Source organism: Streptomyces sp. NPDC048514 (assembly GCF_043199955.1).
GTDB lineage: Bacteria > Actinomycetota > Actinomycetes > Streptomycetales > Streptomycetaceae > Streptomyces.
Map to the genome: position 1 here is coordinate 227,968 of NZ_JBICWT010000004.1, position 57,671 is coordinate 285,638.

Sequence of the window (57,671 nt, forward strand, 5' to 3'; positions counted from 1 at the left end):
TGCTACTCGAAGCGCACCAAGGACACCGGGCACGCGCTGAACTCGATCGTCGCCGAACCCCTGCGTCCCGCAACCCTGTCTCCGGGACTCGCGTCGCCCGCGGTTGCCTCCCTGACCCGCCCCTGACGCCTCGGCCGGCTGATCCGTCGGCCGGCGGACCGGCCGCCCCGGCCTTGGCACCTCCCGCTCGTCCGGCCGTGTCCCACCGGTTCACGGCCACCGGCCCCGCACCCGGCGGGGCCGGTTCCGGACGCCGTACGGCATGCCGTACGCACAACTCCCCCGTTTCATCATTTCTCCTCGAAGGACTGTCATGCGTCTCCCGTCCCGTGTCGCCACCGCGCTCGCCGTCGCGGCTCTCCCCCTGGCTCTTTCCGCCTGCTCCCCGGCTTCCTCCTCCGGCACCGGCGCCGGTGCGAGTGCGGAGCCGGCCAAGGCGAAGGACCTCAACGCCGGCCTGCTCAACGGCACCCAGCTCAAGCAGGTGCTGGCGCCCGCGTCGGCCTTCCCGGCCGGGTTCACCCGTGAGGCCGACGGCGCCTCGGACACCGGCGACGAGTTCCTCCCGCCGTCCGGCAGGAGCACCGCGAAGCCGGACTGCACCAGGCTGGAGGGCACGTCCTGGATCCAGGTCACCGGTTTCAAGGGAGGCGTGTCCTTCGCACAGGACGACTACGTGAACCAGGACAGCACCGAGGAACTCGCCCAGGAGATCGACGCCTTCCAGGGCACCACGGCGAAGACCGTGATGAAGGCGCTGCGGTCCGTCGCCACCGGGTGCGCCACCTTCACGGACACGGACACCCACGCCAAGGTGAAGGTCACGGGCCGCACCACGGCCGGTCTCGGGGACGAGGCGTACACGATGACGCTGACGAGCGGCACCTGGGAGAACGGCACCACGCTCGTCGCGGCCCGTTCCGGCGGCACCGTGGTCACCGTGCTGTCCACGGCGGGCAGCGACGACGGTGCCGCGAGCGCGGCGAAGCTGACGACACGGATCCTTGGGTCGCTGAAGGCCAAGTCGGCCGCCTGACACGCAGAGGACAGGCCGGGCCAGGCCACGGGCCCGGCCTGCGGACGCCCCGCCCGGCCGATCCACGGGCCCGGCCTACGGGCGCCCCGCCCGGCCGACCCACGGGGCCGGCCTACGGGCGTCCTGCCGGGTCCCGTCCCGCTGGGCCGGACGGGGGCGACGACCTCACGGAAGCCACGGGCGCGGGCGTTCTCCCGCATCGCCGACCGCAGGAGGCCGCTCGGCGACGCTGCTCACCTCGGCGTTCATGCGGGCCACGGTGGGCCGCGCACCTCGCGCGACGCGAGTGAATCGCCCACCCTCCAGGGCAGGTTCGGGCGGGCGACGGTTCTCCGTCCTCCGGTAGCGACCGCCGGCACCCGCTCGGCGCATCCGGAAGCACGCCCGCACGCCACCGGCCGGCCTCGGCTCAGCGTGCCCGGAAGCGCTCCGGGGCCTTGGTCGGGTTGCCGCCGGAGGGGAGTTTCTGCTTGGGGCAGGTGCCGAGGACCTTCTCCATGGCGGCCTTCTCGGCGGCGGTGACCCACAGGCCGTACTTCTTCTTGACGGCCACCTGCGCGGCGACGTACGTGCAGCGGTAGGCCTTGCTCGGCGGGAGCCAGGTGGCCGCGTCGCCGTCGCCCTTGCCGCGGTTGGTGCTCGCGTCGACGGCGATGAGGTTGAGGGGGTCGTTGGCCAGCGCTATGCGCTTGCCGGGGTCCCAGTATTTGGCACCCTTCTGCCAGGCGTCCGAGAGGGCGACGACGTGGTCGATGTCGACCTGGCTGCGGCCGCGCCGGTAGGTGATGTCCTTGCCGGAGTATGGGTCCGGCCGGAGCAGGCCGTAGGAGACCTTGCAGGTGCCGCCGGTGAACTTCACGGCCCTCAGATCGCGTTTGAGTATGTCGTCGCGGGTGTCGCAGGAGTTGGAGTCGGTGTCCGCCCAGGCGGACCCGAACCCGGTGCGGGAGTAACCCGTCTTGGGCGCACGTCCTTTGACGGCCAGTGAGTCGGCGGCGGTCATGGCCGCGCCGCCGCTCCCGGTGTCCTCGGGACCGGCGGCCCCGGTGGCGTGCTCCGACTTGCAGCCGGTCATGGCGACCAGCACGGCCACAGCGGTGACCGCCCCGCCCCTCAGACGCGTCACGTCGCGTTCCCCCTGCTCGCCCCTGGCCGCCCCCGGGTGCGGGCGGATCGTCCCACCCCACGGTAACCGCGTTTACCCTCCCGGCAGGCAAGCCACCGAAAGCTTCACTTCCACGGGGCCTGCAACAGCGCTCCGATCGGCGGACGGCGAAAAGGGCGAACAGGGCGGACACAGGACAGGAAGGGCAGGACGGGCAGGGTGAGCAGGACGGCAGGACCGGGCGGGACTACGAGCCCAGGATCGAGGCGAGGAACTCCCCGACCCAGCCGAGCAGTTCCCGGCCGACCAGCGGCTTGCCGCCGACCTTCGCGGTCTTCGGGCGCGGGACGAGGACCTGGCGCGCGGACGGCTTGATGACCGTGCCCGGATACAGCCGCTTGACCCGCAGCTCCTGCGACTCGCGCAACTCCACGGGTGCGAAACGGATGTTGGTGCCCTGCAGCACCACCTCGCCGACGCCGCAGGCGCGCGCGAGCATCCGCAGGCCGGCCACCAGCAGCAGGTTCTCCACCGGTTCGGGCAGCTTGCCGTAGCGGTCGGTGAGTTCCTCGCGGACGGCCTTGATGTCCTCCTCGGAGTTGGCGGAGGCGATGGCCCGGTAGGCCTGCAGGCGCAGCCGCTCGCCGGGCGCGTAGTCGTGCGGGACGTGCGCGTCGACCGGCAACTCGATCTTGACCTCGAGCGGCGGCTCCTCCTCGATCTCGCCGGTCTCCAGCTGCCGCCGGTAGTCGGCGACCGCCTCGCCGACCATGCGGACGTACAGGTCGAAGCCGACGCCCGCGATATGGCCGGACTGCTCGCCGCCGAGCAGGTTTCCCGCGCCGCGGATCTCCAGGTCCTTCATCGCCACGTACATGCCCGCGCCCATCTCCGTGTGCTGGGCGATGGTCGCCAGGCGCTCGTGCGCGGTCTCGGTGAGCGGCTTCTCCGGGGGATAGAGGAAGTAGGCGTAGCCACGCTCCCGGCCTCGTCCCACGCGACCGCGCAGCTGGTGCAGCTGGGACAGGCCGAAGGTGTCGCCGCGCTCCACGATCAGGGTGTTGGCGTTGGAGATGTCGATACCGGACTCGACGATCGTGGTCGAAACCAGCACGTCGAACTTCTTCTCCCAGAAGTCGACGACGACCTGCTCCAGGGCCGTCTCCGACATCTGGCCGTGGGCGGTGGCGATGCGGGCCTCGGGGACGATCTCGCGCAGCCTGGCCGCCGCACGGTCGATGGACTCGACCCGGTTATGGATGTAGAAGACCTGGCCCTCGCGCAGCAGTTCGCGGCGGATGGCGGCGCCGATCTGCCTCTCCTCGTACGGCCCGACGAAGGTGAGCACCGGGTGCCGCTCCTCGGGCGGCGTGGTGATCGTGGACATCTCGCGGATGCCGGTGACCGCCATCTCCAGGGTGCGCGGGATCGGGGTCGCGGACATCGTCAGCACGTCCACGTTGGCACGGAGCTTCTTCAGCTGCTCCTTGTGCTCGACGCCGAACCGCTGCTCCTCGTCGACGACGACCAGGCCCAGGTCCTTGAACTTGGTCTCCGAGGAGAACAGCCGGTGGGTGCCGATGACGACGTCCACCGCGCCGTCCTTCAGACCCTCCAGGACGGCCTTGGCCTCGGTGTCGGTCTGGAAGCGGGACAGCGCCCGCACGTTGACGGGGAACTGGCCGTACCGCTCGGAGAACGTGCCGAAGTGCTGCTGCACCAGCAGCGTCGTGGGCACGAGCACGGCGACCTGCTTGCCGTCCTGTACGGCCTTGAAGGCGGCCCGCACGGCGATCTCGGTCTTGCCGTAGCCGACGTCGCCGCAGACCAGCCGGTCCATGGGGATCGACTTCTCCATGTCCTCCTTAACCTCGGCGATGGTGGTCAGCTGGTCGGGGGTCTCCGCGTAGGGGAAGGCGTCCTCCAGCTCGCGCTGCCAGGGGCTGTCGGCTCCGAAGGCGTGGCCGGGGGCGGCCATGCGCGCGCTGTACAGCTTGATCAGGTCGGCCGCGATCTCCTTGACGGCCTTCTTCGCGCGTGCCTTGGTCTTGGTCCAGTCCGCGCCGCCCAGGCGGTGCAGCGTGGGCGCCTCGCCGCCGACGTACTTGGTGATCTGCTCCAGCTGGTCGGTCGGGATGTACAGCCGGTCGCCGGGCTGGCCGCGCTTGGCGGGCGCGTACTCGACGACCAGGTACTCGCGCGTGGCGCCCTGCACGGTGCGCTGCACCATCTCGATGTAGCGGCCGACGCCGTGCTGTTCGTGGACGATGTGGTCGCCCGGCTCCAGGGTGAGCGGGTCGATGGTCTTGCGGCGGCGGGCCGGCATACGGGCCCCGTCCCGGCTCGCGGTGCGCTGACCGGACAGGTCGGTCTCGGTGAGCACGGCCAGCTTGAGCGCCGGGTCCACGAAGCCGTACTCGATCGAGCCGCAGGAGACGTGCACCACGGAGGGGCTCAGCTCGCCGAGGTCACCGTCCATGCGGGCCGCGATGCCCTCGCCGCCGAGCACCTCCACCGTGCGGACGGCCGGTCCGTGGCCCTCGGTGACGTACACCGCGCGCCAGCCGTCGGCGAGCCAGCCCTTGGTGTCGGCGAGGGCGCGCGCGGTGTCGCCGCGGTAGGTCTCGGGCGCGTGCATGCCGAGCTTGAGGGTGCCGGCGTCCAGTTCGAGGTCGGCGGCGAAGGGCGAGACCGACCACCACATCATGTCCAGCTCGCGCGCGCGGTCGCGGACGTCGGCGATGGACCACAGGGAGGCCGCGCCGACGTCGATGGGCGCCTCGCCGCCGCCCGCGGTGGCCGCCCAGGAGGCCTGCAGGAACTCCTGGCTGGTCGCCACGAGGTCGGCGGCGCGGGTGCGGACCCGCTCCGGGTCGCAGACGACGGCCATGGCGCCCTTGGGCAGCACGTCGAGCAGCAGCTCCATGTCGTCCACGAGGACCGGCGCCAGGGACTCCATACCCTCCACGGCGATGCCCTCGGCGATCTTGCCGAGCAGTTCGCCCAGCTCGGGGTGCTCCTCGGCGAGGGCACGCGCACGGCCGCGTACGTCGTCGGTGAGCAGCAGCTCGCGGCACGGCGGCGCCCACAGTCCGTGCTCGGCGACTTCGAGGGAGCGCTGGTCGGCGACCTTGAAGTAGCGGATCTCCTCGACCTCGTCGCCCCAGAACTCGATGCGCAGGGGGTGTTCCTCGGTGGGCGGGAACACGTCCAGGATGCCGCCGCGGACGGCGAACTCGCCGCGCTTCTCGACCAGCTCCACGCGCGCGTAGGCGGCGGCCGCGAGGGCTTCCACGATCTCGTTCAGATCGGCGGTCCGGCCGGTCCGCAGGGCCACCGGTTCCAGGTCGCCGAGGCCCTTGACCTGCGGCTGGAGCACGGAGCGCACGGGGGCGACGACGACGGACACGGGGCCGGTCTCGGGGTCGTCCGGGCGGGGATGGGCGAGGCGTCGCAGGACGGCCAGGCGGCGGCCGACGGTGTCGCTGCGGGGGCTGAGCCGCTCATGCGGGAGGGTCTCCCAGGAGGGGTACTCCACGACGCCCTCGGGGGGCAGCAGCGAGCGCAGGGCGGCCGCCAGGTCCTCGGCCTCCCGGCCCGTCGCCGTGACGGCCAGCACCGGGCGGCCGGCCTCGCGGGCCAGGGCGGCGACCGCGAAGGGGCGGGTCGCCGGGGGGCCGACGAGGTCGACGTGCATGCGGTTGCCGTCCGCGGCCGCCTTGATCGCTTCCGCGAGGGCGGCGTCCTTGACGACGGCGTCGAGCAGACCGTGCAGGCTCATGGAGGAGGTTTTCCGTCCTGGTGTGGGCAACGCGAAGAGCCCGACTCTGGTGGCGGGCCGGGGGTCTCCAGCGTACGACGGTGCCGGCGCCGGCGTCGGAGCCTGTGGACAACCTCCGGGTCGAGCCTGTGGACGACCGCGGCCGATCGCGGGCACCGGCACCCGGGCCCCACGCCTGTGGACAACCTCCGCCGGACCGCGGAACCCGGCACCGACCTCCGCCGGGCCCGCAAGAGAACCCCGCGCAACCTCCGCCGGGCCCGCAAAAGAACCCGGTGCCGGGAAGTCCCCCAAGACTTCCCGGCACCGGGTCTCTCCCCCGCAACCCCCGTATGCGGTGGTCGTCCCGCGCAGCCTCCGTGCGCGGTGGCCGGCGGCCCGTCCAGCCGACTGGCCCGTCCAGCCGACTGGCCCGTCCAGCCGACTGGCCCGTCCGGACCGTCCAGCCCGTCCGGACCGTTCAGTGCGTTCGGACCGCCTCTATCCGGTCCGTCCGGTCCGTCTAGTCCGTCTAGTCCGTCTAGTCCGTCGCGATCGCGTTCAGTACGTTCATCCGGCCCGCCCGGAACGCCGGGATCAGCGCGGCGAACAGGCCCACGAAGGCCGAGCCGACGAAGACCCCGGTGATCGTCGGCCAGGGGATCTCCAGGACGGTCAGGCCCTCCAGGGCGAGGAGCTTCTGGGCGGTCGCGCCCCAGCCCATGCCGAGGCCGAGGCCCAGCAGGGCGCCGAAGACGGCGATCACCACGGATTCCAGGCGGATCATGCGGCGCAGCTGGCGGCGGGAGAGGCCGATGGCCCGCATCAGGCCGATCTCCCTGGTCCGCTCGACCACGGAGAGCGCCAGGGTGTTCACCACGCCGAGGACCGCGACGATGATCGCGAGCGCCAGAAGGCCGTAGACCATGTTCAGCATCTGCCCGATCTGGTCCTTGAGCTCCTGCTTGTAGTCGGTCTGGTCGCGCACGGTGTACTGCGGGAAGTCGTCGTGCAGCGCGGCCTTGAGCGCCTTGTAGGCGGCGGCCTCGTGCCCTTCCTCGGCGGTGGCGAAGACCAGGTCGTCGAGCGGCATCCGGCCGGCCGGCACGTATGTGGCCACCGTGGCGATGGAGGCGTACATCGCGCCCTTGTCGATGACGACGTCGTCGCTGGTGATCGCGCGGACCTTCAGCCTGGCCGTCCTGCCGTTCTCGAAGTCGACGGCGACCGTGGAGCCGAGGCGGAGGCCGTGCTTCCCGGCGAAGCCCTCGGCGACGGACATCGAGTCGGGCCGGTAGGCGTCGGCGAGGCTGCCGGCGACCGTCTTGGTGTGCACGTCGCGCGCGTAGGACGGGTCGGCCGCGTTGATGGTCTCGCGCTTGGAGACGCGGCCGTCCGGGGTGGTCAGGGTCGCGTCCAGAAGCTTGTACTCGGTGACCCGCGCCAGGTCCGGCGACTTCTTGATCGCCTCGACCGCCTGCGGGACGATCTCCTTGCCGTTGTCCTCCATGATGATGAAGTCCGCGCCCACCGTCTTGTCCAGCTGGTCGGTGGCGGAGGCCACCATGGACGAGCCGACCACCGACAGGCAGGCCACCAGGGCCAGGCCGATCATCAGGGCGGCGCCGGTGGCACCGGTTCGGCGCGGGTTGCGCAGGGCGTTGCGCTCGGCCATCCGGCCGACGGGCCCGAAGACCCGCAGGATGATCGCACCCAGGACGCGGACCAGGCCGGCGGCGAGCAGCGGGCCGATGACGACGAAGCCGATCAGGGTGAGCACCACACCCAGTCCCAGCCAGCCCGAGCCGCTCTTGGCCTGGTCGGCGGTACCGGCGATGCGCAGGCTCCAGCCGCCGCCGGCCGTGAGGAGCAGGCCGATGACGGCCCGGACGGCACCGGCCCTGGCGTCGGCCGGGGCGCCCGCGTCGCGCAGGGCGGCCATCGGGGAGATCCTGCCGGCGCGCCGTGCGGGCAGGTAGGCGGCGAGGACGGTGACGACCACGCCGAGGAGCAGGCCGAGCGCGGGGGTGGTCCAGGCGACGGTCAGGTCGTCGGTGGACAGGTGCATGCCCATCTGGCCCATGAGCTTCATCAGGCCGACCGCGATGCCGACGCCCGCGCCGACGCCCAGGGCGGAGCCGAGCACGCCGAGCAGCAGTGCCTCGATCAGCACCGACCGGTTGATCTGCTTGCGGGAGGAGCCGATGGCGCGCATCAGGCCGATCTCGCGGGTGCGCTGGGCGACCAGCATGGAGAAGGTGTTGACGATCAGGAAGATGCCGACCAGGAAGGCGATCCCGGCGAAGCCGAGCATCGCGTACTTCATGACGTTCAGGAGGCTCTGGACGTCCTTCTGGTTGGCGTCGGCGACCTCCTTGGCGGTCTGCACCTTGTAGTGGTGTCCGAGGGCGGCGCCGACGTTCTCCTTCAGGCGCGCGTCGGTCACCCCCCGGGCGGCGGTGACATTGACGTCGGTGTAGACGCCGGTCCGTCCGACCAGGGTCAGCTGGGCGGTCTTCGTGTCCAGGTAGAAGATGGCCGCGCCGGGGTTGGTGACCTTGAAGGCGGCGATGCCGGACACGCGCGCGTGGTGCGTGCCGACGGCCGTGATCACGCTGATCTCGTCGCCGAGCCTCAGGCCGTGCTTGCCGGCGGTGTCGGCGTCGACCATCACCTGGTCCGGGCCCTTGGGCGCCTTACCGGAGGTGATCTCCATGGTGCGGGCGTCGTTGCCGTTCCAGCTGCCGACGATGGTGGGCGCGCCGCTGCTGGGCGACAACTTGTCCTTGTCGGCGTCGACGACGGTCACCGAGGTGGAGAACACCGTGCCCTCGGCCGACCGCACGCCGGCGGCCTTGCGGACCTCTCCGAGGACGGAGGCCGGTATGACGGGCGGCTTGCCGGTGCGGGAGGTGGTCTCGCCGGTGTCGGACGAGCCCTTGGCGCTGACCTGCACGTCCGAGGAGGTCGCCTGGAACAGCTTGTCGAAGGTGGTGTTCATGGTGTCGGTGAACACGAGCGTGCCGCACACGAACGCCACCGACAGCAGCACCGCGACAGCCGACAGGGCCATGCGGCCCTTGTGCGCGAGGAAATTGCGCATCGAGGTCTTCAGGACGGTCATGACGTGCGCCCCCGGGCGTCGAAGTCCTTCATGCGGTCCAGGACCTGATCGGCCGTCGGCTGGAACATCTCGTCGACGATCCGGCCGTCGGCGAGGTACAGGACGCGGTCCGCGTAGGAGGCGGCCACGGGGTCGTGCGTGACCATCACGATGGTCTGCCCGAGTTCGTCCACCGAGCGGCGCAGGAAGCCCAGGACCTCCGATCCCGCGCGCGAGTCGAGGTTTCCGGTCGGCTCGTCCCCGAAGATGATCTCCGGGCGGGCGGCCAGCGCGCGGGCCACGGCGACGCGTTGCTGCTGGCCGCCGGAGAGCTGGGTCGGCCGGTGCTTGAGGCGGCCGGCGAGCCCGACGGTCTCCACGACCCGGTCCAGCCAGGCCCGGTCGGGCTTGCGGCCGGCGATGTCCATGGGCAGCGTGATGTTCTCGATCGCGTTCAGCGTGGGCAGCAGGTTGAACGCCTGGAAGATGAAGCCGATGCGGTCCCGGCGCAGCTGCGTGAGCTTCTTGTCCTTCAGGCCGGTGATCTCGGTCTCGTCGAGAAGGATCTGACCGCTCGTCACGGTGTCGAGTCCGGCGAGGCAGTGCATCAGCGTGGACTTGCCGGACCCCGAGGGGCCCATGATCGCGGTGAACCGGCCGCGGGCGATGTCCACGTCGACGTGGTCGAGCGCGACGACCCGGGTCTCGCCGGACCCGTACGCCTTCACGACCTGCCGCGCCCGTGCGGCAACGGCCGTACGCTCTCCAGTGCCCCCGTGCCTGGGAATGGTCACAGCCGATGTCACGGTATGTCTCCTATGTCGGTCAGCAGGTCTGTGGCGGTGCCCCGGTGTGCCGAAGCGTCGTCCTGGGTACGTCCATGAGTCTCGCGGCCGGCGCGGTGCCGCGCGCTGGTGCGAAGCCCCCTCTTACCAGGGGGTAAACCCCACCCCCGCCGGTGCGGCCGACCACCCCCCGGGTGGCGTGCCGCCGGGCCGTCGACCGCTCCCCAGCGGCGTAAAGCCAGGTTAAGGACCGCGCCCGGCCCGGCTCGTCGTCCGCCGGGACGAACCTCCCCCGAGCCGTAGTACGGAGGTCCCCCTAGGGGGGCTCCACCACCGGGTGGAGGCCCGCTCGGGGTCGTCTCCACCCTTCGGTGCGGCAAGCCTCCACCCTTCCGTCGCGTCAGGGGCAAGTCGAGGGCGCCGTGGGAAGCTGTCGTACCGGAGATGGGTGCAAGGGGCACGGAGCGGGTTCGGGCGGCGGGCACGGGAGGGGTTTTCCGGTGGGGAGTACGACACCTGCGATACAGGGCGGCGCGAGCCGGCAGCGGGACACGCGGCGGCGGGGGGCGGTCGTCGCCGCGCTGATGCTGGCGATGGCACTGGCGGCACTCGACGCCACCATCGTCTCCACGGCCGTACCGCAGATCGTCGGGGACCTCGGCGGGTTCTCCGTCTTCTCCTGGCTGTTCTCCGGCTATCTGCTCGCCGTGACCGTCACACTTCCGGTGTACGGCAAGCTGTCCGACACCTTCGGCCGCAAGCCGGTGCTGGTGGCCGGCGCGGCGGTGTTCCTGCTGGGCTCGCTGCTGTGCGCGGGGGCCTGGAACATGGGGGCGCTGATCGCCTTCCGGATCGTGCAGGGCCTGGGCGGCGGGGCGCTGCAGGGCACCGTGCAGACGCTCGCCGCCGATCTGTATCCGCTGTCGGAGCGCCCGAAGATCCAGTCCAAGCTGTCCACGGTGTGGGCCGTGTCGGCGGTCGCCGGGCCGGGGCTCGGCGGGGTGCTCGCCGCGTACGCCGACTGGCGCTGGATCTTCCTGATCAACCTGCCGATCGGTGCCGCCGCGCTGTGGCTGATCGTGCGTCACCTGCACGAGCCCGAACGGGAGGTCACCGCCCACGCGCGCGTGGACTGGGCCGGCGCGCTCGCGGTGTTCGCGTGCGGCGGGGTGCTGCTGACCGCCCTCGTCCAGGGCGGGGTCGCCTGGCCGTGGCTGTCCACGCCGTCGCTGGCGCTGTTCGGTACCGGTCTGGCGCTGGTCGCCGTCGTGGTGGCGGTGGAGCGGCGGGCCGCCGCGCCGATCATCCCGGGGTGGGTGTGGCGGCGCCGGACGATCGCGGCCGTCAATCTGGCGCTCGGCGCGCTGGGGCTGCTGATGGTGGCACCGGCGGTGTTCCTGCCGACGTACGCGCAGTCGGTGCTCGGACTCGCGCCGGTGGCCGCCGGGTTCGTGCTGTCGGTGTGGACGCTGAGCTGGCCGCTGTCGGCGGCGCTCAGCCAGCACGTCTACCGGCGCATCGGCTTCCGGGACACCGCGCTGCTCGGCATCGGCCTGGCCACGCTCGTTCTGTGCGCGTTCCCGTTCCTGCCCTATCCCGGGTCGTGGTGGCAGCCGACGCTGCTGATGCTGCTGCTGGGCGGGGCGCTGGGGCTGTTCCAGCTGCCGCTGATCGTCGGGGTGCAGTCGACCGTGGGCTGGTCGGAGCGGGGCACCACGACCGCGTCCGTCCTCTTCTGCCGGCAGACCGGGCAGACCCTCGGCGCATCCCTGTTCGGCGCCGTCGCCAACGGGGTGCTCGCGGACCGGCTGGGCGGGGCCGGCGACCTGGACTCCGTCACGCGCGCGCTGGACGCCGGAACGGCCCCGGAGGCGACCCGGCGGGCCATCGCCGCGGCGGTGCACGCGGTCTACCTCGGCGCGGCCGGAGCGGCCGCGCTGGCCTTCCTGGTGCTCCTGTCGGTGGCACCGCGCCAATTCCCGGTACTCGACGACTGAAACGGTCCCGGACGCCGCCCCCGGGGCGGATTTCCGCTGGTTAACGGCGGTAACACCGGCACCCGGCACGTGTTTTCGGCTAGCAAGCGCATACCGACCGGCCAGTTCGGTGAAAACGCCGCGCGGTTACGGACTCGCGAGTAGCGTGCGTGGCTCCGCGCCCCCCACCTCCCTGCGGTCCGCCGCCACGGACCCGAGCCACGCAAGGAGCCCCGGGATGTCCTACGACCCGCCGCAACCGTCGTACACCCACCCCTGGCAGCCGATCCCGCCCGAACCGCACCGCACGCCGCAACCGTCGTACACCTACCCCTGGCAGCCGGTCGCGCCCGAACCGTCCCGTCCGCCGCACCGGCCGCACCGCGAGCCCCTCGGCCACCACAGCGATCTGCGCGTGCTGCGCAGCGCCTACCGCTGGCAGCGGCGTACCGCCACGCTCACCGCACTCGGCTACTTCACGCTGTTCCTCGTCCTGTCCGCCTGCGCGCCCGGCGTCATGTCGCGCACGGCCGCCGGAATTCCGGCCGGCCTGCTGCTCGCCCTTCTCCAGCTTCCCGTCACCTGCCTCGCGATCGCCCTGTACGAGCACACCGCGCGCCGGCACGTCGATCCACTCGCGGCCCGCATCCGCAGGACGGCCGAACTCGACGCGCGACGGGGAGCGGGCCGATGACCGCCACCGCGGTCGGCCTCGCCGGCCGGGGCCTGACCGGTTTCAGCGGGTCGGCCCAGGCCATGTCCCTGGTCGCCTTCTCCACCGTCGCCACCGTGACCCTGCTGCTCTGTGTGATGACCGGCCCCGACCGCGACGACCTCGACGAGTTCTACACCGGCTACGGCTCCCTCTCCCCGCTGCGCAACGGGCTCGCCATCGCCGGTGACTACATCTCCGCGGCCACCGTCCTCGGCACCGGCGGAGTGATCGCCCTGTGCGGGTACGACGGCGTCGTCCTCGCCCTCAGTACGGCACTGTCGCTGATGCTGATGATGTTCCTGCTCGCCGAACCGCTGCGCAACGCGGGCCGGTTCACCATGGGCGACGCGCTGGCCCGCCGGCTGCCGGGCCGTTGTGTACGCATCGCCGCGTGCGCGGTGACCATCGCCTCGTTGCTGCCGCTGATGCTGGTCCAACTGGCCGGTACCGGGCAGCTGATGGCGTTCATCCTGGGCTTCACCAACGAGTCCCTGAAGACCGGGTGCGTCGTGGGGGTCGGCGCCCTGATGATCGCTTATGCGGCGATCGGCGGCATGAAGGGCACCGCGCTGATCCAGATCCTCAAGATCGTGATGCTGGTCGGTTCCGGCACCGTCGTCGCCCTGCTGATCCTGCGCCGCTTCGACTGGGACCCGGGCGCCCTGTTCACCGCGGCGTCCCGGCGGAGCGGGGCAGGACCCGCCTTCCTGCGCTCCGGGCTGCAGTTCGGCACCGGACCCGGGTCCCGCCTGGACATGATCGCCTCGGAGCTGACCGTGGTGCTCGGCGGCGCCTGCCTGCCCCACATCACCATGCGCACGTACACGGCCTCCAGCGCCCGCCAGGTCCGCCGCTCGATGTCCTGGGCGGTGTCGATCGTCGCGTTGTTCGTGCTGGTCATCACCGTGATCGGCTTCGGCGCCACGGCACTGGTCGGGCGTGCCGCGATCTCCGCGGCCGATCCGCAGGGCAACACGGCCTATCTGCTGGGCTCGCGGGCGGCGTTCGGGGCCGATGTGTCGACGGCGGAGACCTTCCTGTTCACCATGGTCACCACCGCGATCTTCCTGACCCTGCTCGCCTCGGTGGCCGGGATGATCCTCGCCTGCGCCAACTCCCTCGCCCACGACGTCTTCTCCGCGCGCGTGCGGGAGATGCCGGCCCGCCGAGAGATGGCCCTGGCCCGCGTCTCCGCCCTCGCCATAGGCGTCCCGACCATCCTGCTGGCCACCCTGGTGCAACAGCACAGCCTGCAGCCCCTGGTGACGCTCTCCTTCTGCCTGGGCGCCTCCGCTCTCGCCCCCGCCCTGGTCTACGGCCTCTTCTGGCGCCGCTACACGCGCGGCGGGCTGCTGGCCACGCTGATCGGGGGCTCGTCGACCGTGCTGCTGCTTATGCCGGGCACCAACCTGGTCTCCGGCTCAGCGGTCTCGGCCTTCCCGCACGCCGACTTCAACTGGTTCCCCTTCACCACCACCGGACTCGTCTCCATCCCGGCCGGGTTCTTCTTCGGCTGGCTGGGCACGGTGGCCGCGGGCCGCACCGGGGCGGAGCAGCAGCGGCGGCAGTACGAGGCGGTGGAGGGACGGATCCTGGCCGGAGTGGTACGCGACTGACGCGTGCGTGCCGGGCGGTTCGGGCGGCCGCTATTCCAGGGCGGCCCGGCCCGTCAGGGAAGTCAGGCTGCTGCGCACGTTGTCCATGTGCGCCCGTACGGCGTCCCAGGTCTCGCCGTGCTCGCGCAGCACCTGTTCCGTCTCGCGGCCGATCTGCTCCTCACGCGCGCGTGCCTCGGCGATGATCTCGGCGCCACGCGCGCGTGCCTCCTCCGGGGCGCGGCGCGCGTACTCCTCCGCCTCTTCGAACGCCCTCGTTGCCTCGGCGAGTTCGTGCTCGGTCCGGCTGACCCGCTCGGCGAACCCGGCGTCCACCGCGGCCGCCGCCTCCGCCTCCTCGCGCTCCACCTCCGCCCACCGCTCGGCCTGCTCCCGGGTCTGCTCGGCCAGCAGGCCGGTGATGCGGTCCCGGCCCTCACGCAACGCCGCGACGGCCTCTCCGCGCCCTTCCTTCACCTCGCGCCGGGCGCCGATGCGGAGGTCGTCGGCCTCGGCGTGGGCGGCGAGGAGCAGTTGGCGGGCCTGTTCGTCGGCGTCCGCGCGGAGGGCGTCCGCCGCTTCCTGCGCCTCCCGGCGCAGGTCCTCGGCGTGCGCCTCGGTCTGCGTGAGGTGCCTGTGCACGTCACGCCGCGTGCGCTTGCGGAGGTCCGCCGCCTCCTCCAGCACGCTCTGGAACAGGCGCCGTGCGCCCTCGCCGAGCGTCTCGTACGTCTGCGGCTCGAGCTGGGAGACGGTCTCGCGCAACCGCGCGGCCTCCGCCTCCATGTCCTTGGCGAGTACGGTAAGGCGCGCCGCGCGCTCCCAGGCGGCGTCCCGGTCCTGCGAGAGCGCCTCCAGGAACGCGTCGACCTGGTCGGGGCGGTAGCCGCGCCCCCGGACCGCCGCGAAGTCGTGCGGCGACATCGATGCGCTGCTCACCTGGGAGCCCCTCTCCACCGGACATGCACGACAGGATGATTTCGCGCATATCTTGATGGATCGGGTGTAACTGTTCGTAACGCGACACTCCGCCGTCCGGGCGCGGCCGGAATGTCGCACTTCACCATCGGCGTGGCGTGCGGGGACACCCGGCGCGCCTCCCCCACATGGGCGTACCTCGCGGCGTCGGCCGAAGCTCGCCGCCCGGCCGGGCAGCGGTCATCGTGTCCTCCACGCGCACGCCGAGAACGCGATCACGCGCGCGTGATCCCGTCCTTCACGGGATCACGCGCGCGTGGAGACCGCGACCGCTCACTTCCGGCCGGCGTGCGTCACAGCAGCCCGTCCCACATCTGCTCCAGCAGCACCGACCACCAGCTTTCCGGAGAGCCGAGCGCCGCGGGGTCGAGGGAGGCCAGCTGCGCCTGGAAGTCGACCGTCCAGCGGCCCGCCTGCTCCTGGTTCAGCCCGTGCCGCAGACGCCACATCCGGCCCAGCAGGGCCAGGCACCGTGCGAACTCCGGCAGCCCGCTGTTCACGAACTGCGGCGGCACCGGAGCACCGCCCGGCCCCGCCTCCACCGGCACGGCCACGATGTTCGCCGTGCCGTACTGCACACAGATCGCCTTGCCGAAGTCGCTGCCCATGACGAGGTACGACCCGGCGTCCGCCGCCGGCTGCACCCCGCGCTCGGCCGCCAGCTCCGCCAGCGTCGGCACCGGACGGCCCGGCTGTGCCTGCGCCCAGAAGAACGGGCCCATGTCCAGCGGCAGCCCGGCCACGACCAGCATGTGCGCCACGACCGGCGGCACACCCTGGCGCGACACCGCCTGCTGCTCGAACCGGAAGACCCCCGGCCCGAACGCCGCCGCCAGCTCCTGCGCGATCACCTCCGGGGGGTTCGCCGGCGCGGCCTGCACCGGCGGCAGCGGCGCACGCACCGGCGCCGGCCGCGCGGGTCCGTCCGCCACCTGGTGCAACTCACCCTGGTGCGCCAGCAACTGGTGCATGCCCTGCTGCCGGCTCGCGTGGTCCGTGCCGTACGGCGCGATGCTCGTGATCCGCGCCTGCGGCCACTGCTCCCGGATCATCCGCGCACAGTAGGCGCCCGGCAGCTCGCACGACTCCAGCTCGGTGTGCAGCTCCAGCACCTGTTCCGGCGGCACGTTTATCCCGCGCAGTTCGTGGAAGATCTGCCACTCCGGGTGCGGCATGCCCGGGGCGGAACGCCGGATCAGCTGCTGCTCCGAACCGTCGTGCGCGCGATAGCGCAGCACCGCCTGATAGCCGGGGCCGACCGTCGGCTGCCCCTGCTGCGGATACCCGTACGCGGGAGCCGGCCCGGGCACCGGAGCACCCGGAGGCGGCATGGCACCCGGCGGCATCGGCTGCGGAGCACCCGGAGGCATCGGGTGCGAGGCACCCGGAGCACCCGGAGCGCCGGGCGGCATGCCAGGGGCGCCGGGCATGCCGGGTGCGCCGGGAGCGGGCGGCGGAGGTGCGCCCGGGCCGGCCACGGGCGGCGCGGCCAGCACGGTCTCGGCATGATGCACCGCACCCCGCGCACCACCGTGGGAACCCGGGACGCCGGGAGCACCGGGAGCACCGGGAGCACCGGGAGCACCGGGAGCACCGGGAGACTGTGGTGCGCCGGCCGCGGCAGGCGCACCCGGGGCGTTCGGAGTCCCGGGCGGGCCGGGCGGGTTCGGTACACCCGGGGCGTTCGGGGTTCCGGGCGGGCCGGGCGGGTTCGGTACACCCGGAGTGCCCGGGACACCCGGGGCGCCCGGAGGCTGCGGCATGCCGCCGCCCGACTGGCCGGGGTCCGCGAACACCGTGGCCGCGTGGTGCACGTTGCCGGCGGGGGGGCCGCCCGGAGCACCCGAAGGCGCGGCGGGCGGACGGGGGGCGCCCGGCGCGTTCGGCACGCCCGGCGCCGGTGCCCCGTCCGCACCTCCCGGGCCGGCCGGCGCACCCGCGCCGCTCGGCCCCTCGGGCCCCTCGGGCCCCTCGGGCCCGAGCGCCGACACGAGCTGCGTCGGCACGTACCCGCCCGCGGGCGCACCCGGCGCGGGCGGGGTCGCCGCGCCGCCCGGGCGCACGCCCGGCGTACCCGGAAGGCCCGGCGGCGGTGGCGGCGCGCCCGCTCCACCGCGCGCCTTCTTCGGCGGAGGCGCCGCCTTGCTCGTCGCCGCATCCGCTATGTCCCCGGCGTTCGGCGCGAGATGCCGCTGCGACGCACCCGGTCCGGCAGGGGCCTGCGGCGCGTTCGGCACACCGCCCGGTGCACCCGGCGCCTGCGGGTAGCCGTACCCCGGAGCGCCCTGCGGGGTGCCGGAGCCCTCGGGGTAGCCGTACGACGGCGCGCCCGGGAACGGCGGGGGCGTGCTGCCCTGCGGCGCACCGGGCATACCAGGCGCACCATGCGTACCAGGCGCAGCGAGGGGCGCGTGCGGCGTGCCGTGCGCCGACTGCGGGTTGGGCACGCCCGGCGGGGGTGTGCCCGGGACCGCCGGACCCTGCGGGTAGCCGTACGGCGGCGTACCCGGCGGAGGCGGAGGCGTGCTGCCCTGCGTGGCGCCCGGCACCCCAGGAACGCCCGGCACCCCAGGAACGGCGGGCGCCCCGGGTGCGGCGGGCACGCCGGGCGGGTAAGCGGCACCGGGCGCACCCGGCGCACCACCGAACGCGGACGAACCGCCCTGCGACCCGGGCGAGTAGCCCTGCGTTCCCGGCACGTTCGACGCGTCGAGTGCCGGCGCGACCGCCGTGGGCGGCAGTTGGCTGCCGCCCGGGATCAACGCCGTCATCGCATCCGGCGCGGCCGCCGGCGGGCGCGGACCCTCGTCGCCCGGGTAGCTCAGCGGCGGCGCGAACACCGTCGCCGGCAACGGCACGGAACGGTCGTCCTCGCCGGCGCCCGCGTTCGTGTCCGTACCGGCCCAAGGCGTGGCGCCGGGAGGCGCATCCGCCGGAGCGGACGCCCCCGGCACCTGCGGACCGCTCGGCCCTCCGTACGCAGCCGCGGCGCCGGCCCCGAACGCCCCGGCCGTCCCGGAGCCGCTCGACGCGTCCACGGGCACCCCGGCCTGCGTCTCCGCCAGCCCGGCACCGACACCGGAACTCCCGTGACCGGCACCCTGCGCACCGGCACCGGCACCGGCATCAGGTGCGGCGCCGGACCCCACGCTCACACCCGGAGATCCGGCCCCTACTCCCACACCCGGGGAAGATCCGGCGGCAAACCCACCACCGGCAGAGGCTCTCCCCGAACCGTCCGTGCCACCCGAACCGTCCGTGCCGTCCGTGCCACCCGGGCCGCCCTGGCCACCCGTGTCCCGGCCACCCGTGCCGCCACCCGTGCCGGCGGCCGGGCCCGGCCGCCGGTCCTCGAGACCCAGCTTGTCCGCCGCCTCCTGCAACCACTCCGGCGGAGACAGCAGGAACGACGTCTGGTTCAGGTCGACACGGGACGCGGCGGCCGCCGGCACCGCGTCCTGGGGCTCGTCGGCACGCCCGTACTCCTCCTCGTACCGCCGGATCACCTCGCCCACCGGCAGCGCCGGCCACAGCGTGGCCTCCCCGCTGTCCCGGGCGATGACCAGCCGCTGCCCGCCCGCGTCCGAGCGCGGGCCCTCCGCACGGTCCTCGCCCCACACCACGAATCCCAGCTCGAACTCCCGCACCCGCACCTCACGGTGCTGGTAGACGGGCACGTCGCCGTTGATCCACTCCTCGGCACGCTCCTGCGCCTGCGCGTAGGTCACCATCGCCTGCAGCTCACTCCCCTGCCGGGCCGGAAGACACCGAACCGGAAGACACCGGGACGACACGGGCGAAACCGCCGTCCACCATCAGATTCGCCACCGTCTCCAACTCCGGCGGGCTACCGGCCAGCCGCGACAGGAACACGTCGAAGTCGTCACCGCACGGCAGCAGCAGACGCTCCACCCGCTCCGCGGGCGACCACGACGGATCCACATCGCGTACATCGTCGTACGCGCAGAACCACACCGAGCCGATCCGCTCGCCCTTCACCTTCACCGCGAGCAGACCGCCCTGAACAAACGTGACGCCCAGGTAGTCCTTCGTCAGGTGGTCGCGCAGGCACTTGTTGACGTACACCAGGTCGTTGACCGCGGCCTCGTCGCGCACCGTGAAGAACGGCTGGTCCAGCAACAGGCCCAGTTCGGCGGCCAGTGCCGTGCCCACCGGAGCGCAGCCGCCCGCCGCCTTCAGGAACGAGCGGTAGGCGCCGGGAAGCCGGTAGCCGAGATCCTCCTCGACGCCCTGCACCTGCGCCTCGGTCACCGCCACGCCCGACTTCGGCAGCCCGAAATGCGCCGGACGCGTCTCCTGCAACGGGCGCGTCCCCCGCTTGGCATGGTCCACCGGCGCCGTCGCCACGCCACCGTGATGCCGCAGCAGCGCCTTCACCTCGACCGGGACCAGCTCCAGCCGCCGCGTGCCCGCCACGTGGTGCCACGTCCAGCCGTGCGGCGTCGCCACATCCGCCACCGTGTCCCACAACTCGTGCCCCGACGCCGCCGACGCGGCGTTCGCCGACACGAAGTCCGTCAGTCGCAGCTCGTCGACGCCGAACCCCTCCGGCGGTTCGGCGATCTCCACCGCCACGCGCGCGTACGCCGAGAAGTCCGGGTATCCGTGCTCGTCGACCCGTACCCCTCTCGGGTGACGTGCCGCCCGGACCGGGTCGGGAAAGTGCACGACCTGCCCGCCGTAGGCCGCGTTCGGCGGCACGGCTTGTCCCCCGGCCTGGCGGCCGGGCGGTGCCCCCGGCCCGAGCCGACCTGTCGTCATGGCGGTTGCCCCCTGAGGCGTTCTCTCGGGCCTGAACGGCGGTGTCTATCGCGGACGGCGACAGCCTATGCGGTACACGAACCCCGGTCACCGGCCCACCGCATCCCCGCGGACAACACCCCTCCGCTTCTGTGACCAGCCGTCACCCCATCGTCACGACACGCCCAGACCCGGGCGTGTCGCGGCGCCCCAGCTTCCCCACCAGCCACGGCATTTGGCACCCTGTGTTCCTTCGGGGGATGCCCGGGGAGGGAAGAGCGATCATGAATGCCTTGCAGACCGGAGGTACGCACGTGCGGGCCGGCGACCCTCGCATCGACTGGAGCGGCACCGACACACCCGCCGCCCCCACGCTTCGCCACCGCCGCGACGGCATCCTGCCCACCGTCGCCGCGGCCCTCTCCGTCCGTGGCACCACCCTCACCGGCACCGCCGCCCGCGGCGAGGAACCCCCTTCCCTCCACCCCCTCGTCCAGGACTTCCTGGACACCCTCGGCAGCGCCCAGCGCGACCGCTTCACCGGCCGCTGCGCCGAGACCATCCTGATCTCCCGCCAGGTCGCCGCCGCCGACGCCACCCGCAGCAAGCGCGCCGCCCGCAAGCCCATGACCAACGGCGAGGCCCGCAGGGCCCTCAAGCACGCCAAACTCACCACCCGCCGCATACGGGAGGCAGGCGACCCCCGCCACGGCGGTTTCGCCAGCCCGTGCCGCGCCTGCACCGCCCTCAGCGCCCACTTCGGCGTCCGCATCGTCGATCCCACGGCAACCGACGGCTGACACCACCCGACAACCCCGCAACACCTACGCCGGTACGACGAACGAAGGGCCGATGCACCCCGACCGCACCTCCACCACGCGCTTCTCCGTACCCGTCGACGCCGCCCTGCGCGCCGCCGGCTGGCAACCCGGGCGCTGGGACATAAAGCAGGCCGAGATCTGGGCGGACACCCTGCGCGAGCACACCTCGCCCGCAGGGCACCGGCACACGGTCTTCCCCGCGGCCGTCGAGGCCTGGGCGGAGTTCGGCGGCCTCGGTATCGCCCCCACCGGCCCGGGGCGCCAGGTCGCCCCCGCCACCCTCCACCTCGACCCGCTGCACGGACTGCACCACGCCCGCACCCTCGGCGACCTCGGGCGCGCCCTCGGCACCGACCTCAGTCCCCTCGGCGAGGAGACCGACACCACGGCCCTCCTCGCCATCGACGCCGAGGGCCGCGTCTACGCGCTCGACCACACCGGCGACTGGTACATCGGCCCCGACATCGACCACGCCCTGTCCACCCTCATCACCGGCATAGAGCCCGTACGCCTCACGGCAGGCTGACCCCCCCCCCGGCCGCAGGTCAGCCCCACGCCGCACGCAGGCCGGGCCCGACAGCCCCACGCAGGCCGGGCGCGACAGCCGCACGGCAGCCCACCCCGCACGCCGCACGCAGGCCGGGCCCGACGACGGCACGGCAGCCCGACCCGTACGCCGCACGCAGGCCGGGCCCCGCCGCCCGAGGGAGCCGCACACCCGGGGCCGCCCCCCGGACGCGCCGGGGAGCCGCACGCCGCCGGTCGCACCCGGGTCCGCGCGGTGGGCTATCCCGCCGGGATCACCGCGGAGACCCGGAAGCCGCCCGCGTCCGTCGGCCCCGACACGAACACTCCGCCCAGCGCCAGGACCCGCTCCCGCATCCCCACCAGGCCGTTCCCACCCGAGGGCAGCCGCGCCGCCGAGGCCGAAGCGGGCTCCGGCGGCGGCTCGTTCTCCACCTGCATCGCTATCTCCGACACCCGGTGCGCCAGCCGCACATGCGTCTTCGCGCCCGCCGCGTGCTTGTGGACGTTCGTCAACGCCTCCTGCACCACCCGGTACGCCGTCTGCTCGATCTCCGCCGCGTACGACCGCTCCTCCCCCTCCACCGAGAGGTCCACGGCCATCCCCGCCGCCGCCGACTGCCCGACCAGCTCGTCCAGCTCCGACAGGCACGGCCCCTCCGCGGCGCCGTCCTCACCGGCCGCCCGCGAGGCCGCCGCCGCGGCCGCCTCGCCCACCGCCGCCAGCGGCAGCGCGGCGGCCCGCCGGCCCGCGTCCTCGCCCGCCCGCAGCACCCCGAGCATCTCCCGCAACTCGGTCAGCGCCTGCCGGCCCATGTCCCCCACGAGCGCGGCGTTCTTCACCGCTTTCTCCGGGTCCTTCCGCGCCACCGCCTGCAGGGCCGCCGCGTGCACGACCATCAGGCTCACCCGGTGCGCGACGACGTCGTGCATCTCGCGCGCGATCCGGGTCCGCTCCTCGTTGCGCGCCCACTCGGCGCGCTCCTCCGCCCGCTCCGCGAGCAGCTGCAGCTCGCGCTCCAGGGAATCCGCCCGCTCCCGCAGGCTCTCCATCAACCGCCGCCGCGCGCCCACGTACAGGCCCAGCAGCACCGGCGGAGCCGTCAGCCCCAGCGACGTCGTGACGGCCGCGAACGGCACGAACCAGTCGCCCAGCGTCAGATCACCGCGCGCCATGTCCTGCCGCACCCGGACGAACGTCACGATCATCGTGCCCAGCAACGACATCCCGGCCAGCGCACCGATGATCCGCCGCGGCAGTTCGCACGCCGCCAGCGTGTAGAGGCCGACGACGCCCATCAGGAAACCCATCTCGGCCGGCGTGATCGCGATCGCCACCAGCACGACGGCGATGGGCCACTTCCGCCGCACCAGCAGCACCGAGCCGGCGATCAGACCGAACACGATCCCCACCGACACCGGGACACCCGCGTCCCGGGCGAACGGAATCCCCTCCGCGCCGCACTCGGCGGCCGACACCAGCGCAAGGCCGCCGTCGAACACCGCGCTGCGCCACCTCCCCCACCACCAGGGGCCGGTCAGGCCCCTGGTGTGGTGGTCTTCCCCCGTCGTGGTCATGTGTCCAGCCTACGGGCGAGGCGTGCGGCATTTCCGGTGACTTTCCCCTACCTCCACACACCGCGCAGCGTGACCGGACGACCTCGAACAGGGCCTCGCGAGCGGCAGCCGGGTGATCAAAGTCCCGTGAGGGAGGCGTCTCGTACCGTCGCGTCGAGGGCTGGTGGTGCGGCATAGTAGGTGCCGCGACCTCAACGGAGTGGAGAAATGTCCGTTTAGGCAGCCTATATGGTCCCCTGTGGTGTAATCGGCAACACGGGTCACTTTGGATGATTTGTTCCAGGTTCGAGTCCTGGCAGGGGAGCCGCACACCCATCGGGTCCTGACAGCGCCGTCAGGGCCCGCTCTCGTTCCCCCTCCCATGCACCCCGGTATCCTGCGGCTGTCACCCCCACCCATCCAGAGCCGAAGGGCAACCCCGTGAGCGCCATCCGCCCGGCAGCCGTCGTCGTTCTCGCAGCGGGTGAGGGCACCCGTATGAAGTCGGCCACACCCAAGGTCCTGCACCAGATCTGCGGCCGTTCCCTGGTCGGCCATGTGCTGGCCGCCGCCCGTGAGTTGGACCCCGCGAACCTGGTCGTCGTCGTGGGCCACGCCCGTGAGCAGGTCACCGCGCATCTGGCCGAGATCGATCCGGACGTGCGCACGGCCGTGCAGGCGAAGCAGAACGGGACCGGGCACGCCGTGCGCATGGGTCTCGAGGAGCTGGGCGGTTCGGTGGACGGCACCGTCGTGGTCGTCTGCGGAGACACGCCCCTCCTCACCGCCGACACGCTCGACCGGCTCGCCCGGACGCACCACACGGACGGCAACGCCGTGACCGTGCTCACCGCCGAGGTGCCGGACGCCACCGGTTACGGCCGGATCGTGCGGGACGACGCGACCGGTGCCGTGACCGCGATCGTCGAGCACAAGGACGCGACCGACGCCCAGCGGTCGATCCGCGAGATCAACAGCGGAGTGTTCGCCTTCGACGGGCAGTTGCTGTCGGACGCGCTGAAGAAGGTGCGGACGGACAACAGCCAGGGCGAGGAGTACCTCACGGACGTGCTCGGGATCCTGCGGGAGGCCGGGCACCGGGTGGGGGCGTCCGTCGCCGCCGACCACCGGGAGATCGCCGGGATCAACAACCGGGTGCAGCTCGCCGAGGCCCGCCGGTCGCTCAACGACCGGCTGCTGACCCGGGCCATGCTGGACGGGGTCACCGTGGTCGACCCGGCCACCACCTGGATCGACGTGACGGTCACCTTCGAGCAGGACGCGCTCGTGCATCCGGGCACGCAGCTGACCGGGGCCACGCACCTCGGTGAGGGTGCGGAGGTCGGTCCCAACAGCCGGCTGAAGGACACCAGGGTCGGCGCGGGGGCGCGGGTGGACACCACGGTGTCCGACGGGGCCGTCGTCGGGGCGCAGGCGACCGTGGGACCGTACGCCTATCTGCGGCCCGGGACGCGTCTCGGCGCCAAGGGCAAGATCGGCACGTACGTCGAGACGAAGAACGCGCGGATCGGCGAGGGCACGAAGGTTCCGCACCTGTCCTACGTCGGCGACGCGACGATCGGCGAGTACTCGAACATCGGCGCGGCGAGCGTGTTCGTGAACTACGACGGTGAGAACAAGCACCACACCACCATCGGTTCGCACTGCAAGACCGGTTCGGACAACATGTTTGTGGCTCCTGTCACGGTCGGGGACGGCGCGTACACCGCCGCCGGGTCCGTGATCACGAAGGACGTACCGCCCGGTTCGCTGGCCGTGGCCCGTGGCCAGCAGCGGAATATCGAGGGCTGGGTGGCGCGCAAGCGCCCCGGGAGCGCGGCCGCGAAGGCGGCCGAGGCGGTGTCCCGGCGGAGCGAGGGCGAGGACTGACCGGAAACGGGTGCGCCAAACACGGCGTACCGTGATAAGTGCACATCCGCACGCGTGCACCCCCGCATCCTTACCAGCTGATACGGCCTCTCACGCCCAGCCGAGAGGTCCGAGCAGCCGGCTGGCTGAGACAACCTCTGAGGAGACAGTGCTGTGACCGGGATCAAGACGACCGGCGAGAAGAAGATGATGTTCTTCTCCGGCCGCGCCCACCCCGAGCTTGCCGAGGAGGTCGCCCAGCAGCTGGGTGTCGGGGTCGTCCCGACGAAGGCCTTCGACTTCGCGAACGGCGAGATCTACGTCCGTTACCAGGAGTCGGCGCGCGGTGCGGACTGCTTCGTGATCCAGAGCCACACGGCTCCGATCAACCAGTGGATCATGGAGCAGCTGATCATGATCGACGCGCTGAAGCGTGCGTCGGCCCGTTCCATCACGGTGATCGTGCCGTTCTACGGTTACGCGCGGCAGGACAAGAAGCACCGGGGTCGTGAACCGATCTCGGCGCGTCTGATCGCGGACCTGATGAAGACGGCGGGTGCGGACCGCCTCCTGACGGTGGATCTGCACACGGACCAGATCCAGGGCTTCTTCGACGGTCCGGTGGACCACCTGTTCGCGCTGCCGCTGCTGGCGGACTACGTGGGCCGCAAGGTGGACCGGAAGAAGCTGACGGTCGTGTCGCCGGACGCGGGCCGGGTGCGGGTGGCGGACCGCTGGTGCGACCGGCTCGGTGCACCGCTGGCCATCGTGCACAAGCGCCGCGACAAGGACGTGGCGAACCAGGTGACCGTCCACGAGGTCGTCGGTGAGGTCAAGGGCCGGGTGTGTGTCCTGGTCGACGACATGATCGACACCGGTGGCACCATCTGCGCCGCCGCCGACGCGCTCTTCGCGCACGGCGCCGAGGACGTCATCGTGACGGCTACGCACGGCGTCCTGTCGGGTCCGGCCGCGGACCGGCTGAAGAACTCCCGGGTGAGCGAGTTCGTGTTCACGAACACGCTGCCGACGCCGGCGGAGCTGGGCCGGGACCTGGACAAGATCACGGTGCTGTCGATCGCTCCGACGATCGCCAGTGCGGTGCGCGAGGTCTTCGAGGACGGTTCGGTGACCAGCCTCTTCGACGAGCAGTGAGGTATGTGCACGCCCCCCGGCCCGCCCCTCCGGCGAGCTGACTGAAGATCCTTTTGGGAACGGCCTCCCCTGCCGAGTAGACTGCTGCAGTTGCTCGGCGAGGGAGGCCGTACTCCGTTGGAAGACGGGATACGGCGATCCGTTATCGACGCGCTCTTCGTAGCAGGCCGTTCGTGGCCGGGTGACCACGTCCGTTCCAGATTCTACGAGGAGTGATCAACATGTCCGAGGTCAAGCTCTCCGTCCAGACCCGCACCGAGTTCGGCAAGGGCGCCGCGCGCCGCGTCCGCCGTGACAACAAGGTTCCGGGCGTCCTCTACGGCCACGGCGCCGAGCCGCTGCACCTGACCCTGCCGGGCCACGAGCTGCTGCTCGCCCTGCGTACGCCGAACGTCCTGATCGCCCTGGACATCGACGGCAAGACCAACGAGCTGGCGATCCCGAAGGCCGTGCAGCGCGACCCGCTGAAGGGCTTCCTGGAGCACGTCGACCTGCTGCTGGTCAAGCGCGGCGAGAAGGTCACGGTCGAGATCCCGGTCCACACCGAGGGCGAGCTGGCCGCGGGTGGCAACCTCCTCGAGCACGTCCTGAACGCGCTGCCCGTCGAGGCCGAGGCCACGCACATCCCCGAGGCCGTCACCGTCTCCGTCGAGGGCCTGGAGGCCGGCGACTCCATCCACGCCAAGGACATCACCCTGCCCAGCGGCGTGTCCCTGGCCGTCGAGGAGGACGCCGTCGTCCTGCAGGTCCTGGCCGCGCAGGCCGAGGAGACCGAGGGCGAAGAGGCCGCCGAGGGCGAAGAGGCCGCCGCCGAGGCCTGAGCCCGGCCGGCACGTCGGCCGTAGCGGATCCGGGTCCCCTGCACGCGGGGGCCCGGCACCGCGGGCCGTGCCCACCCCGCCCCCGCACCCGGCCTCGGCCGGGCCGGGGGTGCCCCCGTCGCCGTCGGCGACCGAACGCCGACGGCGGTAGCCGTATCGCTCCAGCCGCTGCTTCCCTTGAGGGAGCAGCGGCTGTTGCACGTGAGGAGACATGGACGTGACCACCCCCGCCAGTGGCCCCTGGCTCATCGTCGGGCTCGGTAATCCCGGGCCCGAGTACGCCATGAACCGGCACAACGTCGGTTTCATGGTGGCCGATCTGCTCGCGGCGCGGATCGGCGGGAAGTTCAAGCGGGCGGGCAAGGCGCAGGCGCAGGTCCTGGAGGGACGGATCGGCCCGGCCGGGCCGGCGAGCCGCCGGGTGATCCTGGCCAAGCCGATGTCGTACATGAACCTGTCCGGCGGCCCGGTGAACGCGCTGAAGGACTTCTACAAGGTGCCGGTGGCGAACGTGGTGGCCGTCCACGACGAGCTGGACATCGACTACGGCACGCTGCGGCTGAAGCTGGGCGGCGGCGACAACGGGCACAACGGCCTGAAGTCGATGACGAAGGCGATGGGGCCGGACTATCACCGGGTGCGGTTCGGGATCGGGCGGCCGCCGGGGCGGATGCAGGTGGCCGACTTCGTGCTGAAGGACTTCGGGTCGGCCGAGCGCAAGGAGCTGGACTACTTCGTGGACCGCGCGGCGGACGCGGTGGAGTCCCTCGTGACGGAGGGTCTGGAGCGGGCGCAGGGCACGTACAACACGTGACTTGTACGGCTATGCCTCGCGGGTGAGTTGACCGCCCGTGGGGGTATGGCCAATGATCCCGGCCATGCCTGCCACAGCCAGTAGCGCTCGTCCGGCGTCCGTGTCCGCGTTGCGGTTCGGGCGGGTCGCGGCGATGGGTGCGGTCTCCGTGCTGATCGTCTTCACCGGGGTGTGGGGTTCCTGGGGGACCGCACAGCACGTGATGCTGACCAAGGGGCGGGAGACCGGCACGGTCGAGGTGACGCGCTGCGCCGGGCGGACGTGCACCGGACCGTTCACGCCGGCGTCGGCGGGGTCCCCGGCACGCGCGCGCGTGGAGCTCGCGAAGTCCCTCGCAGTGCGCTCGGGGCAGACGTACGACGTCGTCCTGAAGCCCGGTACCGGGGATGCGGTGCGTTCGGGGCCGGCGGGGATCCTGTACGCCTGGCTGCCGCTGGGCGGGGCGCTGCTGCTGGCCTCCGTGGTGGTCGCGGGCGGGATGCGGCTGACCCGGCCGGCCTGGGTGCTCGGCCTGTCGGGACTGTGCCTGCTGACGACGGCCTTCGTGGCGCTGCAGTGACCGCGTCCCGGTGTCGCTCTCGGGTCCCGAAGTGACCGCGTCCGTGCGCCCGGGCCCCGAAGTGACCGCGTCCATGCGCCCGGGCCCCGAAGTGACCGCGTCTGTGCGACCGCGTCCATGCGGCCTGTCTCCCGGTGACCGCTTTCCGGCACGAGGGTGCCCCCGGGGTCGTACGACCCCGGGGGCACCTGGTGTGCGCGGCTGCCGTCAGCCGGTGTTGCGCAGGCCGGCGGCCACGCCGTTGACGGTGAGGAGCAGGGCTCGCGCGAGCAGCGGGTCGGGGTCGACGCCCGCGGCGGCCGCTTCGCGCTGGCGCTTGAGCAGGGTGACCTGGAGGTACGAGATCGGGTCCAGGTAGGCGTCGCGGATGGCGAAGGTCTGCCTGAGGACGGGCTGGGCGTCGAGCAGCTTGCTCTCGCCGGTCACCCGCAGCATCTCGCGCACGGTCAGCTCGTGTTCGGCCCTGATGGTGTCGAAGACGTGCTTGAGCTCGTCGGGGACGAGGGTGTCGACGTAGTGCTGAGCGATCCGCAGGTCCGTCTTCGCCAGCGTCATCTCGACGTTGGAGATGAAGTTGCGGAAGAAGTGCCACTGCTCGTGCATCTCGGTCAGGACGGTGTCGAGGCCGGCCTCGCGCAGAGCCTTCAGGCCGGAGCCGACGCCGAACCAGCCCGGAACGATCTGCCGGGACTGGGTCCAGCCGAACACCCACGGGATGGCGCGCAGGCCGTCGAGGCCGGCACCGGAGTCGGGGCGGCGCGAGGGCCGGGAGCCGAGGTGCAGGTCGGCGAGCTGGTCGACGGGCGTGGAGGCGAAGAAGTAGGCCGGCAGGTCCGGATCCTCGACCAGGCGCCGGTAGGCGTCGTGGGCGGCGTCGGAGACGACGTCCATGGCGGCGTCCCAGCGGGCGAGGGCCTCGTCGGACTGGCGCGGGGCGGTGTGCAGGGCGGAGGCCTGCAGGGTGGCCGCGACGGTCAGTTCCAGGTTCTCCCGGGCGAGGGAGGGGATGAGGTACTTGTCGGAGATGACCTCGCCCTGCTCGGTGACCTTGATCTCGCCCTCCAGGGTGCCCCAGGGCTGGGCGAGGATGGCGTCGTGCGAGGGGCCGCCGCCCCGGCCGACGGTGCCGCCGCGGCCGTGGAAGAGGCGCAGGCGCACGCCGTAGCGGTGGGCGACGTCGCGCAGCCGGCGCTGGGCCCGGTGGATCTCCCACTGGCTGGTGGTGATGCCGCCGAACTTGGAGGAGTCGGAGTAGCCGAGCATGACCTCCTGGACGTCGCCGCGCAGCGCGACCAGGCGCCGGTAGGACGGGTCGGAGAGCATGTCCTCCAGGATGGTGTCGGCGGCGCGCAGCTCGTCGGTGGTCTCCAGGAGCGGCACGATGCCGACCTTCGCCCAGCCCGCGTGCAGGTCGACGAGGCCGGCCTCGCGGGCGAGGACGGCCGCGGCGAAGACGTCGTCGGCGCCCTGGCACATGGAGATGATGTAGGACTCGATGACCTCGGGGCCGAAGACCGCCAGGGCCTTCTTGACGGTCTCGAACACGCCGAGGGTCTTGGCGCCGGCCGCGTCGACGGGGGCCGGGGAGGAGGCGAGCGGGCGGCGCGAGCGCAGCTCCTTGGCGAGCAGCTTGGCTCGGTACTCGCGGGGCATGTCGGCGTAGCGCCAGGACTCCTCGCCGAGCCGGTCGAAGAGCTGGCCGAGGGCGTGGTGATGGGCGTCGGCGTGTTCGCGGACGTCCATGGTGGCGAGCTGGAGGCCGAAGGCGGCCAGGGTGCGGATGGTGCGGGCGAGCCGGCCGTCGGCGAAGAGGCCGCCGCGGTGCTCGCGCAGGGAGGCCTGGATGATCCGCAGGTCGGTCAGCAGCTCGCCGGTGCCGAGGTAGTCGCGGCCCTCTTCGTGCGGGGTGCCCTTGGCGAGGCGCTGCTTGGTGTTCTCGAGCTTCTGCCGGATGCACGTGGCCTTGAGCCGGTAGGGCTCCTCGGCGTTGAGGCGCTTGTAGCGGGGGCTGATCTCGGGCAGCCGGTCAAGGTCGGCCTGCAGGGACTGCAGGAGTTCCTCGGTGGCGCCGGCGTAACGGATGGAGTTGGAGAGCAGGCCGCGCAGCTCGTCGATCGTCTCCAGGGCGTCGTTGATGCCGTGCTCGTGCTGGAGGATCAGGACGTCCCAGGTGACCTGGGGGGTGACGTTGGGGTTGCCGTCGCGGTCGCCGCCGATCCAGGTGCCGAAGGTGAGGGGGCGGGTGTCGTCGGGGAGCTTGACGCCGACGCGCTCCAGTTCCGCCGTCAGGTCCTCGAGGACGTCGCCGACGGCGTCGGCGTGCAGCTCGTCGAGGTAGTAGATGGCGTTGCGGGCCTCGTCGGCGGGCTCGGGGCGGACGACCCGCAGCTCGTCGGTCTGCCAGACGAGGTCGATGTTCTCGGCGAGGCGGACGTCGTGACGGCGCCGGTCGGAGTCGAGGACGGGGGTGTCCAGGAGCGCGGCGATGCGCCGGAGCTTGTTCAGGACCGATCGGCGCGCGGCCTCGGTGGGGTGTGCGGTGAACACCGGGCGGACGTTCAGATGGCGCACCGTCTGCTTCAGGTGCTCGGGGTCGGCGTCCTTCAGCCGGTCGGCGGTGCGGGCGAGCAGGCCGCCCTCGGCCGCGCGCCGGGCGCGCAGCTCACGGCCGCGGTGCACCTGCTCGGTGATGTTGGCCAGGTGGAAGTACGTGGAGAAGGCGCGGACCAGCTTGGCCGCGGTCTCCAGTTCGGTGCCACGCAGCAGCTCGGCGGCGGCCTCGCCGTCCTCGCGGGTGAGGCGGCGGACCTTCTCGACCAGGTCGAGGAGCTCAGGGCCCTCCTGCCGGACAAGGGTCTCTCCCAGGAGATCACCCAGGCGGCGGATGTCGGCGCGCAGCTCGCTGCCGGTCGTGGTGGTCTGGTCGTCGGCACTGCTCACAGGTGCGGCTCCTTGCAGTGTGGAAGCTCGTCTGGGAGGGAACCCGGCCGTCTGGCACACGGCGGGCGCCGCATACGGGCCGGAGCGTCCGGGAAGAAACATCAGCGGACCGCGCTGTCCGACCGATCCAAGGATAGGTGCCCATGTGGACGCGCTGGCTCTGGGGCTCTTGCCGCCGCACGACACGCTGCCATACTTACGACGCCGTAGGTTACGGGACCGTAGGGAAGTACGGTCGAGTCCCGCCCGGTCCCGGAGTACACACCCGTCTTGACCCTCGACCCCACAGGGGACGCGCATGACCTCAAGTTCCGACGTGATCGAAGAAGCCCGTATGGCCGACGAAACCTCCCCCTCCGCCACGCTGGGCGGCGAGCAGAAGCGTTCGATCGAGCAGATCACGCTGCTCCTGTTCATCATCGTGCCGTTCCTGGCGATCGTGGCGGCCGTGCCGCTGGCGTGGGGCTGGGGGGTGAGCTGGCTCGACATGGGCCTGCTGGTCTTCTTCTACTTCCTCGGATGCCACGGCATCACCATCGGATTCCACCGGTACTTCACCCACGGTTCCTTCAAGGCCAAGCGGCCGCTGCGGATCGCGCTCGCGATCATGGGGTCCATGGCGGTCGAGGGCCCCCTGGTGCGCTGGGTGGCCGACCACCGCAAGCACCACAGGTTCTCCGACGCCGAGGGCGACCCCCACTCGCCGTGGCGGTTCGGGGAGAGCCTCCCGGCGCTGATGAAGGGCCTGTGGTGGGCCCACATCGGCTGGATGTTCGACGAGGAGCAGACCTCACAGGAGAAGTACGCGCCGGATCTGATCAAGGACGGGGCGATCCGGGCGATCTCCCGGCAGTTCGTGCTGTGGACGGCCCTGTCGCTGGGGCTGCCCGCGCTGATCGGTGGTCTGGCGACGATGTCCTGGTGGGGCGCTTTCACCGGGTTCTTCTGGGGCTCACTCGTCCGGGTGGCGCTGCTGCATCACGTGACGTGGTCGATCAACTCCATCTGCCACGCCGTCGGCAAGCGGCCGTTCAAGTCGCGGGACCGGTCGGGCAACGTGTGGTGGCTGGCGGTGCTGTCCTGCGGCGAGTCCTGGCACAACCTGCACCACGCCGACCCGACCTCGGCCCGGCACGGGGTGATGCGCGGCCAGATCGACTCCTCCGCGCGGTTCATCCGCTGGTTCGAGAAGCTCGGCTGGGCGTACGACGTGCGCTGGCCGTCACGCTCGCGTATCGATTCCCGCCGCGACCCCGACCAGGGCGGCTCCCGGCGCCGGAAGGCGGCGGCCGAGGCGGCATGATGGAGGCCGTGGCGACCGATTCCAGCAGCAATCCCGGCAATGACAAGCAACGGCGGACCCGCCGGACCCGCATGACCGGCGCCGAGCGCCGCCAGCAGCTGCTGGAGATCGGTCGCACCCTCTTCGCGGCGAAGGGGTTCGAGGGCACCTCGGTGGAGGAGATCGCGGCGAAGGCCGGGGTGTCCAAGCCGGTGGTGTACGAGCACTTCGGCGGCAAGGAGGGGCTGTACGCGGTGGTGGTCGATCGCGAGATGCGGCGTCTGCTGGACATGGTCACCGGCTCGCTGACGGCCGGCCACCCGCGTGAGCTGTGCGAGCAGGCCGCCTTCGCGCTGCTGGACTACATCGAGGAGTACACGGACGGCTTCCGGATCCTGGTCCGCGACTCGCCCATCCCGCAGTCCACCGGCACCTTCGCCTCGCTGATCTCCGACATCGCCACGCAGGTGGAGGACATCCTGGGCCGCGAGTTCAAGTCGCGCGGCTTCGACTCCAAGCTGGCCCCGCTGTACGCCCAGGCGCTGGTGGGCATGGTCGCGCTGACCGGCCAGTGGTGGCTGGACGTGCGCCGCCCGAAGAAGGCGGAGGTGGCCGCCCACCTGGTGAACCTGGCCTGGCACGGGCTGGACGGGCTGGAGCAGAAACCGCGGCTGATAGGGCACCGCAAGAGCTGAGGCCCCCCTCAGGAGCGCAGGCCCTCCCGAGGGGCGGTCCGCTCCAGGAACTCCAGCCGGTTGCCCACCGGGTCCTCGCAGAAGAAGCGCCGGTGGCCGGGCAGGGCGTCGTCCCAGGTGACCGGTGTTCCGTGGGCGGCCAGCCGGGACGCGTAGGCCTCGATGCCCGCGACCCGCAGCCCCGGGTGGGCCTTCCTCGAGGGGTGGAAGTCGTGCTCGACGCCCACGTGGAGCCGGACGAAGCCCGCCTCGAACCAGCAGCCGCCACGCGCCGCGAGCGCCGGCGGCTTCGGGACCTCGGTCATGCCGAGGACGTCCGCGTAGTACGACCGCAGTGCCGGCTCCGATCCGGGCGGTGCGGCCAGCTGCACATGGTCGAGGGCGACCAGCACGCTCACGCCTCCCTCACGGCGACGGCGAACAGCCGGCGGAACGGCAGGACGGTGCCGTAGGGAGCGCTCGGGTAGGCCTCCCGGAGCAGGTCGCGGTACTCGGTGACGAACGCCTCGCGAGCCTCCGGGTCGTCGGCCAGGGCCGTCAGGACGGGCCGCAGCCCCGTGCCCTTCACCCAGTCCAGGACCGGGTCGGGGCCGGGCAGGACGTGCAGGTACGTCGTCTGCCACACGTCCGTCGCGCAGCCGAGCCGGGCCAGCCGGTCCAGGTACGCGGCGGGGGTGTGGACGGAGTCCGTGCGGCGCAGGACGTCGGCGAGCCGGGCCTTCCAGCGGGGGGTGCCGGCCAGATCGCGCATCAGGGCGTGCAGTGGGGCGTCGACGTTGTCCGGGACCTGGAAGGCGAAGGTGCCGCCGGGTTCCAGGGCGGCGATCCAGTCGGCGAAGCGGTCGGCGTGGCCCGGCACCCAGTGGAGCGTGGCGTTGGAGACGATCAGGTCGTACGGCTCCGTGGGCGTCCATGTCCCCACGTCGGCGTGGGTGAAGTCGAGGCGGCCACCGCCGGCCGTCGGCCCCGCGTGGCCGGCGCGGGCCCTGTCGAGCATCTCGGGCGAGTTGTCGTAGCCGGTGATGTGGGCGGTGGGCCGGCGTTCGGCGAGCATCGCGGTGACGTTGCCGGGGCCGCAGCCGAGGTCGGCGATGCGGGGCCGGTCGCCGGGCGGCTCGGGGATGCGGGCGAGGAGGTCGGCGAAGGGGCGGGCGCGGTGACCGGCGTGGCGGAGGTACTGGGCGGGGTCCCAGGTGGGCTTGGTCATGGCGTCCACTCTCCTCGCCCATCTCTCTTGATGTCAAGAGACTCGAGATCAAGAGACTTCATGTCGACACAACCACTACACTGATCTCCATGGAGGACGAGGTCGATCGGCTGGTCGCAGCGTGGCGCCGGGAGCGCCCGGACCTCGACGTGGAACCGCTGGAAGTGCTCAGCCGGGTGAGCCGACTCGCCCGGCACCTGGACCTCGCGCGCCGGCTCGCCTTCGCCGAGCACCAGCTGGAGCCCTGGGAGTTCGACGTGCTGACCGCGCTCCGGCGCGCGGGCACGCCGTACCAGCTCTCGCCCGGCCAGCTGCTGACGCAGACCCTGGTCACCTCGGGCACGATGACCAACCGGATCGACCGGCTCGCCAAGAAGGGCCTGGTGGAGCGGTTGCCCGACCCGAGCGACCGGCGGGGGGTGCTGGTCCGGCTGACCGAGACCGGCCGGGACCGCGCGGACCAGGCGCTGGCCGGCCTGCTGGAGCAGGAGCGGGCGATCCTCGCCGAGCTGTCCCGCGCCCAGCGCGCGGAGCTGGCCGGCCTGCTACGCCAGTTGACCGCCCCGTTCGACAACATCCCCGGCTAGGTCGGCCGGCCCGATCCCGGCCCGCCGGGCGAGCGCCACGGCGGCCAGGGTGGAGTGCACGCCCAGCTTGCCGAGGACGTTCTGCATATGGGTGCGCACGGTGTGCGGGGAGAGGAACAGCCGCTCGGCGACCGCCTTGCGGCCGAGTCCGGCGACCATGCAGCGCAGCACCTCGCGCTCGCGCGGGGTGAGGGACTCCACCAGCCGCTCGCTCTCGGTACGGTGCTTGCGCGCCGCCGTCAGCTCCTTGAGGACCCCGGTGAGCAGGGCGGGCGGCAGGTGGGTCTCGTCGCGCAGCACGCCCCGTATCACCGTCAGCAGCCGCGAGAGCGAGCAGTCCTTGGCGACCCAGCCGGACGCGCCGGCCTGCAGGGCGAGGGCGGCCCGGCGCGGGTCGTCCTTCTCGGCGATGACGACGATCCGCACGGCGGGCTGGGCGGTCCGCACCCCGGCGACGAGCGAGATCCCGTCGACCAGGCCCTCCTCGTCGCCGGGCTGCACGGGCACGGCCGGGCGGGCACCGGGCAGCCGGCCGCCCAGGTCGGCGTCGACCAGGAGCACGTCGTAGCGACGGCCCTCGGTGGCCGCGCGCTCCATGCAGCGCAGCGCGGCCGGGCCGCTGCCGGCGGCGGAGACGTCGACGTCGGGCTCGGCGGCCAGCGCGGCGGCCAGCGACTCGGCGAAGATGCGGTGGTCGTCGGCGACCAGGACTCGGATACGAACCACGAAACCCCCTTCCCCAGACTCCGCGTGGAGCAGGGGATACCCAAGGTCCGGAGAGACCCGGCGATCGGCCGGTCCGGAAAAGCCCGGAAAAGGTCCGGAGAACGACGACTCGCACGAGTACGGCACCCCCAGCGGGAAGGACACCCGCCGCACGGCCGCCGCCGCCGCGGAACTGCCACCCCCACCGCGGGCGCCGTACCCGCTGTCTCGCCCCCTGATCAGCACCGGCCCCCACCGGCGCCGTTTCTCAGAGTACGGATGGGAGCGGACAGGGGAAGGCCATTTGCAGAACTGACCTTCCGACATGTTTATGGTGTGACGCATGTTTCGTATTGAGGCGGAAGTCGACAAGGACCGACGTGATCTGCTCCTCTCGCGGCTGCGGGACACCAACACGGCGGCGTCCCCGGTGCTGGCGGCACTGCGCGGCACGCCCGGCGAACGCGAGGCCCCGCTGCACGTCTGGGCGCTGGACACCGCCGGCAACCTGGCGGCCGGCCTGGTCGGCCACACCTGGACGACCTGGCTGCACGTCAGCTACCTGTGGGTCGACGCCGTCCACCGCGGCACGGGCCTCGGCTCGCGCCTGCTCACCGAGGCCGAACGCATCGCCACGACCGACCGCGGCTGCACGGCGTCCCGCCTGGAGACGTGGGACTTCCAGGCACCCGGCTTCTACCGCAGACAGGGCTACGAGGTCGTGGGCACGATCCCCGACTATCCACCGGGCGTCACGGAGTACATCCTGACGAAGCAACTGCCCTGACGGAGACTCACACCGCCGCCGACCGGGGTGGTGTGCAGGGCGGAGGCTCAGATCATGCGGCTCAGATCACTCGGTGGGCTCCGCGTGAGGGGACGGCCTCGAAGATGCGGGGGGTGGTGAAGCCGGCCGCTGCGAAGGCCTCCTCGGTCGCCTTCGTGAGGGTCTCGACGTCCGTCGACTCCGCCAGGACGATCGCCGAGCCGCCGAAGCCACCGCCGGTCATGCGGGCGCCGAGGGCGCCGGCGGACAGGGCCGTGTCGACGACCAGGTCCAGCTCCGGGCAGGAGATGCGGAAGTCGTCGCGCAGCGAGGTGTGGCCCTCGGTGAGGACGGGGCCGATCGCCCGGGTCTCGCCGGAGCTGAGGAGGCCGACGACGCGTTCCACCCGGTGGTCCTCCGAGACCACATGGCGGACCAGGCGGACGATCTCCTCCTCGTCGCCCAGGAGGGCCAGGGCCGCGTCCAGCTCGGCGTACGGGATGTCCCGCAGGGCGTCGACGCCCAGCAGGGCCGCGCCCTTCTCGCAGCCGGCCCGGCGCTTGCCGTACTCGCCGCCGCTGTGGGCGTGCTTGACCTGGGTGTCCACGACCAGCAGGCGCAGGCCCTCGGCCGCCAGGTCGAAGGGGATCTGCTGCTGGGACAGGTCGCGGGTGTCCAGGAAGAGCGCGTGGCCCTGCTCGCAGCAGGAGGACGCCGTCTGGTCCATGATGCCGGTGGGCGCGCCGACGTAGACGTTCTCGGCGCGCTGGCACAGCCGGGCCAGCTTCCAGCGCCGCAGACCGAGCTCGTACAGGTCGTTCAGCGCGAGCGCGATCACGACCTCCAGGGCCGCCGAGGAGGAGAGGCCCGCGCCCGTCGGGACCGTGGAGGACAGGTGCACGTCCGCGCCGGTGACCTGGTGGCCCGCCTCGCGCAGCGCCCAGGCCACGCCCGCCGGGTACGCCGTCCAGTTCGGGTCCGACTGCGGGGCGAGGGCGTCCAGCCGCAGCTCCGCCACGCCGCCCTCGATGTCCGCCGAGTGCAGGCGCAGGATGCCGTCGTCGCGGCGGGAGACGGCCGCGACCGCCTGGTGCGGCAGCGCGAACGGCATGACGAAGCCGTCGTTGTAGTCGGTGTGTTCACCGATCAGGTTGACCCGGCCCGGTGCCGCCCACACCCCCTCCGGCCGCGTCCCGTACAGCTCGGTGAAGCGCTCCGCGACCTGCTGTGCCCCCACTAGTGCTCCTTTGCGATGCTCTGCGCGAAGTCCCACGCGTCCGCGACGATCCCCGCCAGGTCCGCGCGGGACGGGTTCCAGCCCAGTTTCCCGCGCGCGGTGTCGGCCGAGGCGACGAGGACCGCGGGGTCGCCGCCCCGGCGCGGCGCGGCCACCTCGGGGATCGGACGGCCGGTGACCTCGCGGACGGTCTCGATGACCTCGCGGACGGAGAAGCCGCTGCCGTTGCCGAGGTTGCAGATCAGGTGCTCGCCCGGCCGGGCCTTCGTCAGGGCCAGCAGGTGGGCCTCGGCGAGGTCGGCGACGTGGATGTAGTCGCGGACGCAGGTGCCGTCGGCGGTCGGGTAGTCGTCGCCGTAGACGGAGATCGCCTCGCGGCGGCCCTGGGCGACCTGGAGGACGAGCGGAATGAGGTGCGACTCGGGGTCGTGGCGCTCGCCGCAGGCGCCGTAGGCCCCCGCCACGTTGAAGTAGCGGAGGCTGACGGCCGCCAGGCCGTGGGCGCCCGCCTCGCCGGTGATCATGTGGTCGACGGCGAGCTTGGACGCGCCGTAGGGGCTGGTCGGCCGGGTCGGCGCGGTCTCCTCGATGGGGACCTGCTCCGGCTCGCCGTAGGTGGCCGCCGTGGAGGAGAAGACCAGCTTGCGGACGCCCGCCTCGCGCATCGCGCCGAGCAGGGCCATGCTGCCGCCGACGTTGTTGTCCCAGTACTTCTCCGGCTTGACCACCGACTCGCCGACCTGGGAGAAGGCGGCGAAGTGCAGCACGCCCTCGTAGGAGGGGTCGAGCCATTTGGCGGCGTCGCGGATGTCGCCCTCGATGAACGTGGCACCGGCCGGGACGCCCTCGCGGAAGCCGGTGGAGAGGTTGTCGAGGACGGTGACCTCGTGGCCGGCCTCCAGCAGGTGCTGGGCCACCACACTGCCGACGTATCCCGCGCCACCCGTCACCAGGTACTTCATGAAGTCGCTACCTCTCGCAGTCGCTCGGCCGCGCGCTCCGGCGGCACGTCGTTGATGAACACGCTCATGCCGGACTCGGAACCCGCGAGGAACTTCAGCTTGCCGGAAGTACGGCGGATGGTGAAAAGCTCGAGGTGGAGCGCGAAGTCGTCCCGCGTCACCCCGGTGAACTCGTCGAGCGCGCCGAACGGGGCCTGGTGCCAGGCCGCGATGTACGGCGTCGGGGGCTCGGCCACGGGGTCCTCCCCTCCGTCCCGCGTGTCGAAGATCCGGTCGAAGCGTCTCAAGAGTTCCAGGTATACCCGGGGGAACTCTGTGCGTGCCGCCTCGTCGAGCGCGAGCAGATCGGGCACGCGGCGCTTGGGATACAGGTGGACCTCGTACGGCCAGTGGGCCGCGTACGGCACGAAGGCCGCCCAGTGTTCACCCTCAAGGACGACCCGCTCCCCGGCGAGTTCCCGCTCCAGCACCGCATCGAACAGGTTCTGCCCGCCGGTGGCCTCCTTGTGGGCGGCGAGCGAGCGGAGCATCAGCGCGGTGCGCGGGGTGGTGAAGGGGTAGGCGTAGATCTGCCCGTGCGGGTGGCCCAGGGTCACGCCGATCTCGGCCCCGCGGTTCTCGAAACAGAACACCTGCTTGACGGAGGGCAGATGAGACAGCTCGGCCGTGCGGTCGGTCCAGGCGTCCAGCACCAGCCGGGCCTGCTCCTCGGTGAGGCCGGCGAAGGAGGCGTCGTGCTCGGAGGTGAAGCAGACGACCTCGCAGCGGCCGGAGTCGCCGGCGAGGGAGGGGAAGCGGTTCTCGAAGACGACGACGTCGTAGGAGGAGTCCGGGATCTCGCTGAGGCGGTCGCCGCGCGTCGGGCAGAGGGGGCATTCGTCCGGCGGCGGATGGTAGGTGCGGGCCTGGCGGTGCGAGGCGACCGCGACCGAGTCGCCGAGCAGCGGGTCGCGGCGGATCTCGGACGTGGTGACCGTGCGATCCAGCGGACGGCGGTCGGCGGCGTCCCGCACGGTGTCGTCCCGGAGGTCGTAGTAGATCAGCTCACGACCGTCGGCCAGCCGGGTCGAGGTCTTCTTCACGCAAGGCTCCTCTGCGTCCCGCACCCAATCACTCAACACAAACAAACATAACAAACCACAACTCGACAACCTCTTGGTCGATCACAATCAAACAAAGAACACCAGTCAAAGTGTTCAAAAACTCAACACGGCGGCGTAGGTTCCGCATGGATCAGTTCGCGCAACGAAGCGAGTTCTCATGCAAAGCCCAACAGAAGTGCCCACCTACCTGGCGGCGGAGCTACGGCTCCCCACCAACTGGCTGGACTACACGATCCTGGCGATCTACTTCGTCGTCGTCCTCGGCATCGGCTTCGCGGCTCGCCGCTCGGTGCGGACCAGCCTCGACTTCTTCCTGTCCGGACGCTCGCTGCCCGCCTGGATCACCGGCCTCGCCTTCATCTCGGCGAACCTGGCGGCCACCGAGATCCTCGGCATGGCCGCGAACAGCGCCCAGTACGGCGCCTACACCGTGCACTGGTACTGGATCGGCGCCATCCCCGCCATGGTCTTCCTGGGCCTGGTGATGATGCCCTTCTACTACGGCAGCAAGGTCCGCTCGGTCCCCGAGTTCCTGCTGCTGCGCTTCGACAAGGCCGCACACCTGCTCAGTTCGATCCTGTTCGCGTTCGCCGCCATCCTGATCGCGGGCGTCAACCTCTACGCCCTCGCCATCGTCGTCGAGGCGCTGCTCGGCTGGCCGCAGTGGGTGGCCATCGTCGTCGCCGGCGCCTTCGTACTCGCGTACATCACGCTCGGCGGTCTGTCCTCGGCGATCTACAACGAGGTGCTGCAGTTCTTCGTGATCCTCGCCGCCCTCATCCCGATCACCGTGCTCGGCCTGAAGAAGGTCGGCGGCTGGGGCGGCCTGACCGACAAGCTGACCGCCACCCACGGCCAGCACTTCACCAGCGCCTGGGGCGGCACCGGCATCGGCAGCGTCAACCCGCTCGGCGCCAACTGGCTGACCATCGTCCTCGGCCTCGGCTTCGTGCTGTCCTTCGGCTACTGGACCACCAACTTCGCCGAGGTGCAGCGCGCCCTGTCCGCGAAGAACCTCTCCGCCGGGCAGCGCACGCCGCTGATCGCCGCCTACCCGAAGATCTTCATCGTCTTCCTCGTGATGATCCCGGGCCTGGTCGCCGCCGCGCTCGTCCCGAAGATCGGCACCTCCGGCTCCGGCCTGCAGTACAACGACGCCATTCCCTACCTGATGCAGGAGCTGCTGCCCAACGGCGTGCTCGGCATCGCGGTCACCGGCCTGCTGGCCGCCTTCATGGCGGGCATGGCGGCGAACGTGTCGTCCTTCAACACGGTGTTCACGACCGACATCTGGGCCAAGTACGTGGTGCGCGGCCGCGAGGACGCCTACTACGTCCGCTTCGGCCGCCTGATCACCGTGGTCGGCGTCTGCGCCTCCGTCGGCACGGCGTTCCTGGCGTCCTCGTTCTCGAACATCATGAGCTATCTGCAGACGCTGTTCTCCTTCTTCAACGTGCCGATGTTCGTGGTCTTCATCGTCGGCATGTTCTGGAAGCGCGCGTCCGCCAAGTCCGGGTTCTGGGGCCTGCTCGCCGGTACGACGGCCGCGATGATCAACTACTTCGTGCTCTACAAGAAGGGGATCATCTCCATCCCCTCCGACCAGGGCGCGAACTTCGTCTCGGCCATCGCCGGCTTCGTCGCCGGTGCGGTCGTCATGTTCGCCGTCTCCCTGTTCACCAAGCCGAAGCCGGCGCAGGAACTGCAGGGCCTGGTCTACGGCACCCGTTCCCCCGGCATGTCCGAACCGCCCGCGAAGGGCGACGACGCCTGGTACCGCAGGCCCGCCCTGCTGGGCTGGGGCGCGGTCGTCCTTGCCGCCGCCTGCTACATCCCGTTCTCGTTCTGACGCGGGAGGATGAGGAAACCATGACCGAGCACCCCGACCGCCCTCACTACACCGAAGGCGACGTCCAGCGGGAAGTCACCGAGCTGGAGGGCAAGTCCGCGACAGCGGCCCGGATCTTCGACCTGCGCCGCATCATCGGCGGCCTGTTCGTGGTCTACGGCGTCATCGTCACGATCGCCGGCATCACCGACTCCCAGTCGGCCATCGACAAGGCCCAGGGAGTCAACATCAACCTCTGGACCGGGATCGGGATGCTGCTGCTGGGCGTCTTCTTCCTGGCCTGGCTGAAGCTGCGGCCGACTCCCCCGCCGCTTCCTCCGGAGGGTTCGGAGGAGGGTCCGGGGGTGGTCGAGCGGTAACGGTGCCGACGGGGCGTGGGCGGGTGCCGGGCCGGCCGTCGTGGCGGGTCGCGCGGTTCCCCGCGCCCCCGAGGGGTTGTCGCCACCGCTATGGCGTCGGGCCCGGGGTCTCCCGTAGGGGGGCTGCTCGGTCCAGGAGGCCTGTTCGGGCCGCCAGGGCCGCTGCCTCCAGACGGGAACCCACGCCCAGCTTCATCAGCACCCGCTGCACATGTGTCCGCGCGGTGCTCGGCGCGATCCCCATGCCCGCCGCGATCAGCCGCGTGTCCTCCCCGTCGGCCACCCGCACCAGCACCTCCACCTCGCGCGGCGTGAGCATCTCCAGGAGCCGCTGCGCCTCGTCGTCGGGTTGCGCGACCGGATGGAGCAGTTCGCCGAACGCCCCCTGCAGCAACTGCGGGGCCACCGCCGCCTCCCCGGCGCGGGCCTTGACGATGGCCCGCTCGACCCCCTCGATCCGCTCGTCGTGCCGGACGTATCCCGACGCACCCGCGGCGAAGGCCGCCGCGATACCGCGCGGCGAGGGCACGGGGCCCAGCACCAGCATCGCGACCTGCGGCCGCTCCCTCTTGATCTTCACCACCGGGTCGAAGGCGCCCGGCTCGGCCGGCGCCGCCGTGCCCAGCAGGCACACCTCCGGCGCCCGTGCGATCACCAGGTCCGCCGCACCCGCGGCCGGTGCCGCCGCGGCCAGTACCCGGTGTCCGCGCAGCTTCAGCGCCGACGCCAACGCCTCCGCGAGCAGGCGATGGTCGTCGACGACCATGAGCCGCACTCCCATAGAGCAACCCCCCAGTCCCCCCCATGGATGCCCCACTATGGACGCCCACCGGTCCGCAAGGACAGAGGGCCCCCCGGCACCTCGCCCTTCATGCCCCCGGAAGCTACACGCTTGTTCGACGTCGCGCCGCCTCTACCGAGGAGAAGTGCCCCGGATCGATGAAATCCGGGGCACTTCTCGGTAAGTCACCCATTCGGGCGAGAGCGGGGGGCGGGCCGCAGGGCCCGCCGGCCGGTCAGCCCTTCGTGCCGAACGCCAGGACCAGGTACTCCTTCAGGCTCGACTTCCTCGTCGAGGTGTAGATCTGGGACATGTACAGCCGTCCGTGCCCGAAGAGGATCTCCGCGTACTCCGGCAGCATGCTGCCCTCCGCCTGCCGCATGCTCAGGGGGTTCTCCAGCAGCGTGGTCGTCTTGAAGCTGCCGCCGTCGATGCTGACGATCTGACCGCCCTTGTCGTAGGGCGGCCGCTTGTAGGCGAGCAGGTTCCCGCCGTCCATGCGCAGCGGCGAGAGCGTGGCGTTGTCGCCCGCCTCCACGCGCTGACCGGTCTGCTTGCCGGTGTTCAGGTCGAAGGCGACGATCTCGTTGGTACGGCTGAGGTCGGTGGACCCGTCGAGCTCCTCGGTCGGCAGGTAGAGCTTGCCGTTGCCGGCGACGATCTGGCGGCAGTCCTCGACGTGGCTGATCCCGTCGCAGCGGCCGCCGTAGGTCTTGCCGGGCGCCGAGATACGGGCGAGCAGCTTGCCGGTCCGGTAGTCGAGGGAGAAGTAGTCCGAGACGCCGCTGCCGTCACCGGCGCTGTCACCGACGTCGGCGGCCACCACCAGCGGGTCGGTGGAGACGACGGCCGCGTACTCGATCCCCGCGTCCATCTTGTACTCGGAGATCACCTTCCCGGACTTCGGGTCGAGGTTCTGGATGTGCAGCTGCCGGTTGCCGTAGTCGCCGCACTTGCGCACCGCGACCAGCTTGGCACCGCCGCCGTACCCCGCGTCGTAGCAGGTGTCGCCCGGCTTCGGCTGCCACAGCACCTTGCCGGAGTCCAGGTCGAACGCCGCCCCGCCGTCGGTGCTGCCGAGCGCGACGGTGTGCTGAGCGACGGTCAGGTTACTGAAGTTGACCGGGTAGTCACCGGACTTGGCCGACTTCGTCCACAACTGCTTGCCCGCGTCGAGGTCGATGCCGGCGACCAGGGTGCAGCCCGGGTAGCTGCCCTGCGCGGGCTGCTTCGGGCGGTAGGCGATCGCCGTCCGGTTGTCCGAGTTGACGTGATCGGTGGTCGCGCAGACCGGGCCCGGGAGCTTGATCGTCCAGGCCTTGGTGCCCTTGACGGGGTCGTATCCGACGATCTCGGAGACGCCGGTCTTGGCGTACACCTTGTCTGTGAGCCAGGAACCGGTGGTGCTGACGCCCTCCTTGGTGACGGGCAGCGGGACGTCGAAGAGGCGCGTGGCCGCGGGGTCGGCCGGCACCTTCTCCTTGGCGCCGGTGGACCCGCCCGTGGCACCGCCGTCGCCGTTCTTGCCGCCGGTACCGCCGCTGGAGGAGGCGGTGTCGTGCTTCTTGCCGTCGCCCCCGGAGGACTTGGCGTACCAGACGCCGCCGCCGATGATCAGCGCGATGACGGTGACCGCCGCGACGACGATGAACAGCGTGGCGTTGTTGCGGCCGGAGCCGGCCGGCCCCGCCTGCGGCTGCATCGGCACGGTCGGCGGCGGGCCCGGGTAGCCGTACCCCGGCTGCGCCGGCTGCAAGGGCTGGGTCGGCTGCGCGTACGGGTTCTGCGGCTGGGCGCCGTAGCCGGGCGGCTGCTGACCGTAGGCCGGGGGCTGGGTGGCGTACGGGTTCTGCGGCGCGGCGGGGTAGCCGTAGCCGGGCTGCGGCGTCGGCGGCTGGGGCACCGGGGCGCCTTGCGGGTAGCCGTAGCCGGGCTGCGGCGTCGGCGGCTGGGGCACCGGGGCGCCTTGCGGGTAGCCGTAACCGGGCTGCGGCGACTGCGCGGGCGGGCCGGCCGGGGGCGCGGGCGGGGTGGCCGGGGGCGTCGGCGGCTGGTCCTCAGGCGCGTTCTGCCCGCCCGCCGGGGTCTGCGGGTTCTGCGGCGTCTGCGGGGTCTGCGGGTCCGGGGGGCCGTAACCGCCCTGCTGCGGGGGCTGGTTCGGCGGCGGAGGGGGCGGCTGGGTCATGGGAGCGGATTCCTCGGTGAAGCTCGGAAGGCCGTACGGCGGACGGGACTGGGGACTCTGGGCGAGGACGCGTGCGCCGGGCTCAGTTGCCGAAGGCCATCATCAGCTTCTCCTTGGAGTCGTCGTTGCCGGACAGCCGGCCGGAGGAGATGTAGAACCGTCCGTCCGTCCAGTCCACGACGCCGTCGTAGAAGGTGTTCTCGATGTCGGCGGTGCCCTTGGGGTTCTGCAGGAGCCGGGTGGCCTTGTGCGAGGAGCCGGTGAGCGGGATCGACACGACCTGGCCGCCCGCGTCGTACGACGGCTCCACGTACGCGACGAGCTTGCCGCCCTCGACCTTCATCGGGGCCATCGGCTCGTCGGCGGGCGACTTGACACGCCACTTCGCCTTGCCGTCGGCGAGGCTGATCGCGACGATCTCGTTGGCGCTGCTGAGGGAATCCGTCGGCAGGTACAGCGTGTCGGCGTCGACCGCGACACCCTGACAGCCCTGCAGGTCACGCTCCAGGATCGCCCAGCCGCAGCGGGGGGCGAACTTCTCGTTCACCTTGACCTCGGAACGGAACTTGCCGTCCTTGGTGAAGGTCGAGATGTTCCAGGTCTTCTTCTCCTGGTTGGTCAGGTACACCACGAGCGGGTCCACGGAGTACGTCCGGGAGACCTGCCAGCCCTTCTTGACCGGCTGGGTCCACTTCACCTTGCCGGTGGCCGGGTCGAGTTCCTGGATCTCGTCGTGCGCGTTGTCGGTGCCGGCGCCGCAGGAGGCGACCTGGACCAGCCGGTTCGTGCCGCCGGCGAACGCGGTCGGGAAGCAGGCCGCACCGTACTTCTTCTTGTCGTACAGCTTCTTGCCGCTGCCGATGTCGTACGCCGTGCCCGACTGCGAACGGCCCACCATCAGGGTCTTGCCGCTCACGGTCAGTTCGACGCTGAGCGCGCTGTCGAACAGCGCGCCGTCGGCGACCTCGGCGTGCCAGCCCTTCGCGCCCGTCTCCAGGTCGATCTGCTGAAGCTGGTTGCACTTGGCGTGGCTGCCCGAGCTGTTCATGTACGCCACGACGATCTTGCCGTCGGCCGACTGGTGCTTGGTGGCCGCGCAGATCTTCTGCGGGAAGCCGATCGGGCCCCAGGCGGTCTTGCCGTCGGCGGCGCCGAAGGCGAAGACCTGCTTGTACGCCGCCTTCACCGCGGTCTTGCCGGTGATCCACATGCCGGGGGCGTCGGCACCGGAACCGGGGGCGTCCGGGGCCGACTTGTACCAGAGCACCTTGGCCTCACCGGCCTGCCGGTCCTCGTTGAGGTCCTCCGGGTCGTCGCCGCCCGCGTTCCCACCGGATGCCGTCGGCGAGGCCGAGGCGGAGGCGGACTGCTTGCCGTCGTCGCTCTGCTGGGCGACGGGCTTCTTCCCGCCGCCGTCGCCGCCGCCGGTGACGGCGTACACGGTGCCGCCGATGACGAGCAGCGCGGCCACCGCGGCACCGATGATCAGCGCCGGCTTCGTCTTGGAGGCGGGCTTGCCCCCGAGGGGGGCGCCGGGCGCGGTACCGGGCGCACCGGGGTACGGCTGCTGGGGCGCGTATCCGTAACCGGGCTGCGGCGCCGCGCCGTAGGGACCCGGCTGCTGCTGCGGGTAGCCGTACGGGCCCGGTTGCTGCGGCTGCTGCGGGTATCCGTAGGGGCCGGGGGCGCCGGGAGCGGCCGGCGCGCCGTACGGGCCGGGCTGCTGCGGGTAGCCGTAGCCGGGCTGGGGTTGCGGGGGGCCGGCGGGTGGCTGGGCCGGAGGCGGCGGCGTGGCGGGTGCGCCGCCCTGCGCCGGCGGCGTCTGCGGGGGGCCGAATCCACCACCCTGCGGCGGCTGGTCCTGTGGCGCTCCGAAGCCACCCTGCGGCGGCTGGTTGGGCGGCTGAGTCATCAGCGCTCTTCCCCCTCGTTCACTGATTTTTAGCCACGCCCTGAGGTTCGTGAATCACCCAAGGTCGTACTCAGAAAGTTCTCAGACGGCTCTTTCTATCACCCGGCACCGACAGCGCACGGTCCCCCGTCCGCCGCTGTTCCCAAGGGAGAACCCGCCCGTGATGCCCCCGTTACGCGCCTTCACGCCCCCTTCACGCCCCGCGCGCAACGGCCGATTCGAGCGGGCGCGCACGGCGGGCGCACGCACCGGGCCGCAGGTGTGCGTCACCGGTGCGAGCGCTCCCCGCCACCTCGCGTGTTACGCGTCCTCGGCCAGTTCCAGCCAGCGCAGCTCCAGTTCCTCGCGCTCCCCGGCGAGATCCCGCAGCTGGGCGTCCAGTTCGGCGACCTTCGCGAAGTCGGTGGCGTTCTCGGCGATCCGGGCGTGCAGCTTGGACTCCTTCTCGGAGACCTTGTCCAGCTGCCGCTCGATCTTCTGGAGTTCCTTCTTGGCGGCACGCTGGTCGGCGGCGCTCTTCTCCGAGGTGGCCGGCTTGGGCGCCGCGGCGGCGGCCTGTGTGGCGACGGCCTCCTCCATGCGCTGCCGCCGCTCCAGGTACTCGTCGATACCGCGCGGCAGCATCCGCAGCGCGCCGTCGCCGAGGAGGGCGAAGACCCGGTCGGTCGTGCGCTCGACGAAGAACCGGTCGTGGGAGATGACGATCATGGATCCGGGCCAGCCGTCGAGGACGTCCTCGAGCTGGGTGAGGGTCTCGATGTCGAGGTCGTTGGTGGGCTCGTCCAGGAAGAGGACGTTGGGCTCGTCCATGAGCAGGCGCAGCAGCTGGAGCCGGCGGCGCTCACCACCGGAGAGGTCTCCCACCGGCGTCCACTGCTTCTCCTTGCCGAAGCCGAACGTCTCGCACAGCTGCCCGGCCGTCATCTCGCGCCCCTTGCCGAGGTCGACGCGCTCGCGGACCTGCTGCACGGCCTCCAGGACCCGCAGGGTGGGGGCGAGTTCGGTGACCTCCTGGGAGAGGTAGGCGAGCTTGACGGTCCGGCCGGCGGCGATACGGCCGCCCGCCGGCTGCTCCTCGCCCTCCGTGCGGGCCGCCGCCGCCATGGCGCGCAGCAGGGAGGTCTTGCCGGCGCCGTTCACGCCGACGAGGCCGATGCGGTCGCCGGGCCCGAGCTGCCAGGTCACGTGCTTGAGCAGCACCTTCGGACCGGCCTGCACGGTGACGTCCTCGAGGTCGAAGACGGTCTTGCCGAGCCGCGAGGAGGCGAACTTCATCAGCTCGCTGCTGTCCCGGGGCGGCGGCACGTCCGCGATCAGCTCGTTGGCGGCCTCCACCCGGAAGCGCGGCTTGGACGTACGGGCGGGCGCGCCGCGCCGCAGCCAGGCCAGCTCCTTGCGGATGAGGTTCTGCCGCTTGGCCTCCTCGGTCGCCGCGATCCGCTCGCGCTCCGCGCGCGCGAAGACGTAGTCCGAGTAACCGCCCTCGTACTCGAACACGTCACCGCGCTGGACGTCCCACATGCGCGTGCACACCTGGTCCAGGAACCACCGGTCGTGGGTCACGCACACCAGGGCCGAACGCCGGTTCCGCAGGTGCTGGGCGAGCCAGGAGATGCCTTCGACGTCGAGGTGGTTGGTGGGCTCGTCGAGGACGAGCATGTCCTGCTCGTCGATGAGCAGCTTGGCGAGCGCGATCCGGCGCCGCTCGCCACCGGACAGCGGACCGATGACGGTGTCGAGGCCCTTCGGGAAGCCGGGCAGGTCCAGCCCGCCGAACAGCCCGGTCAGTACGTCCCGGACCTTGGCGTTGCCGGCCCACTCGTGGTCGGCCATGTCACCGATGACCTCGTGCCGGACGGTGGCGGCGGGGTCGAGGGAGTCGTGCTGGGTCAGCACGCCGAGGCGCAGTCCGCCGGAGTGGGTGACCCGCCCGGTGTCGGCCTCCTCCAGTTTGGCGAGCATCCGGATGAGAGTGGTCTTGCCGTCGCCGTTGCGTCCGACGACCCCGATCCGGTCCCCTTCCGACACACCGAGCGAGACGCCGTCCAGCAGGGCACGGGTGCCGTACACCTTGCTGACGTTCTCGACATTGACCAGGTTGACGGCCATTTCACTCCTGTGCACGGGGCTGGATCGACGTGCGGCTCCGCCGCGTGGGTCAGCCTTCTAGCCTAGGGCCTCGGGGGGTGGCGGCGGCGCGCGAGGGGGCGGTCACTCTCCGTGATGACGTCGCCGGACCTGGCCCGCCCGGCATGGGCGCCCACCGGGTCCCGGCCGGCGCGCGGCGGCCCCCTTGTCGACGCCTCGGCGCCCCTGCCGCCGCTGTCAGCGTCCCTGGAGGACCGTCGCCCCCGGCACCGGCCCCGCCGCCGTGCGTACCGTCCGGCAGGTGCCCGAGGACCGCAGCGCTTCCGCCACCATTTCCGCCGTCCCGGCGTCGCGGGTGAGGAACGCGGTGGTGGGGCCGGAGCCGGAGACCAGGGCGGTGAGCGCGCCCGCCGCCCGTCCGGCCTGAAGCGTGCCGGCCAGCTCGGGGAAGAGGGAGAGGGCCGCGGGCTGGAGGTCGTTGGTGACGGCCGCCGCCAGCGCGTCCGGGTCGCCCTTGGCGAGCGCCTCCAGCAGGCCCTCGGAGGCCACCGGCTCCGGGATCTCCCGGCCCTCGGCCAGCCGGTCGAACTCGCGGAAGACCGCCGGCGTGGACAGCCCGCGCCCGGCCATCGCGAACACCCAGTGGAAGCTCCCGCCGACCTCCAGGGCGGTCAGCCGCTCACCGCGACCGACGCCCAGCGCCGCCCCGCCCACCAGGCTGAACGGGACATCGCTGCCCAGCTCGGCGCAGATGTCGAGGAGTTCGGCGCGTGAGGCGCCGGTGCCCCACAGCGCGTCGCAGGCGAGCAGCGCGCCCGCGCCGTCCGCGCTGCCACCCGCCATGCCGCCGGCGACCGGGATGTCCTTGGCGATGTGGAGGTGGACGGCCGGTTCGAGGCCCCGGCGCGCGGCGAGCGTGATCGCCGCGCGCGCGGCGAGATTGGTGCGGTCCAGGGGCACCTGGCCGGCGTCGGGGCCCTCGCAGGTGACGCGCAGTTCGTCGGCCGGGGTGACGGTGACCTCGTCGTACAGGCCGACGGCGAGGAAGACGTTGGCGAGGTCGTGGAAGCCGTCGGGGCGGGCGGCGCCGACCGCGAGCTGGACGTTGACCTTGGCGGGGACGCGGACCGTGACGCTCACTGCTGACGGGCTCCTTGGTGTGCGGGCGTTGTCGACGTTGCGCGGCGTGGCTCGGCCTGGCTCGGCGTTGCTCGATTCGGCTCGGCGTCGCTCGGCGTTGCCCGATTCGGCTCGGCGTTGCCCGGGCTTGCTCGGCCTGGCTCGGCGTTCACCGACCCGGCTCGGCCATGCTCGGCGTTATCCGACCCGGCTCGGCCTTGCTCGGTTGTCGAGGTGCTGTCCGGTGCAGGCCTGCGCTATCCGGGGCGCTGGTGGTTCTCGGCGATGCGGGCGAACTCCTCGACCGTCAGGGACTCCCCGCGCGCCTGCGGCGAGACTCCGGCCGCCGTCAGGGCGGCCTCCGCCGCCGCCGCGGACCCGGCCCAGCCGGCCAGCGCCGCCCGCAGCGTCTTGCGGCGCTGCGCGAACGCCGCGTCGACCACCGCGAAGACCTGCTTCCTGGTGGCCGTCGTCTTGATCGGCTCGGCGCGCCGGACGAGCGAGACCAGGCCGCTGTCGACGTTCGGCGCGGGCCAGAAGACGTTGCGGCCGATGGCACCGGCCCGCTTCACCTCGGCGTACCAGTTGGCCTTGACCGACGGCACGCCGTACACCCGGGAACCCGGCGCGGCGGCGAGCCGGTCGGCGACCTCGGACTGCACCATCACCAGCGTCCGCTCGATGCCGGGGAAGGTCTCGAGCATGTGCAGCAGCACCGGCACGGCGACGTTGTACGGGAGGTTCGCCACCAGGGCGGTCGGCGCGGGGCCGGGCAGCTCGGTGACCTGCATGGCGTCGGAGTGGACCAGCGCGAACCGGTCGGCGCGCTCCGGCATGCGCGCCGTGATGGTCGCGGGCAGCGCGGCGGCCAGCACGTCGTCGATCTCGACGGCGGTGACCCGGTCGGCGGCCTCCAGCAGCGCGAGGGTGAGGGAGCCGAGCCCCGGGCCGACCTCGACGACCACGTCGTCGGGGCGGACGCCGGCGGTCCGGACGATACGGCGGACCGTGTTGGCGTCGATCACGAAGTTCTGGCCGCGCTGCTTGGTGGGACGGACACCGAGCGCTGCCGCGAGTTCACGGATGTCGGCCGGGCCGAGGAGGGCGTCAGGGGTGGGGCTGCTCACGGGACAAGGGTACGGGGGTGGGATCGGCCGGATCGCCAGGTCCCCGGCGCCAAGGCAGAACGGCCCCGCTCCCGGGCAGGGCCGGGCCGCCGGCGCCAAGGCAGAACCGGGGTCCCGCCGGCGGGGTCGGGCCGCCGGCGCCAGGGCAGAACCGGGTCCTGCGGGCGGGGGCCGGGCCTCGCACAGACGTACCTCGTACGGCAGACGCCCCTCGTGCGGCGCCCCGGGCCTCGTGCGACGGCCCGGGCCTCGCGCGGCGCCCCGGGCCTCGTACGGCTGGCCCGGGCCTCGTGCGGCTGGCCCGGCCGCGCGCGTGGCCGGGCCTGGCGCACCCGGCAAGTCAGCTGTGCAGGCGGGCGCCGCAGTGGGGCCAGGGGGTCGCCCCGCGGCTGGTGTAGAGCTTCTTCGCGCGCTCCGTCTGCTCCTGCGCGGACGCGTCCTGCGGCCGGCCGTGGCCGCCGAGGCTGTGCCAGGTGCGGCTGTCGAACTGGTAGAGCCCGCCGTAGGTCCCCGAAGGGTCGACCGCGTGCGGGCGCCCGCCGGACTCGCACACGGCCAGGGCGTGCCAGTTCAGGTGGTCGGCGCCGTGCACGGAGGGCGGCAGCGGCTTGGTGCCCACCTTCACCAGCTGCTTGCGCGGGAGCCGCACCACCTCGGACTTCTCCCGGCGTGGTCTCTGCCGGACCCCGTTGACGGTACGCACGAGGTAGCTGGTCCGCCGCAGTCCGGGCTGCCCGGGTTCCGCCACGACCTCGGTGCCCTTGAAGAGGGAGGGGTCCTCGGTCCGCTCGGTCTCGTACGGGATCCGCTCCTCGCGCACCTCCCGGCTGCCTCTCACCCGCAGCACGGTCACCGTCTGCCCGTCGCGCGGGAAGCTGTCGAGCGGGACGGAGGTGGTGTCCTGGCCGCGCAGCGTGATCCCGGCCTCCTCGACGGCCTCGCGGACGGTGGCCGCGTTGGTGCGGACGGCGCGGGTCCGTCCGTCCGCCATGATCGTCACGGCGCGCTCCGTACGCACGTCGAGCGCGAGCCCGGCGCGTCCGATGCTCTGGGAGCGCGAGGTGGACAGGTACGCGCCCTCCGCGCGGACGCCGATCTCGTCCAGCGCCCCTTCCACGGTGCGCGCCGTCGTCCAGACCTCGTGCCGCCGGCCGTCCAGAGTGAGCCGCACGGGGCGCCCGTAGCGCACAGCGACCTCATCGCCGCTGGTGAGCGCCGCGTTGGGGGCGGGAGCGATCATGTCGTGCGCCCCCACGCGTACGCCCTCCTCGGCGAGCAGCTCGGTCACGTCGTCGGCGAAAGTGTGCAGCGAGTGCTCTCTGCCGTCGACGCTCAGCTCGATCGCCTTGTCCTCGGCGACGAACGCCGTGGTGCCGCCGGCCAGGAACGCGACGACCAGTGCCTGCGGCAGCAGACGCCGTACGGCGGACTCGGGCCGCTCGGCGGAGCGCGTCCTGCGCCGGCGCGCGGCCCGCCCGCTCCCTCCGGCCCGCACACCCGCTTCAGCCGCCGCCGCGACGGCGTACGCGTCGGGCTCGGACGCGCCGTCGCCGCGCGCCTGCGCTGCGCGCGCCTCCTCGGCCGGCGCGCTTCCGCCCTGCCGCGGGAACACCGGCTCGGTCCCGTGCCCGTGCACCGGCGCCATGTGCACCGGCGCCCCGGACGACGCCGGCGGCGCCGTCTCGTACGCGGGCCGGTAGGTGTCCTCGTACGCCGCCGGCCGGTACGTGTCCTCGTGCGCCAGTGCGTACGGAAGCGTCTCCGCGTCGTGCAGGCCGGACCACGCATCGCCGTGCGGGCCGGGCCACGCACCGCCGGGCGGGCCGGCCCACGCGCCGCCTGGCAGGCCGGGCGGCGCGGCGTAGGGGCCGTACGCCTCATAGGTCTCGAACTGCGAGTTGCTCACGCCGACGCGCTCCAGAGGGCCAGAGGGGTCCGGATCGGGCCTCCGCAACCTAGCGGAGCGTGCGTCACTCTCCAAAGCGGCACGACTACTCTCCGTGCCGCTCGAACCCGAACTCGGGGCGCCTGAGCGTTACCTGACGGTTACGATCCCTGCACGTTCAGTAATCGAAGGCGCGGGCGGTGTTCGCGCCCAGCGCCGTCGCCAGCGCGTCTTCGTCGATGCCGCGGACCGTGGCCATCGCCCGGACCGTGACCGGAATGAGATACGGGGCGTTGGGCCGTCCGCGGTAGGGGGCGGGGGTCAGGAAGGGCGCGTCGGTCTCCACGAGGACCAGTTCCAGCGGGGCGACGGCGAGCGCGTCCCGCAGATTCTGCGCGTTCTTGAAGGTGACGTTGCCGGCGAAGGACATGAAGTAGCCCTCGCGGGCGCAGATCGCGGCCATCTCGGCGTCGCCGGAGTAGCAGTGGAAGACGGTGCGCTCGGGGGCGCCCTCCTCCTTCAGGACGCGCAGGACGTCGGCGTGGGCGTCGCGGTCGTGGATGACGAGCGCCTTGCCGTGCCGCTTGGCGATCTCGATGTGCGCGCGGAAGGAGCGCTCCTGCGCCGACTTGCCCTCGGGGCCGGTGCGGAAGTGGTCCAGCCCGGTCTCACCGACGGCCTTCACCGGCGCCAGTGCGGCCAGCCGGTCGATCTCGGCGAGAGCCTCGTCCAGCGCCGCCTCGCCGCCGGGCTCGCGGGCGCCCTGCCGGGACCAGCCGTCGGGGTCGCCGTGGACGATCCGCGGGGCCTCGTTGGGGTGCAGGGCGACGGCCGCGTGCACGTTCGGGTGGGCCGCCGCGGTCCGCGCCGCCCACCGCGAGCCGTTGACGTCGCAGCCGACCTGCACGACCGTCGTCACGCCCACCGACGCCGCCTTGGCGAGGCCCTCCTCGACCGTGCCCGACTGCATGTCGAGGTGGGTGTGGGAGTCGGCGACGGGCACCCGCAGGGGCGCCGGAAGCGGCGGGGCCGCGTTCTTGCCGCTCTTGTCACTCTTGTCGCTCTTGTCGCTCTCGTCGTTCCTGGAGCTCTGGCCGGCGTTCGAAGGCATGCCCCGAATCCTACGAAAGGGGCATGCCCACGCCGGCGGGTGTCCCGTCCGGCCGGCCCTGCGTGGGGATCGGCCGGTCAGCCCGCCTTGCGCTGGAACGCGTGGAGGAGATCGGACAGGTGCCAGTGGTGCGGCTCGCGGGGCCGCGCCTGCGCCTCCGGTATCTCCACGGTGCCCCCCTGGGGCGCGTGGTGCGGCTGCGCCGCGCTGCGCACCGACGAGACCTGCCCCGCGCGCATGATCCGCACGACGTGGCCGTCGCAGTTCTGGCAGCTCGGCCGGCTCAGCGGCGAGGGCACGACGCGGCCGTCGGTCACGTACCGCACGAACTCCTGCCCGTCGCCGTCGGTGTGGTGCTCTATCGCGTACGACTGCTCCCAGCCGTGCCCGCAGCGCATGCAGGCGAACGAATACGACTCGTGTACGACGGCTGTGGCCGAACCGCGAAGACCGGTCTGCCCTGCGATGTCACTCATGCCAGCTCCTCTTGTCCGCTGGACAAGCGCCCCGGTGCCGGGATTCCCCCGGGGGACTCTGGGGCGTGGGACGGGTGCGTCCCTTCGCCCAGTGGACGCTTCCGGTGACCGGAACGCATCAGACCTGTCGAGTGTTGGATGCGATTTGGGCGTTCCTTGCCGGAACGGGCCTCTCGGCCCCGTCTGCGCTTTGCCATCGGCGACAGCCTTTTGCCGTCCCATGGGGCATACGCTCACCCGAGACCGGCCTTGCTCAGAGTGCCGATTCACGCAGGTCAGGGGGCGCACTCGCAGGCATGGCGCACGACGCCCGCGAGCGCTCCGCGCGCCGGGAGGCGCACGACCGTCCATCCAAGACCGGCTGCCCGCTACCCGCGCCCGCCCCCGCTCGACACCGGCACCGGCACCGGCACCGGCAGGACCGAACCGGACCGCACGCAACCGGACCGGACCGCACGCAACCGGACCGCACGCAACCGCACCGCACCGCACCGCACCCGCGGCCGTACCGCCGCTCCGCGGACCCCGCTCACTCTCCCGCGCGCTTGGCCGCGACCACGGCGTCGAAGACCACCCGCTTGGGCAGCCCCGCCTCCACCGCCACCGCCGCGATGGCCTCCTTGCGGCGCTCGCCGGCCTCCTCGCGCACCCGCACCCGGCGGACCAGCTCGCCGGCGTCCAGTTCCTCGGGCCCGGCCTCGGGGGCGCCCTCGACCACGACGGTGATCTCGCCGCGTACCCCCTCCGCGGCCCACCGCGCCAGCTCTGCCAGCGGGCCGCGCCGTACCTCCTCGTACGTCTTGGTCAGTTCGCGGCAGACGGCGGCCCGCCGCTCGGCCCCGAAGGCCTCGGCCATGGCCGCGAGGGTGTCGTCGAGCCGGTGCGGCGCCTCGAAGTAGACGAGGGTCCGCCGCTCGTCCGCGACCTCCCGGAGCCGGGACAGCCGCTCGCCCGCCTTGCGCGGCAGGAAGCCCTCGAAGCAGAACCGGTCGACGGGCAGCCCGGACAGGGCGAGCGCGGTGAGCACGGCGGACGGCCCGGGTACGGCCGTGACCTTGATGTCCTTCTCCACGGCTGCCGCGACCAGCCGGTACCCCGGGTCGGAGACCGACGGCATCCCGGCGTCGGTCACGAGCAGCACGCGCGCGCCGCCGAGCAGCTCCTCGACCAGTTCGGGGGTCCGGGCGGACTCGTTGCCCTCGAAGTACGACACCACGCGGCCCCCCGGCGTCACGCCCAGCCCCTGGGTGAGCCGGCGCAGCCGCCGGGTGTCCTCGGCGGCCACCACGTCGGCGCCGGCCAGCTCCTCGGCCAGCCGGGGCGGCGCGTCCGCGATGTCGCCGATGGGGGTGCCTGCGAGGACAAGGGTTCCAGTCACGCCCCCATACTCCCAGGCAGGCCGCCCCCGCCGGGCACGGGTTCCCGGCACCGGGGATCCGGCGAGTGCCGACCGGTACGCCACATGCACGGGACTCGCACAGAACGGTTCCCTACGATGGCGCGGTGACCAGTACCGCGTCCTCCATGGACCTCCGGCAGGGCCAGGCGCCGCACGACCCGCGGCCGTCGTGGCGGCAGCGGCTGCGCCGATTCGGGTACACCCCGGCGACGGACGCGCCCGAGGGCGACGTACGCGACCGGCTGGTGCCCTCGTACACCGAGCCCAGCCCCCGGCTGTGGCAGGCGCTCGGCGTGCCGCCCGTCCTCGCCGCACGGCTCGCGCGCTGGTCGGGCTGGGGCGGTCCGCTGCTGGTGACGCTGATGGCGGGCCTGATGCGGTTCTGGAACCTGGGCAGCCCGCGCGCGGTGATATTCGACGAGACGTACTACGCCAAGGACGCCTGGGCGCTCGTTCACCACGGCTTCGAGGTCAGCTGGGACAAGTACGGCAAGAACGCCAACGACCTGGTCCTGCAGACGCACGGGCACGTCCGGGTGCCGACGGACCCCGCGTACGTCGTGCACCCTCCGGTCGGCAAGTACGTCATCGGTCTCGGCGAGATGATCTTCGGGTTCGACCCGTTCGGCTGGCGGTTCATGACGGCGCTGCTGGGCACGCTGAGCGTGCTGCTGCTGTGCCGGATCGGGCGCCGGATCTTCCGCTCGACGTTCCTCGGCTGTCTGGCGGGCGCGCTGATGGCGGTGGACGGCCTGCACTTCGTGATGAGCCGGACCTCGCTGCTCGACGGCGTGCTGATGTTCTTCGTGGTGGCCACGTTCGGCTGTCTGGTCGTCGACCGGGACCGGGCACGGGAGAGACTGGCCGCCGCGCTGCCGGCCGGCCCCGACGGGCGGGTGCGCCCGGACGCGGGCGTCGCGGACACGTTCCGCTTCGGTCTGCGCCCCTGGCGCTGGGCGGCCGGCGTGATGCTGGGCCTGGCCATCGGCACGAAGTGGAACGGGCTGTACGTCCTGGTCGCGTTCTGTGTGATGACGGTGCTGTGGGACGTCGGCGCCCGGAAGGTGGCCGGCGCCCGTCATCCGTACGCGGCGGTTCTGAAGTACGACACCGGTCTCGCCTTCCTGGCCACGGTTCCGGTGGCGCTCGTCGTCTACCTCGCCTCCTGGACCGGCTGGATCCTCTCGCCGTCCGACGGCACCGGCGGCTACTACCGCAACTGGGCGGCCAACGACGGCAAGGGCGGCAGCTGGACCTTCCTGCCGGACTGGCTGCGCAGCCTGTGGCACTACGAGCACGAGGTCTACAACTTCCACGTCCACCTGTCGCAGCCGCACACGTACCAGTCCAACCCGTGGAGCTGGATCGTGCTGGGCCGCCCGGTGTCGTACTTCTACGAGTCCCCCTCCCCCGGCGCCGACGGCTGTCCGGCGGACGCCGGCCAGAAGTGCGCGCGGGAGGTGCTGGCGATCGGTACGCCGCTGCTGTGGTGGGTGGCGTGCTTCGCGATCCTGTACGTGCTGTGGCGCTGGGCGTTCCGCCGCGACTGGCGGGCCGGCGCCATCGCCTGCGGCATCGCGGCCGGCTATCTGCCCTGGTTCATGTACCAGGAGCGGACGATCTTCCTCTTCTACGCGGTCGTCTTCCTGCCGTTCCTGTGCCTGGCGGTGGCGATGATGATCGGCGCGATCGTCGGCCCACCGGGCTCCACCGACACCCGCCGGGTGATCGGCGCCTCCGCGGCGGGCGTACTGGTCCTGCTGATCGCGTGGAACTTCATCTACTTCTGGCCCCTGTACACGGGCCAGGCCATCCCCATCGACTCGTGGAGATCGCGGATGTGGCTGGACACCTGGGTCTAGCTGGACGGACACCACGAGGGCGCGGCTGTCGAGCTGCGCCCTCGTGGTGGTGTCGGTCGTTGACGGTCGCCACTGGCCGCGCTCGGACGGCCCAGAGAC

The 57,671-nt window shown here is 72.2% G+C and carries 44 protein-coding genes, 1 tRNA gene and 1 pseudogene (1 of these 46 running past the window's edge); 20 read left to right on the forward strand and 26 right to left on the reverse strand.

Translation table 11 applies throughout. The features are described from left to right. Both ACGFT2_RS09800 and ACGFT2_RS09805 read left to right on the forward strand, forming a co-directional pair. Positions 1 to 126, forward strand: partial view of a hypothetical protein gene (locus ACGFT2_RS09800; protein WP_393275325.1) — the final stretch only. The gene continues 315 nt to the left of window position 1, outside the view; the window shows 126 of its 441 coding nt (coding positions 316-441); its start codon lies off the left edge, out of view; the stop codon is at positions 124 to 126. Between the two features lie 187 nt (positions 127 to 313). Then, positions 314 to 1,036: a hypothetical protein gene (locus tag ACGFT2_RS09805; RefSeq protein WP_393275327.1), complete on the forward strand. Its 723-nt coding sequence runs from the start codon at positions 314 to 316 to the stop codon at positions 1,034 to 1,036. A gap of 137 nt (positions 1,037 to 1,173) precedes the next feature. On the opposite strand, the pseudogene ACGFT2_RS09810 reads toward ACGFT2_RS09805, so the two are convergent. The 5 genes and pseudogenes from ACGFT2_RS09810 to ACGFT2_RS09830 form a co-directional block, all read right to left on the reverse strand. Beyond that, positions 1,174 to 1,257, reverse strand: a pseudogene (locus ACGFT2_RS09810) (N-acetyltransferase); the annotation flags it as partial. 188 nt (positions 1,258 to 1,445) lie between these two features. Further along, positions 1,446 to 2,162 carry an HNH endonuclease family protein gene (locus ACGFT2_RS09815; protein WP_393275328.1) on the reverse strand — a complete coding sequence of 239 codons (717 nt, stop codon included), beginning with the start codon at positions 2,160 to 2,162 and terminating at the stop codon, positions 1,446 to 1,448. A gap of 226 nt (positions 2,163 to 2,388) precedes the next feature. After that, a complete protein-coding gene (gene mfd / locus ACGFT2_RS09820) occupies positions 2,389 to 5,922 on the reverse strand; it encodes a transcription-repair coupling factor (protein WP_393275330.1) in 3,534 nt (1,177 codons plus the stop codon). 520 nt (positions 5,923 to 6,442) lie between these two features. Next, on the reverse strand, positions 6,443 to 9,025 hold the full coding sequence (locus ACGFT2_RS09825) for an ABC transporter permease (protein ID WP_393275331.1): 2,583 nt from the start codon (positions 9,023 to 9,025) through the stop codon (positions 6,443 to 6,445). Beyond that, positions 9,022 to 9,810, reverse strand: coding sequence for an ABC transporter ATP-binding protein (locus ACGFT2_RS09830; protein WP_393275333.1), 789 nt, complete (start codon positions 9,808 to 9,810; stop codon positions 9,022 to 9,024). Before ACGFT2_RS09830 ends, ACGFT2_RS09825 begins: the two co-directional genes overlap by 4 nt. 479 nt (positions 9,811 to 10,289) lie before the next feature. Between ACGFT2_RS09830 and ACGFT2_RS09835 the strand changes: the two genes are divergently transcribed. The 3 genes from ACGFT2_RS09835 (at position 10,290) to ACGFT2_RS09845 (ending at position 14,096) form a co-directional block, all read left to right on the forward strand. Next, a complete protein-coding gene (locus ACGFT2_RS09835) occupies positions 10,290 to 11,786 on the forward strand; it encodes an MFS transporter (protein WP_393275335.1) in 1,497 nt (498 codons plus the stop codon). Positions 11,787 to 12,003: 217 nt separating this feature from the next. Further along, positions 12,004 to 12,459, forward strand: coding sequence for a DUF485 domain-containing protein (locus ACGFT2_RS09840; protein WP_393275337.1), 456 nt, complete (start codon positions 12,004 to 12,006; stop codon positions 12,457 to 12,459). Then, positions 12,456 to 14,096, forward strand: a complete 1,641-nt coding sequence (locus tag ACGFT2_RS09845; protein WP_393275338.1) for a cation acetate symporter — start codon at positions 12,456 to 12,458, stop codon at positions 14,094 to 14,096. The genes ACGFT2_RS09840 and ACGFT2_RS09845 overlap by 4 nt, the downstream gene beginning before the upstream one ends. A gap of 30 nt (positions 14,097 to 14,126) precedes the next feature. Here ACGFT2_RS09845 and ACGFT2_RS09850 read toward each other — a convergent pair whose 3' ends face one another. The 3 genes from ACGFT2_RS09850 to ACGFT2_RS09860 all read right to left on the reverse strand — a co-directional run bounded on the left by ACGFT2_RS09850 (position 14,127) and on the right by ACGFT2_RS09860 (position 19,835). After that, complete coding sequence (locus ACGFT2_RS09850) at positions 14,127 to 15,014, reverse strand: DivIVA domain-containing protein (RefSeq protein ID WP_393275340.1); 888 nt, start codon at positions 15,012 to 15,014, stop codon at positions 14,127 to 14,129. Between the two features lie 332 nt (positions 15,015 to 15,346). Beyond that, on the reverse strand, positions 15,347 to 18,784 hold the full coding sequence (locus tag ACGFT2_RS09855) for an SUKH-4 family immunity protein (protein WP_393275342.1): 3,438 nt from the start codon (positions 18,782 to 18,784) through the stop codon (positions 15,347 to 15,349). A gap of 10 nt (positions 18,785 to 18,794) precedes the next feature. After that, complete coding sequence (locus ACGFT2_RS09860; RefSeq protein ID WP_393275343.1) at positions 18,795 to 19,835, reverse strand: SMI1/KNR4 family protein; 1,041 nt, start codon at positions 19,833 to 19,835, stop codon at positions 18,795 to 18,797. A 263-nt stretch (positions 19,836 to 20,098) separates the two neighbouring features. On the opposite strand from ACGFT2_RS09860, the gene ACGFT2_RS09865 reads away from it, so the two are divergent. Then, complete coding sequence (locus ACGFT2_RS09865; RefSeq protein WP_393275345.1) at positions 20,099 to 20,614, forward strand: YwqJ-related putative deaminase; 516 nt, start codon at positions 20,099 to 20,101, stop codon at positions 20,612 to 20,614. Between the two features lie 52 nt (positions 20,615 to 20,666). Continuing rightward, positions 20,667 to 21,161 carry an SUKH-3 domain-containing protein gene (locus ACGFT2_RS09870; RefSeq protein ID WP_393275347.1) on the forward strand — a complete coding sequence of 165 codons (495 nt, stop codon included), beginning with the start codon at positions 20,667 to 20,669 and terminating at the stop codon, positions 21,159 to 21,161. 260 nt (positions 21,162 to 21,421) lie between these two features. Here the strand turns inward: ACGFT2_RS09870 and ACGFT2_RS09875 are convergent, their stop codons facing one another. Then, on the reverse strand, positions 21,422 to 22,738 hold the full coding sequence (locus ACGFT2_RS09875; RefSeq protein ID WP_393275349.1) for a sensor histidine kinase: 1,317 nt from the start codon (positions 22,736 to 22,738) through the stop codon (positions 21,422 to 21,424). 232 nt (positions 22,739 to 22,970) lie between these two features. On the opposite strand from ACGFT2_RS09875, the gene ACGFT2_RS09880 reads away from it, so the two are divergent. The 6 genes from ACGFT2_RS09880 to ACGFT2_RS09905 all read left to right on the forward strand — a co-directional run bounded on the left by ACGFT2_RS09880 (position 22,971) and on the right by ACGFT2_RS09905 (position 27,935). After that, positions 22,971 to 23,042 (forward strand) — tRNA-Gln (locus ACGFT2_RS09880). Positions 23,043 to 23,158: 116 nt separating this feature from the next. Further along, positions 23,159 to 24,607, forward strand: coding sequence for a bifunctional UDP-N-acetylglucosamine diphosphorylase/glucosamine-1-phosphate N-acetyltransferase GlmU (glmU, locus tag ACGFT2_RS09885; protein ID WP_393275351.1), 1,449 nt, complete (start codon positions 23,159 to 23,161; stop codon positions 24,605 to 24,607). Positions 24,608 to 24,760: 153 nt separating this feature from the next. Then, on the forward strand, positions 24,761 to 25,741 hold the full coding sequence (locus ACGFT2_RS09890; protein ID WP_393275352.1) for a ribose-phosphate diphosphokinase: 981 nt from the start codon (positions 24,761 to 24,763) through the stop codon (positions 25,739 to 25,741). A 221-nt stretch (positions 25,742 to 25,962) separates the two neighbouring features. Next, positions 25,963 to 26,562, forward strand: a complete 600-nt coding sequence (locus tag ACGFT2_RS09895) for a 50S ribosomal protein L25/general stress protein Ctc (RefSeq protein ID WP_393275354.1) — start codon at positions 25,963 to 25,965, stop codon at positions 26,560 to 26,562. A gap of 211 nt (positions 26,563 to 26,773) precedes the next feature. Continuing rightward, positions 26,774 to 27,376, forward strand: a complete 603-nt coding sequence (pth, locus tag ACGFT2_RS09900) for an aminoacyl-tRNA hydrolase (RefSeq protein ID WP_393275356.1) — start codon at positions 26,774 to 26,776, stop codon at positions 27,374 to 27,376. A gap of 52 nt (positions 27,377 to 27,428) precedes the next feature. Continuing rightward, positions 27,429 to 27,935: a hypothetical protein gene (locus ACGFT2_RS09905; protein WP_393275358.1), complete on the forward strand. Its 507-nt coding sequence runs from the start codon at positions 27,429 to 27,431 to the stop codon at positions 27,933 to 27,935. Positions 27,936 to 28,142: 207 nt separating this feature from the next. On the opposite strand, the gene ppc is transcribed toward ACGFT2_RS09905, so the two are convergent. Continuing rightward, positions 28,143 to 30,875 (reverse strand): phosphoenolpyruvate carboxylase, encoded by a 2,733-nt coding sequence (ppc, locus tag ACGFT2_RS09910; RefSeq protein WP_393275360.1) that lies wholly within the window; start codon positions 30,873 to 30,875, stop codon positions 28,143 to 28,145. 298 nt (positions 30,876 to 31,173) lie between these two features. Here ppc and ACGFT2_RS09915 point away from each other — a divergent pair, with 298 nt between their 5' ends. Both ACGFT2_RS09915 and ACGFT2_RS09920 read left to right on the forward strand, forming a co-directional pair. Beyond that, entirely contained in the window at positions 31,174 to 32,178 is a 1,005-nt protein-coding gene (locus ACGFT2_RS09915) for an acyl-CoA desaturase (protein ID WP_393275362.1), read from the forward strand. After that, the gene (locus ACGFT2_RS09920) at positions 32,175 to 32,852 is read left to right on the forward strand and encodes a TetR family transcriptional regulator (protein WP_393275363.1); all 678 of its coding nucleotides are present in this window, start codon (positions 32,175 to 32,177) and stop codon (positions 32,850 to 32,852) included. Before ACGFT2_RS09915 ends, ACGFT2_RS09920 begins: the two co-directional genes overlap by 4 nt. An 8-nt stretch (positions 32,853 to 32,860) precedes the next feature. Here ACGFT2_RS09920 and ACGFT2_RS09925 read toward each other — a convergent pair whose 3' ends face one another. Beyond that, the gene (locus ACGFT2_RS09925; RefSeq protein WP_393276304.1) at positions 32,861 to 33,244 is read right to left on the reverse strand and encodes a VOC family protein; all 384 of its coding nucleotides are present in this window, start codon (positions 33,242 to 33,244) and stop codon (positions 32,861 to 32,863) included. Between the two features lie 2 nt (positions 33,245 to 33,246). Further along, a complete protein-coding gene (locus ACGFT2_RS09930) occupies positions 33,247 to 34,059 on the reverse strand; it encodes a trans-aconitate 2-methyltransferase (protein ID WP_393275365.1) in 813 nt (270 codons plus the stop codon). Positions 34,060 to 34,148: 89 nt separating this feature from the next. On the opposite strand from ACGFT2_RS09930, the gene ACGFT2_RS09935 reads away from it, so the two are divergent. Continuing rightward, complete coding sequence (locus ACGFT2_RS09935) at positions 34,149 to 34,646, forward strand: MarR family winged helix-turn-helix transcriptional regulator (RefSeq protein ID WP_393275366.1); 498 nt, start codon at positions 34,149 to 34,151, stop codon at positions 34,644 to 34,646. On the opposite strand, the gene ACGFT2_RS09940 is transcribed toward ACGFT2_RS09935, so the two are convergent. Continuing rightward, positions 34,605 to 35,372, reverse strand: a complete 768-nt coding sequence (locus ACGFT2_RS09940; RefSeq protein ID WP_393275368.1) for a LuxR C-terminal-related transcriptional regulator — start codon at positions 35,370 to 35,372, stop codon at positions 34,605 to 34,607. The genes ACGFT2_RS09935 and ACGFT2_RS09940 overlap by 42 nt on opposite strands. A 322-nt stretch (positions 35,373 to 35,694) precedes the next feature. Here ACGFT2_RS09940 and ACGFT2_RS09945 point away from each other — a divergent pair, with 322 nt between their 5' ends. Beyond that, complete coding sequence (locus ACGFT2_RS09945) at positions 35,695 to 36,138, forward strand: GNAT family N-acetyltransferase (RefSeq protein WP_393275369.1); 444 nt, start codon at positions 35,695 to 35,697, stop codon at positions 36,136 to 36,138. Positions 36,139 to 36,199: 61 nt separating this feature from the next. On the opposite strand, the gene galK is transcribed toward ACGFT2_RS09945, so the two are convergent. From galK to galT, 3 genes are read right to left on the reverse strand one after another with little or no spacing between them, the layout of a single operon-like run. Further along, on the reverse strand, positions 36,200 to 37,354 hold the full coding sequence (galK, locus tag ACGFT2_RS09950) for a galactokinase (protein WP_393275371.1): 1,155 nt from the start codon (positions 37,352 to 37,354) through the stop codon (positions 36,200 to 36,202). Next, entirely contained in the window at positions 37,354 to 38,316 is a 963-nt protein-coding gene (gene galE / locus ACGFT2_RS09955; RefSeq protein WP_393275372.1) for a UDP-glucose 4-epimerase GalE, read from the reverse strand. The genes galK and galE overlap by 1 nt, the downstream gene beginning before the upstream one ends. Further along, on the reverse strand, positions 38,313 to 39,398 hold the full coding sequence (galT, locus tag ACGFT2_RS09960) for a galactose-1-phosphate uridylyltransferase (protein WP_393275374.1): 1,086 nt from the start codon (positions 39,396 to 39,398) through the stop codon (positions 38,313 to 38,315). Before galT ends, galE begins: the two co-directional genes overlap by 4 nt. Before the next feature lie 178 nt (positions 39,399 to 39,576). Between galT and ACGFT2_RS09965 the strand changes: the two genes are divergently transcribed. Both ACGFT2_RS09965 and ACGFT2_RS09970 read left to right on the forward strand, forming a co-directional pair. Further along, positions 39,577 to 41,268 (forward strand): sodium:solute symporter family protein, encoded by a 1,692-nt coding sequence (locus tag ACGFT2_RS09965; protein WP_393275376.1) that lies wholly within the window; start codon positions 39,577 to 39,579, stop codon positions 41,266 to 41,268. A gap of 20 nt (positions 41,269 to 41,288) precedes the next feature. Continuing rightward, a complete protein-coding gene (locus tag ACGFT2_RS09970; protein ID WP_393275378.1) occupies positions 41,289 to 41,627 on the forward strand; it encodes a hypothetical protein in 339 nt (112 codons plus the stop codon). Between the two features lie 88 nt (positions 41,628 to 41,715). Here the strand turns inward: ACGFT2_RS09970 and ACGFT2_RS09975 are convergent, their stop codons facing one another. From ACGFT2_RS09975 to rsmI, 10 genes are all read right to left on the reverse strand, one after another. After that, positions 41,716 to 42,408 (reverse strand): LuxR C-terminal-related transcriptional regulator, encoded by a 693-nt coding sequence (locus ACGFT2_RS09975; RefSeq protein ID WP_393275379.1) that lies wholly within the window; start codon positions 42,406 to 42,408, stop codon positions 41,716 to 41,718. 235 nt (positions 42,409 to 42,643) lie between these two features. Then, positions 42,644 to 44,593, reverse strand: coding sequence for a PQQ-binding-like beta-propeller repeat protein (locus ACGFT2_RS09980; protein WP_393275381.1), 1,950 nt, complete (start codon positions 44,591 to 44,593; stop codon positions 42,644 to 42,646). 82 nt (positions 44,594 to 44,675) lie between these two features. After that, the gene (locus ACGFT2_RS09985) at positions 44,676 to 46,505 is read right to left on the reverse strand and encodes a PQQ-binding-like beta-propeller repeat protein (RefSeq protein WP_393275382.1); all 1,830 of its coding nucleotides are present in this window, start codon (positions 46,503 to 46,505) and stop codon (positions 44,676 to 44,678) included. Between the two features lie 300 nt (positions 46,506 to 46,805). Next, complete coding sequence (locus ACGFT2_RS09990) at positions 46,806 to 48,614, reverse strand: ABC-F family ATP-binding cassette domain-containing protein (RefSeq protein WP_393275383.1); 1,809 nt, start codon at positions 48,612 to 48,614, stop codon at positions 46,806 to 46,808. A 216-nt stretch (positions 48,615 to 48,830) separates the two neighbouring features. Beyond that, entirely contained in the window at positions 48,831 to 49,733 is a 903-nt protein-coding gene (locus tag ACGFT2_RS09995) for a 4-(cytidine 5'-diphospho)-2-C-methyl-D-erythritol kinase (RefSeq protein WP_393275385.1), read from the reverse strand. A 236-nt stretch (positions 49,734 to 49,969) separates the two neighbouring features. Beyond that, a complete protein-coding gene (gene rsmA / locus ACGFT2_RS10000; protein WP_393275386.1) occupies positions 49,970 to 50,839 on the reverse strand; it encodes a 16S rRNA (adenine(1518)-N(6)/adenine(1519)-N(6))-dimethyltransferase RsmA in 870 nt (289 codons plus the stop codon). 340 nt (positions 50,840 to 51,179) lie between these two features. After that, positions 51,180 to 52,745 carry a ubiquitin-like domain-containing protein gene (locus ACGFT2_RS10005; protein WP_393275388.1) on the reverse strand — a complete coding sequence of 522 codons (1,566 nt, stop codon included), beginning with the start codon at positions 52,743 to 52,745 and terminating at the stop codon, positions 51,180 to 51,182. Positions 52,746 to 52,902: 157 nt separating this feature from the next. After that, the gene (locus ACGFT2_RS10010; protein WP_393275389.1) at positions 52,903 to 53,835 is read right to left on the reverse strand and encodes a TatD family hydrolase; all 933 of its coding nucleotides are present in this window, start codon (positions 53,833 to 53,835) and stop codon (positions 52,903 to 52,905) included. 77 nt (positions 53,836 to 53,912) lie between these two features. Then, on the reverse strand, positions 53,913 to 54,311 hold the full coding sequence (locus ACGFT2_RS10015; RefSeq protein WP_393275391.1) for a hypothetical protein: 399 nt from the start codon (positions 54,309 to 54,311) through the stop codon (positions 53,913 to 53,915). A gap of 529 nt (positions 54,312 to 54,840) precedes the next feature. Continuing rightward, positions 54,841 to 55,689 carry a 16S rRNA (cytidine(1402)-2'-O)-methyltransferase gene (gene rsmI / locus ACGFT2_RS10020; RefSeq protein WP_393275392.1) on the reverse strand — a complete coding sequence of 283 codons (849 nt, stop codon included), beginning with the start codon at positions 55,687 to 55,689 and terminating at the stop codon, positions 54,841 to 54,843. A gap of 125 nt (positions 55,690 to 55,814) precedes the next feature. Between rsmI and ACGFT2_RS10025 the strand changes: the two genes are divergently transcribed. Further along, on the forward strand, positions 55,815 to 57,572 hold the full coding sequence (locus tag ACGFT2_RS10025; protein WP_393275394.1) for a dolichyl-phosphate-mannose--protein mannosyltransferase: 1,758 nt from the start codon (positions 55,815 to 55,817) through the stop codon (positions 57,570 to 57,572). Positions 57,573 to 57,671 lie beyond the last annotated feature (99 nt).

What these genes read in the sequence shown, in the direction of transcription:
- ACGFT2_RS09845 (WP_393275338.1), top strand. Translation starts at nt 12,456, where the DNA reads ATGACCGCCACCGCGGTCGGCCTCGCCGGCCGGGGCCTGACCGGTTTC.
- ACGFT2_RS09875 (WP_393275349.1), bottom strand. Translation starts at nt 22,738, where the DNA reads ATGACCACGACGGGGGAAGACCACCACACCAGGGGCCTGACCGGCCCC.
- ACGFT2_RS09865 (WP_393275345.1), top strand. Translation starts at nt 20,099, where the DNA reads ATGAATGCCTTGCAGACCGGAGGTACGCACGTGCGGGCCGGCGACCCT.
- ACGFT2_RS10015 (WP_393275391.1), bottom strand. Translation starts at nt 54,311, where the DNA reads ATGAGTGACATCGCAGGGCAGACCGGTCTTCGCGGTTCGGCCACAGCC.
- ACGFT2_RS09805 (WP_393275327.1), top strand. Translation starts at nt 314, where the DNA reads ATGCGTCTCCCGTCCCGTGTCGCCACCGCGCTCGCCGTCGCGGCTCTC.
- ACGFT2_RS09870 (WP_393275347.1), top strand. Translation starts at nt 20,667, where the DNA reads ATGCACCCCGACCGCACCTCCACCACGCGCTTCTCCGTACCCGTCGAC.
- ACGFT2_RS10010 (WP_393275389.1), bottom strand. Translation starts at nt 53,835, where the DNA reads ATGCCTTCGAACGCCGGCCAGAGCTCCAGGAACGACGAGAGCGACAAG.
- ACGFT2_RS09970 (WP_393275378.1), top strand. Translation starts at nt 41,289, where the DNA reads ATGACCGAGCACCCCGACCGCCCTCACTACACCGAAGGCGACGTCCAG.
- mfd (WP_393275330.1), bottom strand. Translation starts at nt 5,922, where the DNA reads ATGAGCCTGCACGGTCTGCTCGACGCCGTCGTCAAGGACGCCGCCCTC.
- ACGFT2_RS09980 (WP_393275381.1), bottom strand. Translation starts at nt 44,593, where the DNA reads ATGACCCAGCCGCCCCCTCCGCCGCCGAACCAGCCCCCGCAGCAGGGC.
- ACGFT2_RS09840 (WP_393275337.1), top strand. Translation starts at nt 12,004, where the DNA reads ATGTCCTACGACCCGCCGCAACCGTCGTACACCCACCCCTGGCAGCCG.
- ACGFT2_RS09975 (WP_393275379.1), bottom strand. Translation starts at nt 42,408, where the DNA reads ATGGGAGTGCGGCTCATGGTCGTCGACGACCATCGCCTGCTCGCGGAG.
- ACGFT2_RS09905 (WP_393275358.1), top strand. Translation starts at nt 27,429, where the DNA reads ATGATCCCGGCCATGCCTGCCACAGCCAGTAGCGCTCGTCCGGCGTCC.
- ACGFT2_RS09930 (WP_393275365.1), bottom strand. Translation starts at nt 34,059, where the DNA reads ATGACCAAGCCCACCTGGGACCCCGCCCAGTACCTCCGCCACGCCGGT.
- galE (WP_393275372.1), bottom strand. Translation starts at nt 38,316, where the DNA reads ATGAAGTACCTGGTGACGGGTGGCGCGGGATACGTCGGCAGTGTGGTG.
- ACGFT2_RS09855 (WP_393275342.1), bottom strand. Translation starts at nt 18,784, where the DNA reads ATGGTGACCTACGCGCAGGCGCAGGAGCGTGCCGAGGAGTGGATCAAC.
- ACGFT2_RS09965 (WP_393275376.1), top strand. Translation starts at nt 39,577, where the DNA reads ATGCAAAGCCCAACAGAAGTGCCCACCTACCTGGCGGCGGAGCTACGG.
- ACGFT2_RS09860 (WP_393275343.1), bottom strand. Translation starts at nt 19,835, where the DNA reads ATGACGACAGGTCGGCTCGGGCCGGGGGCACCGCCCGGCCGCCAGGCC.
- ACGFT2_RS09915 (WP_393275362.1), top strand. Translation starts at nt 31,174, where the DNA reads ATGACCTCAAGTTCCGACGTGATCGAAGAAGCCCGTATGGCCGACGAA.
- ACGFT2_RS09935 (WP_393275366.1), top strand. Translation starts at nt 34,149, where the DNA reads ATGGAGGACGAGGTCGATCGGCTGGTCGCAGCGTGGCGCCGGGAGCGC.
- ACGFT2_RS09825 (WP_393275331.1), bottom strand. Translation starts at nt 9,025, where the DNA reads ATGACCGTCCTGAAGACCTCGATGCGCAATTTCCTCGCGCACAAGGGC.
- ACGFT2_RS09985 (WP_393275382.1), bottom strand. Translation starts at nt 46,505, where the DNA reads ATGACTCAGCCGCCCAACCAGCCGCCGCAGGGTGGCTTCGGAGCGCCA.
- pth (WP_393275356.1), top strand. Translation starts at nt 26,774, where the DNA reads ATGGACGTGACCACCCCCGCCAGTGGCCCCTGGCTCATCGTCGGGCTC.
- ACGFT2_RS09945 (WP_393275369.1), top strand. Translation starts at nt 35,695, where the DNA reads ATGTTTCGTATTGAGGCGGAAGTCGACAAGGACCGACGTGATCTGCTC.
- ACGFT2_RS09920 (WP_393275363.1), top strand. Translation starts at nt 32,175, where the DNA reads ATGATGGAGGCCGTGGCGACCGATTCCAGCAGCAATCCCGGCAATGAC.
- ACGFT2_RS09895 (WP_393275354.1), top strand. Translation starts at nt 25,963, where the DNA reads ATGTCCGAGGTCAAGCTCTCCGTCCAGACCCGCACCGAGTTCGGCAAG.
- ACGFT2_RS09990 (WP_393275383.1), bottom strand. Translation starts at nt 48,614, where the DNA reads ATGGCCGTCAACCTGGTCAATGTCGAGAACGTCAGCAAGGTGTACGGC.